We start from the raw sequence: 56146 nt of genomic DNA on the forward strand, positions 1-56146 counted from the left end.
AGTTCGGCCCCGGCGAAGCGCGGGTGGTACCGGTAGATCGCCTGGGTCAGCGTCGTCTCCCGGTTGCGGGCCGGCATGGCCAGGCTGGTGACCGCCACGTGGTCGCGGACCCAGACCGACGAGTCCCGGGTGAACAGCAGGTTGGGCAGCGGGTCGATCACGAAGTCGTGGCGGTCCATGAGCTCGTAGACCAGGCCGCCCGGCCCCGGTTTCAGCTCCTCGTGGGCCAGTCCGGCCATGAGCACGTCGGCCAGGCGCCGCGGGTCCTGGTCGGCGAGGTAACGCCCCACGCTGTCGCGCAGGGTGTCGCCGAGCCGGCGGTCGGCCAGCACCCCGGCGGTCAGTTCCGCGCGCGCCTCGGTGATGGCCAGCGTCTCGGCGAGCAGCTCACCGAGATAGAGCACCTCCACGCCGCGCTCCCGCAGGGCCGCCGCGAAGGCGTCGTGTTCCTCCTGCGCCCGCCCCACCCAGGGAATCGCATCGAAAAGCAGCGAATCGTTGTTTCGTGGGGTCAATCGGGCCAACTCGGGTCCCGGCCGGTGGAGAAGCACCGTGCGGAGCCTGCCCACCTCACTGTCGACGTAGTGCGCCACAGCCCGACCGTACTCCCCAGTCGATCTCCCAGCACTCCTCGCGGTTGTTCGATGACGTTCGGTCTAGATCATGAGACACCTGTGCATGAACCCGGCTCTCCGACTAACTTTGTCCGAGAACCAGTCGAACAGGAGAACGGGCGCTGAGATGCACCATCCGCAAGAACTCGCGATGCGTGAATGCGGCATTCATCCCCACTCACTCCCCTTTCTTTCCGCCCTGGTGTCTTGCTTCCGTAGGGGGTCGAGCACTTACGGTAGTGAAAAGAGAGCCCGAAGGACCTTTTGCCGGAGGTCGAAGTGACTGTCTTCCCAGCACGCCCTGCTCTGCCCGCGAAGTCGACCACCATCATCGACCGCTCTCTCGCGCAGCCCGCAGCGCTGGAGGCACCGAACCGCCCGTCGCCCACCGACTACTTCAAGCGCCGCCGCTCCGAGCGTGACGCCCGTCGTCTCGAAGCAGCGGGCAACCGCGCTCTCACCCGCCTGGACCGCCTCGGCCCGGCGTGGCACATCGTCGACTGGCCGCGCACCGACGCCCTGGGCCACTACGAGCCCGACCCGGCCGACGACCGTGCCGGCTTCCTGGCGATCGGTCCCGGCGGCGTCTACGCGGTGACCGTCGCCGACCACGGCCGCGCCCGCGTGCTCATCGCCGGCGACGTAGTCCAGATCAACGGCAAGCGCCCGGCGTACGTGGCCGAGGCCCGCCGCGAGGCCCGCCGCGCGAGCAAGGCCCTGTCCGCCGCGGTCGGCCTGAGCGTCCCCGTGACTCCCGTGCTCACCTTCGTCGGATCCGGCGTGATCAGCGTTCACGGCCTCCCCAAGGAGGTGCTGGTCTCCACCGACAAGGAGCTCGACCGCCTGCTGATCGCCGGTGGCGCCCGCATCTCGCCGGCCACCGCGGGCAAGCTCTCAGCCGTGGCGAACCACCCGGCGACCTGGGCCAACGCTCCGTACCGGCCGGCCGGTGACTATCGCTGGCACGCTGACGGACAAACGGCCGCTGACAAGCGTCCGGCACGCCGGTAACGTTCCTTGCGGTTACATGTCGACGGCTTCATCGCCGCGGCGGGCGCCCGGGTGACCGGTCGCGGCCGCGGCGCCGCCGTTGATCCGCAGGAGCGAGGAGGACCGGGTGGCGCACGTCGAACTCTCACTTTCCGGAGCGTTCGTCCCCCAGGCGCGCACACCGTCCGAGGCCGAGTTCGTCCCCAGTCTCGAGAGGTGGACGGCGACCGTGACGGCCGCCGCCGAGCCGTGCCTGATCATCGATAACTCCACGGCGATCCAGGCCCTCTCGGCCTCGGCCGCGGAGCTGCTCGGGCTGGGCAAGCCGCCGGAGGTGATCGGCAAAGCTCTCGGCGGAGTGCTGCGCCTGATCGACTTCACGGCCGGCGCGGGCGAGCTCGAGGAGTCGGACGCCGACAAGATCCCGCCGTTGCTCGCGGTTCGCAGCGAGCGCCTGGCCCGGGGTCTGCTGCGCGTTGTTCCGGGCCCGGGCGAGCCGCCGCTGACCGTCGACGCGATCGCGACCCCGCTGATCGACGGCGATCGCGTGGCCGGCTCCCTGACGTTCTTCTCCCCGGTGCGCTACTAGCGCGCTGTGGTGTTTACCGCACCTCGCGGGCATGTGCAGAAATGACCTCGAAACGTAGTCTGCGTTCATGCTCGATCTCGACCTGCTACCAGGGGAGTACGCGGTGTGCCGCCTTCCGGCCGGCTCACCGATTCCCGCTTCGCTGAGCGAAGGGCCGGACGAGAAGAGCGTGATCTCGCTGAGCTGGGCGCCGGAGGAGCTGTCGATCATCTGCCCCAGCGACCGCGTGCCGGACGGCGCCACGGCCGACACCGCCTGGCGATGCCTGCGTGTCGTGGGGCCGCTCGACCTCGCCCTGACCGGCGTCCTGGCCTCGCTCATCGGCCCGCTGGCCGACGCCCGCGTCAACATTGTGACGTTTTCCACGTATACGACGGACTACCTCCTGGTCCCGGCGGTCCGGCTCACCGAGGCCATGGACACCCTGCACGCCGCCGGCCATCGCATTGCGTCCTGATGAATCGGGCTTAGCATGTCCGGGTGTCCCCCCGCACACCCGTCATTCCCCTGATCATTTCGGGGTTGGCGCTCCTCTCGGCCTGCGGTGAACCGCCGCAGCCGCAGCCGACCTCACCGACGTACGCGACCGCGAGCGCCGCGCCCGTCCCGCTGGATCCCGCGCTTCCCACACCGGCGACCCAGCCCTTGACCCCGCCGGCCACCGTCCCGACCTACGCCACCACCTATCCACCGCTCACGCTCCCGCCGCCGGCCACCATTCCCCCGGCCACCATCGCCACGCTCGCGCCGACGACGACCGCGCCCACCGAGAAGTCGCCGACACCGACGCCCTCCCACGCGCCCAAGTGCACGACGGTGCCGACCGGCCCCGAGATCGTGGCTCTGGCCAAGAAGGAGGAGGGCATGGCGAAGGTGCCGCTCGTGGTGCAGGAGGGTCCGTTCTGCTCGGGCACGTGGTCCTTCACGGCGCTCGGTCTCAAGGGCGTGGAAGAGGACCCCTTCATGATCGTCGCCACGGGCTCGGGGGCCACGCTCACTCGCGTGGCCGCCGGCTCGGAGGTGTGCATCAACCCGGTGCAGAACAGCGCGCCACCCGGCATTCGCGTGCTCGCCTGCGGCTTCTGACAAGACGGCGCCGGGCCCTAGACTTCCGTCATGCCCGGAACGCCGCCCACCCGCTTCGTCTATCTCGGCCCGGAGGGCACCTTCACCGAGGCCGCCCTGCGCACCATCCCCGCGGCCGAGCGTGGCCTGCGTACGCCCGCCCGCAGCGTCCCCGAGGCGCTCGAGGCGGTCCGCGCCGGCGACGCCGACGCCGCGCTGGTGCCGCTGGAGAACTCGGTCGGCGGGGCCATCCCGGTCACCCTGGACGAACTGGTCACCGGCGCCCCGCTTGTGATCACGCGCGAGGTCGTGCTGCCGGTCGAGTTCGTGCTGGGGGCGCGGCAGCTCACGCCGCTGGCCGAGATCCGGACGATCGCGGCGCACCCGCAGGCGTCGGCCCAGTGCCGCAACTGGCTGCGCGCGAACGCGCCGGACGCGGTGATCGTCGACGTCCTCTCCAACGCCGCCGCCGCGATCAGCGCCGCCGCCGGCGAGCACGACGCCGCGCTCTGCGCCCCGATCGGCGTCGCCCGCAACGACCTCACCGTGCTGGCCGACAAGGTGGCCGACCACCCGGACGCGGTCACCCGCTTCGCGCTGCTCACCCGCCCCGGCCGCCCGGCCGAGCCGACCGGCGACGATGTCACGTCGCTGGCCGTCTCGATCCGGCGCGACCAGGTCGGCGCCCTGCTGGCGGTGCTCACCGAGCTGGCCGTGCGCGGGATCAACCTGTCCCGCATCGAGTCCCGCCCGACCGGCGAGCAGCTGGGCACGTACGTCTTCTTCCTGGACTGCACCGGCCACGTGGCCGAGCCCCAGCTGGGCGAGGCCCTTCAGGGCCTGCGCCGCATCTGCGCCGACGTCCGCTTCCTCGGCAGCTACCCCCGCCACCGCCTGATCCCCGAGCCCCCGGTCCCGTCCCCACCCGGCCTGGCCAACAACGACTTCGCCGACTCCGCGGCGTGGCTGGCCCAGGTCAGAGCCGGCGAGACGGCCTGACCTTTCAATCGAAGAGGTTGCCCAGGATGCCGCCGCCGCCCGACTGGTTGCCGCCGCCGAGGCCGGCGACGCCGCCGGGCGGTTCCTCGGAGGGCTGGACCACCACGAAGCCCTGACCGGCGAAGCTCATCGTGAAACGCTCGCCCGTGCTGCGGCCCAGCAGCGTGCCGAGGCCGAGCTGATCGGCCCGGTGATATCCGGTCTGCAGGCCCGCCGACCAGCAGATCGCGGCCTGCGGGTCGACATAGGTGGGCTGGTCGACCGTGAGGACCACGGGCGTGCCGTGCGTCGTGACGGCGATCCGGCCCTGGCCGGTGAAGACGCAGTTGAACAGGCCGGCGTTCGACATCATGCCGGCGCCGCTGACCATCTTGATGTCGTATCGCAGCGAGGACTCGAAGGCGAGAACGTTCGCGCCGTTGATCGAGAGCGCGTCGCCCGGGTCGAGGTCGATGAGATGGATGTCGGCCGCCCGCTCGGCCAGGAAGACGTCGCCGTTCCCTTTCACCCGCATGAGCGGCACGCCCTCGCCGGTCATCTTCTGCTTGAGGAACTTGCCGATGCCGCCGGAACCGAGCGCCTCGAACTGGACCTGCCCCTGATAGGCGACCATCGAGCCGACCCGCGCCATGAACTCACCGTTCAGCTCGGCCTTGAGCAGCTTGGAGTTCTGCAGCCGCAGCCCGGGCTGGGCCGACTCGACCTCGAGGTTCTCCGCCGAGAAAAGCTCACTGCGCATGAAGGTCCTCCTGTTGTGGCTCCTTGAGCCCCAGAGTAAGAGGGCGGGTCTAACCCCAGCCGAGTTCGTGCAGGCGGTGGTCGTCGATGCCGAAGTGGTGGGCGATCTCGTGCACCACGGTGATGGCGACCTCGTCGATCACGTCGGTCTCGGTGTCGCAGATCTTCAGCGTGGGCAGCCGGAAGATGGTGATCCGGTCGGGCAGCACGCCGGCGTAGTCCCAGCCGCGGTCGGTCAGCGCTGTGCCCTCGTACAGCCCGAGCAAATCGTCGCTGCCGTCCGGGGGCAGGTCCTCGACCATGATCACGACGTTGCTCATCATGCGCATGAGTTCGGGCGGCACCTCGTCGAGGGCTTCACCGACAAGTTCCTCGAAGCGTTCGGCGCTCATCTCGACCGGCACGCCACCCATTGTGCCCGGGACGCTCGATCCGCCGTACAGACCAAGCGCCCCGGTCCAACGTCAGGCCAGCTTGGCGCTGAGCGTGATCTCGGCGCCGGGCGAGAGCAGCCGGGAGATCGGGCAACCCTCCTTGGCCGCCACGGCGATCTTCTGGAAGGCCGCGTCGTCGATGCCGGGGACGTCGCCCACGGTCTCGAGGTCGATGCGGGTCACACTGAAGCCGGCGTCGGTCTTGTCCAGGTGCACCTTGGCCACGGTCTCGACCGAGTTCGGCGTGAAGCCCTCGTCGGAGAGGGCCTTGGAGAACGCCATCGAGTAGCAGCCGGAGTGCGCGGCCCCGATCAGCTCCTCCGGGTTCGTCCCCTCGCCCTCCTCGAAGCGCGACTTGAACGAGTAGTTCCCCTGAATGCCGCCCTTGCCGGTCTTGATCGTGCCGGAACCCTCGGTGAGGTTCCCCTGCCAGCGGGCGGTTGCGGTACGAATAGGCATATCGAGAACGCTAGTCCATCGTTCGGCCGCTGGCCGGGGGACCTGCGCACCCGTCATCATGGTTCACATGCCCGCGCAGCAGCAGCCGATCGACCTCGGCGTCGCCCCGGCCGAGTCGGTGGTCGAGTTCGGTCCGGAGCCGCCCACCCGGCGGCGATGGCAGTCCGGCTTCGTTCGCGAACTGGCCGGCGACCGGCGGGTGGTGCCGGTGCTGACCGGCCTGGCCGGTGTGGCCGCCCTGGCCTCGCTCTTCTCCGAGTGGCAGGTCACCACGGTCGACGCCGAAGTGCTCAGCGGCGACGTGGGAAAGCGCGCGGTCGCGGCCGGCGTCGGCGACCTCGGCGCGCTCGGCACGGGCTATCTGATCGGCCTGTTCCTCGTGGTCCCGGCCGTGGTGCTGACCATGTTCGGGCCGCCCGCCGGCCGTCGCTACGCGCGGCTGGCCGGCCTCAGCGCCGCCGGCACGGCCCTCGGCCTGCTCATCGCGCTCGCCGCCGAGCTGGGCGATCGCAGCGGCACGATCGACCGGGTCTACGAGATCGCGCTCGACAAAGACCAGATCTCCCTGACGTACGGGCGGGGCCTGTGGTGCGCGCTGGCCGCCATGGCGCTGATCCTGGCCGCCCTCCACCAGGCCGGCCGCTACCTCGGACGGCCGGACAAGGTGGACGACGACGAGACTTCGGCCCCGGTCGAGCCGTGGTCGTGGCGGCGTCCCACGAGCGAGGACGACAAGCAGCCCGACGCTCCGCTGGATCTGACCGTCGCCCCGGTCAAGCCGTTCACCTCCTACGGGGACGGCATATCCGGATGAAGATCGGGCTCGGTCGCCGGTAGGCTCGTCAATCGTGATTGACCTGCGTCTGCTTCGCGACGACCCCGACCGGATCCGCGCCAGCCAGCGAGTGCGCGGCGAGTCCACCGAGGTGGTGGACGACCTGCTGCGCGCCGACGAGGCCCGCCGCTCCGCCACCCAGCGGTTCGAGGCGATCCGGGCCGAGCAGAAATCGCTGAGCAAGCAGGTGCCCAAGGCCTCCGGCGACGAGCGGGCCGCCCTGCTGGCCCGGACGAAGGAGCTGGCGGCCGAGGTCAGGGCGGCCGAGGCCGAGACCAGCGCGGCCGACGAGGCGCTGCGCCAGGCCCACCTCGCCGTGTCGAACGTGGTGCAGGAGGGCGTGCCGGCCGGCGGCGAGGACGACTTCGTCGTGCTGCGCGAGGTCGGCGACATCCCCGCGATCGACAACCCGAAGGACCACCTCGAGATCGGCGAGGCGCTGCGGGCGATCGACACCGAGCGCGGGGCCAAGGTCTCGGGCTCGCGGTTCTACTTCCTGACCGGGGTCGGCGCGCTGCTCCAGCTCGGCCTGCTCCAGATGGCGATCGCCCAGGCGGTGGAGCACGGCTTCGTCCCGTCGATCACGCCGTCGCTGGTCAAGCCGGAGTCGATGGAGGGCACCGGCTTCCTCGGCGCGCACGCGAGCGAGATCTACCGGCTCGAGGCCGACGACCTCTACCTGGTCGGCACCTCGGAGGTGGCCCTGGCGGCGTACCACTCGAACGAGATCATCGACCTCGAGAGCGGCCCGGAGCGGTTCGCCGGCTGGTCGTCGTGCTACCGGCGCGAGGCCGGGTCGTACGGCAAGGACGTGCGCGGCATCCTGCGGGTGCACCAGTTCGACAAGGTGGAGATGTTCTCCTTCTGCAAGCCGGAGGAGGCCGCCGAGGAGCACCTGCGCCTGCTCGCGATGGAGGAGGAGATGCTGGCCAAGGTCGAGATCCCGTACCGGGTGATCGACGTGGCCGCGGGCGACCTCGGCTCGAGCGCCTCGCGCAAGTTCGACTGCGAGGCCTGGGTGCCGTCGCAGGGCCGCTACCGCGAGGTCACCTCGACGTCGAACTGCACGACCTTCCAGGCCCGGCGGCTCAACATCCGCTACCGGGACGCCGCCGGCAAGCCGCAGACAGCGGCCACGCTCAACGGCACGCTCGCGACCACCCGCTGGCTGATTCCGATCCTCGAGAACCACCAGCAGCCGGACGGCTCGGTGCGGGTCCCCAAGGCCCTCCAGCCGTACCTCGGGGGCCGGGACGTCCTCGAGCCGGCCCGCTGATCAAGGGCTAACGGTCCATACACCGCTCGGCTACCAGAAGTTATAGCCGCTGGTAGTCGGGCGGGTGTACCGTTCTCCTTCCGCCCTCCGCGGGGGTTTGCGACACCCCGGAGGTAATCGATGATCAAGCCTGGACTCCCCAAGCTGGTCGCGACCGATCTCGATGGCACGCTGGTTCGCAGCGACGACACCGTGTCCGCGTACACCCACGAGGTTCTGGACCGGGTCCGGGCCGCCGGCATCCGGGTCGTGGGCGCCACCGGCCGTGGGCCGCGGCTCACCTCCCTCACCCGCAACGACATCCGCGACGCCGACTTCCTCGTGATGGCGCAGGGCGGCTGGGTCCTCGACCAGGCCGAGTCCAGCTATCTGCTCCGGTCCCGGCTGCGGGGCGAGGTGCTGGGCGAGGTCCTGGCCGCGATCGAGGCCGAGACCGGGCCGCTGTCCGTCATGGTCGAGGCGCTGGAGCACGACGACTCGCCGCTCTGGGGCGACTACGACCCCACCTGGCGTTACCCGGTCGTCGTGGAACCGCGCACCCGCGCCGAGTGCTGCACCGGCGAGGTCATCAAGGCCTTCGCCCGATCTTTCTCGTACGACGTCGACGAGCTCCTCGCGGTGGCGCGCCGCATCGTGCCACCGGACGTGGCTTCGGTCACCCAGGCCGGCCTGAACTACGTGGAGATCTGCCCGGCCAACGTCGACAAGGGCACCGGGCTCGCGGTGGTGGCCGAGGCCGTCGGCGTCGACCCGGCCGACGTTCTGGTCTTCGGCGACATGCCCAACGACCTGCCGATGTTCGGCTGGGCCGGCTGGGGCCGGGTGGCCGTCGGCAACGCGCACGCCGAGCTGCTCGCCGTCGCCGATGACGTGACTCTCACCAATGATCAGGACGGCGTGGCGGTGTACCTGGACCGGCTAATGTCGAGGTGATGTCGCCTTTCAAGCTGGTCGCCTCGGATATCGACGGAACCCTCATCCACACCGACGGAACGCTGAGCAAGCGGACCATCGAGGTGCTCGACGCCCTGCCCGTGCCGTTCGTCGTGGTGACCGGCCGGCCGGTCCGCTGGCTGCGGCAGCTCTTCGACCAGATGGCGGCGCCGGTGCCGGCGGTCTGCGCGAACGGCGCGGTGGTCTACGACGCGAACACCGACGAGATCCTGCGGGCCGATCCGCTCGACGTCGACCTGCTCCTCGATGTCAGCGCCAAGCTGCGCGAGGCCGTGCCCGACGTGGCGCTCGCGGTCGAGGTCGAGGACGGCCGCGCCTTCTGGTACGAACAGGCGTGGCCGGTGCGCTGGGAGAACGACAACCACCCGCACGTACGCGTGCTGTCGACACCCGACGAGCTCACGTCGGTGCCGGCCGTCAAGCTGCTGGCCCGCTCGGCCGCGCACCAGCCGGACGAGTTCCTTGAGCTGGTCAGCCGCACGCTCGGCGGCGTTGCCGAGACCACCCACTCGTCGTCGACCGCGCTGGTGGAGATCTCCGCCGCCGGCGTCACCAAGGCGGCGGGCCTGGCCTGGCTCTGTGAGAACGAGGGCATCAAGGCCGAGGAGGTCGTCGCGTTCGGCGACATGCCGAACGACATCCCGCTGCTGGCCTGGGCCGGGCGCGGGGTGGCGATGGGTAACGCGCACCCCGCGGTGAAAGAGGTGGCCGACGAGGTCGGCCTGACCAACGACGAGGACGGGGTCGCGCAGTACCTGCGCGACCTTTACGACCTCGGCTAGAGGTACTGGCCCGTGCGGCCGCCCTCGCCCTGCTGGGTGGGCATGCCGGGCAGCGCGCCCATGGGCAGCGCCGGCCGGCCGCCGCCACCGCCGCGCATCTGCTCGAGCTGGAGCCGGGCCGCCATCTGCTGGGCGACCAGAGCGGCCTGGATGCCGTGGAAGAGGCCCTCGAGCCAGCCGACCAGCTGGGCCTGGGCGATGCGCAGCTCGGCCTCGCTCGGTGGGGTCTCACCCTCGAACGGCAGCGACAGGCGCTCGAGCTCCTCGCGCAGCTCGGGCGCGAGGCCGTCCTCGAGCTCGGTGATCGACCGCTGGTGGATCTCGCGGAGCCGGCCCCGGCTCGCCTCGTCCAGAGGCGCCGCCCGAACCTCCTCGAGCAGCTGCTTGATCATGCTGCCGATCCGCATGACCTTGGCGGGCTGCTCGATCAGGTTGCCCGGTTCCTCGGGGTTCAGCTTGCCCTCGGTGTCCATGGTGCCCAGCGGGCGCCCGTCGGGGCCGACCACGATCACGGAGCCGTCGTCCTGCTTCTCCAAGGTGCGATTCTCGTCGGTCATGCGGTCTATCTTCCCGCACCCGGTCCGAACATCCGCTACGGCCTCAGCTCGGCCACGGCGCATTTGACGCTGCCGCCGCCACGCTTGAGCTCGGAGAGGTCGACGTGCACGGGGTGGTAGCCCGCCGCGCGCACCCGGTCACCCATCGCGATGGCCTCGGTGTTCAGGATCACGTGCCGGCCGTCGCTGACCAGATTGAGCCCGAACGCCTCGGCGTCGGCCCGGTCGGCGATCACCGCGTCCGGGAAGAGCTGGGCCAGCACCCGCTGGGAACCGGCCGAGAAGGCGCCCGGGTAGTACGCGATGGTGCGGTCGTCGAGAGCGGCCAGCGCCGTGTCGAGGTGGTAGAAGGCCGGGTCGACCAGGCGCAGCGACAGCACCGGGCGGCCCAGCACCTCCTGCGCCTCGGCGTGCGCGCTCGGGTCGGTCCGGAATCCGTAGCCGGCCAGGACCAGACCGCCGTACGCGGCCGGCAGGTAGGCGAAGTCACCCTCGCCCTCGTTGATGTGGGCCGGCCCGGCGAAGCGCCAGCCGCCGGCGCCGTAGAAGGCGGCGTGGGCGTCGGCCTCGGCCGCGCGCTCGGGGAAGCGGAAGCGGGCGCCGTAGACGGCGCCGTCGACGGAGAACGCGCCGTTGGCCGCGTAGACCATGTCGGGCAGGCCGGGCACCGGGTCGAGCACGTGCACGGTGTGGCCGAGGTCGCCCAGCGTGTCGCGCAGGATCGTCCACTGCTTGACCGCGAGCGCCGCGTCGACCGGGATGGTGGTGTCCATCCAGGGGTTGATCGCGTACTCGACCGTGAAATGCTCCGGGGGACACATGAGATATGTCCGATTCCGCGGCTGGCGCTCGCTGTGGTTCATGAACTAGAGCGTAGGTAGGCTCAGGCGCACGAAACAGCGCTAAATCTTGCTCATCGGAGGCGAATCGTTGCAGATGGACGCGGTGGACCAGCGAATCGTTGCGCTGCTGGTGGCTGACGCGCGATCGTCGTACGCCGAGATCGGCGCCAAGGTGTCGTTGTCGGCCCCGGCGGTGAAACGCCGGGTCGACCGGCTTCGATCCAGCGGGGTGATCAAGGGCTTCACCACGGTGATCGAGCCGTCGGCGGTGGGCTGGACGACCGAGGCGTTCGTCGAGCTCTTCTGCACCGGCCGGACCACTCCGGCCCAGATCACGGTGGCCACCCGGCGCCACCCCGAGGTCGTCGGGGCGTACACGGTCTCGGGTGAGGCCGACGCCCTGGTGCACCTGCGGGCGGCCGACATCGGGCACCTCGAGCAGGCGCTGGAGAAGCTGCGGGCCGAGCCGTTCGTGACCTCCACCCGCAGCATGATCGTGCTGTCCCGGTTGGTGGAGACCCCGACGCCGGTTCCGGCACCGGAGGGAACCGCTTCGTAGGGGGCGCCGTCCAACCGGGCATGTCGCGTCGATCCTGGTTCCTCGCCGCACTGGCCGTCCTCCCGCTGGCCGGCTGCACCGGCTCGCCGGCGCCGGCCCCCTCGGGCTCCTCCACCCCGGCGGCCCGGCCCGCCTTGAAGCTCGTCGCCTTCGACTCCTGCGCCCAGCTCGAGAGGGAGCTGCGGGCCGCGGCCAAGAAGTACGGCCGGGAGCCGGAGGTCATCGACGACATGCGGGCGATGCCCGAGCAGGCGCGAAGCGGCGTCGCGATCGACGGTGTCCCGGCGGCCAAGGCGTACTCGGGCACCAACGTGCACGAGGCCGGCGCCGACGAGCCGGACATCGTCAAGACCGACGGCCGGCGGATCGTCACCGTCACCGGCGGCGTCCTCAAGGTCGTCGACGCCGCCACCCGTACCCAGACCGGGCGCCTCGATCTCGGCATCGATTCGTTCGGCGAGCCGAAACTGCTGCTCTCCGGTGATCACGCGCTGGTGCTCGCCGACGGCGGACCCTCGTACCTCAAGGACTCGGCCCGTTTCTCCAGGCCGGACAGCGGCCGCTCCGAGGTGTTGCTGATCGACCTGACCGGCACGCCGCGGCTGCTCAGCCGCTATCGCGGGGACGGCTCGCTGGTCGACGCGCGGCAGACCGGCAGCGTGGCCCGGGTCGTGCTGAGCAGCCGCCCGCGGATCGATTCGTGGGTGCCGGCCTGGGAGATCACCACCGGTTCGGACCGCACCAGCGGCAAGCTCGACTGCTCGCAGGTCAGCAAGCCCGAGACGTTCTCCGGCGCCTCGATGCTGCGGGTGCTCACCTTCGACCTCGGCGCGACCGCGCTCAGTGACGGCTCTCCGGTGGCCCTCGTCGCCGACGGTGACGCCGTCTACGGCACAGCGAGCAGCCTCTACATCGCCAACAACGCGAGCCCGTCGTCCTTCCGGCGTGAGGTGGCCCCGGCCCGCGACACCGAGATCTACCGCTTCACCCTGCCGCCGGCCGGCAAGCCCGTGTACGTCGCCGCCGGCAAGGTTGCCGGTTCGCTGCTCAATCAGTACTCGATTTCCGAGTGGGACGGTCACCTGCGAGTCGCGACGACCGACCCGGCGACCGACAGCTCGGCGGTGCGTGTGCTCAAGGAGAGCAACGGCAAGCTGGCCGAGGTCGGCTCGGTGGGCGGTCTCGGCAAGGGCGAACAGATCTATTCCGTACGCTTCGCCGGCGCTCGCGGCTACGTGGTCACGTTCCGCCAGACCGACCCGCTCTACAGCCTCGACCTCGCCGACCCGGCCCGCCCGCGGGTCACCGGCGAGCTGAAGATCAATGGCTACTCGGCGCACCTCCAGCCGGTCGGCGACAACCGGCTGATCGGTATCGGCCAGGAGGCGACCGCCGAGGGACGGCCGCTCGGCACCCAGATCTCGCTGTTCGACGTGAGCGATCCGGCCGCGCCGCGCCGCCTCGACCAGCACGTCGTCCCCGGCGGCTCGTCCGAGGCCGAGATCGACCCGCACGCGGTGCTGTGGTGGCCGGCCACGTCGCTGCTGGTCGTCCCGATCAGCGACGCCCGCGCCGACGGCCCGCTGGCGGTGCGGCTCAGCGGCGATCGGCTGCGGCCGGCGGACCGGCTGACCATGGCCGGCCCGGTGCGGCGCTCGCTGGTCATCGGCGACGTGCTCTGGTCGGTGGCCGACTCCGGACTGCTCGCCTCGAACGTGTCCACCCTGGACCGCATCGGGTGGGTCGCGGTGAAGTGAGCCGGGCCCGTCCCGGCCGGCCGCGGTTTCAGCCCCGCGTGGCCGGCGGGACGGGTCCTCTACAAGTACATCCCGGGACGGTGGTCGTCGCTCACCGGCTCTTTCGGCGGCACGGGCTTGTCGCCCTCGCCGAAGAACCGCTTGCCGCCGAACTCACCGTGCAGCCGGTCGTCGAGCTCGTCGGCCAGACCGGTCATCACCTGCACGGCCAGCATGAGGTGGGTGGCCTGGAAGTTGCGGCCGAAGACCGGGATGGACGCCCAGACCGTGTCCTGCGCGCAGTAGAGGCGGCCGATCGGCATCCGGTTGGTCAGCTCGGAGAGCTTCACGTAGAGCTGCTCGGTCGGCTCGACCTCGGTCAGGATCGGCGAGAAGACGTCGACGAGCGGCGGGTTGTCGCGTACCCGCACGAAGACCATGGCCGAGCCGGCCCGGATGCTGATGTCGCCGTCGGCGTCGAACTGCAACTGGTCGACTGTCGTCTTGGACATCGTGGCCACGACCGTGCGCACCCGCTCGTCGAGCGGCACGACCTCGTCGGCCGCGTCGGCCAGGGCGGCGGCCAGCGTGCCGTCCTCGTCGAGGTCGTCGAGGCTCAGCTCGGCGTCGATGCTCGGCTCGTGCCGGGCCGTACCCAGCGGCGCGGTGTCGATCGGCTCGTCGTTCTCGTCGTGCACGAGGTAGACGAGGAAGGCCGGATGCGGAGCGCCGTAGACGTCGCGCAGGGTGCGCGCGACGACGGTGGCGAACGCCCCCGACTTGTCCTGGGTGGAGCTCAGCCCGAACGAGTCGCCCGAGCCCGGCAGCACGCCCGGCGGCGACCAGCCGAGCGCGACCAGCTCGCCGATCGAGGAGCGGTCCATCCGGTAGCCCTCGGGCAGCCCCGCGTTGCCGGTGGCCAGCGCCTCGATGACGCCGCCGGCGCGCACCCGGATGCTGACCGAGTAGACGGCCATGCCGGTGCCCGAGGCGGTCGGGTCGAGTGTCAGGTCGATGTGCCCACCCTCGTGGAGCGTGGGCAGGAGGCCGGCCAGCGCGGTGCCGAACTCACGCCACGCGTCGACGACCTTGGCCCGCAGGTCGGCCGTGGTCGGCTCGTCCAGGAAAACAGCCTCGGTGGACGCGCCCTCGGCGCTGGATGCCGTCATGATCGTCACCTCCGTTCCCGCCACCCTATCGAGCGGCGTCCGCCCGCACGCGCCCGTATCGGAGGTTGGAACGCTCAGGCCGTCTCGCCCTGCTCGCCGGCCCAGCTCAAGGCCAGTTCCCGGAGCTTGCCGGCCGCCTCGGACGGGTCGGCTCCACGACCGACGGCCAGGCCCACCAGGTACGCCGACACGGGCGCGCCGGGGCGCACCACGTTGTGGGCCACGTCCTTGGCCAGCTCGAGCACGGCCCCGGTCGGCACCTCGGCCGGGTCGATACCCAGCTCGGCCGCGGCCGCCCTGATCCAGGTGTCGAGATCACTCACCGGGCCCACTCCTCGGCTGTGCGCAGGTCGTCGTCGGTGTCGCAGTCGAACCACGGCGGCGGTCCCGGGCGGCGCCAGGACACCTCGGCCACCCGCAGATGTTCCATCAGCTCGCGCACCGAGGCGCCGTTCAACCCGCCGCGCTCCCGGGCGAGCTTGTCGATCGCCTCACGCAGCCGGGCCGTGCGCCACACCCCGCACAACATCTGCCGCCGCCCCTCGGCGTCGCGGTAGACAGCGCCCTGCATGGGCGCCGACTCCGCGGTCAGCCGCAGCACGTCGATCGCCTCACCGGTGAGGAACGGCAGGTCGGCCGCGAGCAGCGCGGTGAAGGTGACACCCTCGGGCACCAGCGCGAGCCCGGCCGCGGTGGCCGCGACGGGCCCGCCGCCAGGCGGGTCCTCACGGGTCGAATGCACCGGAACGGGCAGGTCAGGCGGCACCGGCCCGACGACCACGCGGGGGTCGGCGTCGTGCACGGCAGCCAGCACTCTGGTCAGCATGGACTGACCGGCCACGGGCAGGGTCGGCTTGTCCGCGCCACCCATCCGCCGCGCCGCACCACCGGCCAGCACCACCGCAGCAAATCCCCCCACGTACGTACCGTATCCCGACCGCGTGTCGAGCGTGACCGCGCGCTCAGTTACCTGTGGCGGATCACTCCTGTCCGGCGGTCCACGAGCCGCGACGCCGGCCCCGGACCGGCCTACGCTCGACCCATGGCGAGGACGATGACCCGGCGGCCGGTCGTGAAGATCAACCTGGACGCGACCGGCGAGCCCCGGCGCCGCGCCGACGACCTCGCCGCCGAGGAACCGCTGGAGATCCGCGTCCGCAAACAGCCGCTGGCCGTCACCATGCGGACCCCCGGTCAGGACATCGACCTCGCCATGGGATTCCTGCTCACCGAGGGGGTCATCCGCTCGGCCGCCGACGTGGTCACCGCCCAGCTCTGCGCCGGCACCGACACGCCGAACACGTACAACGTGGTCGACATCGTGCTCGGCGCCGACGTGCCGCCCCCGGTCACCGACCCGAGCCGGAACTTCTACACGACCAGTTCCTGCGGCGTCTGCGGCAAGGCGAGCATCGACGCCGTCCGCACGAAGTCCCCGTTCGACGTCGCGGCCGACCCGCTGACCGTCCCCGCCGCCACCCTGACCGCCCTGCCCGACCGGCTCCGCGCCGCCCAGCGCACGTTCGACCGCACCGGCGGCCTGCACGCCGCCGGCCTGTTCACCGCCGACGGCGAGCTGGTCGTGCTCCGCGAGGACGTCGGCCGGCACAACGCGGTCGACAAGGTGATCGGCTGGGCGCTGCGCGAGGGTCGCCTGCCGCTGACCGGACACCTCCTGCTCGTCTCGGGCCGGGCGAGTTTCGAGCTCACCCAGAAGGCGTGGATGGCCGGCCTGCCGATGCTCGCGGCGGTGTCGGCCCCGAGCACCCTCGCGGCCGAGCTGGCCGACGAGGCCGGCATGACCCTCGTCGGCTTCCTGCGCGGCCAGAGCATGAACGTCTACACGGCGGCGGAGCGCGTCACCGTTTGAACGTCTACACGGCGGCGGAGCGCGTCACCGTTTGAACGTCTACACGGCGGCGCAGCGCGTCACCGTTTGACCGGGGGCGGCTCCAGGCTCTCGACCGCGTCGGGGGTGAGGCCCGCCGCCAGCAGGCCGTCGAGCACGCCCAGCAGGCGGTGGCCGGGCTCCTCCCGCAGGCCCCGATCGAGCGTCACCCGGGCCAGCGGCCAGTTGCCCGCCCGCCACGCGCAGTACGCCAGCAGCGCCGCCGGCCCGGCCACGAAGGCCGGCTCCACCCGGCGCACCAGGCCGGTCCACAGGGCGAGCTGCCAGGGCTCCGGGCCGCACCGGCCGAGCACGTAATGCAGCATCACCGTGTCCACCAGCAACACCCCCAGCCAGGCGGCCTCGTCATCGGTGAGCTCGGCGCGCGCCCGGTACCGAGCCTCCGCCGTACGGACCGCCACCCGCCCCGCCTTCTGCCTCATCCGCTGCCCGGAGCGGGCGCGCACCTCGACCGCCCTGAGCTCGGCCTCCCGGACCCGGGCCCGCGCGGTCGCGGCCACCATGGCCTCCCGGGCCGGCCCCTCGAGCGGCGCCACCACGGCCACGAGCGCCCTGCGGCTGGGCAGCGCCACCATGCCGCGGAACACCGCGGCGGCGGCGACCGGGTGATGGGGCGGAAGGCAGGGGGTGCCGTCGGGCGGGCAGCAGCGCAACTCCGTACAGAAATAGGACCACCAGCGGCCGTCGCTCACGCGCAGCGCGTCGCGCACGGACAGGCCGGCCCCTTCGAGCGCGGCCACGGTCTGCCCGACGGCCTTGGTGACGCGCGCGGCCGGCCCGTACCCGACGATCACGAAGTACCGGCCCTCGGGACCGGCCGGGACGGTGGCCAGCGGCGCGGCGTCGACGTCACCGCCCGGTGGCGGCAGATCATGCCGGGCGGTGAACGCGATCACGCCCTCTTCCACACCGAGGACGACGACGCAGTCGGTGGGATGGAACCCCACCAGGTACGGCGTGACGGTGATCAGCTCGGCGGCGGTACGAACGGTGATCGAGCACTCTGGCGTCATGCCGGGCACTCTGCTCCGATCGGCCCGGCCGGGGCGTGCCGAATCGTCAGCCTGTGGACGACACGGCGTTGTCCACAGAAACGCTAGGAACGGAATTGCATGTCGTGCAGCTCGAGCCCTTCCTCCTGGCGCGCGTGCGGTGCGCGATCGAGGTCGAGGGTCAGCTCGATCGATGTCACGACGTCGTAGCCGGCGGCGTGCAGGCTTCGGATCGCGTCGACGTTGCGGGACTCGGGCGAGATGGTCAGCTGGGTCATGTTCCGGCGCCGGGCCTCGTTCGCGACGTGGCGCAGCAGCTTGCGGCCGACGCCCTTGTGCCGGTGCGAGATGGTGACCACGATCGGCTCGACCTCGCCCGCACGGCCCCGCAGCACCAGCCCGACCAGGCCGATCACGCCGTCGTCGGGATGGTCGGCGACCCACAGCCCGCCCAGGTCGAGCCGGGTCAGGTATTCCTCGAAGCCTTCACCGCCGTCGGAGTCGGGCTCGCCGTACATCTGATTGTGCTGGTTGGTCAGCTCGGCCCACAGGCGACGGCCCGCGGAGTGGTCACTCGGACGGTACGAACGCACTGTGACAGGGCTCATGGCGACATTTTGACTCCGATTCCGGGCAGCCGTAAGCCGAAGCGGAAGATAAGGCGGTGGACCAGGCGTACTTGCGCGCGCACCCCGAGCATCTACCGACATTTCTCACCCACCAGCGCATCCGGGAGACGCCGGTGGGCGGCGGCAGCGTCTCGGCCGCGAACCGGCTGACCTTGGACGACGGCACGTCGCTGTTCGCCAAGACCTGGCGGTCGGGCACGGCCCCGGAGGGATTCTTCGCCGCCGAGGCGGCCGGCCTCGCCTGGCTTCGGGAGGCGGGCGCCCCCGTACCGGAAACGATCGTGGCCCTTCCCGAGATCATCGCCCTGGAGTGGATCGAGCCGGGTGAGCCGAGCCGGGCCGGGGCGATGCGCTTCGGCCGCGATCTAGCTGCGCTGCATCGCTCGGGAGCCGAGGCTTTTGGTAGTGAATGGCCGGGTTTCATCGGTCCGCTTCCTCTGGACAACACACTGTCGCGCGGGCCGTGGGGTTCCTGGTTCGGCGAGCGCCGCCTCCGGCCGTACCTCAAAATCTCGGCCGATCGCGGCGCACTCTCCGCGACCGAGATCGCGCTGGTGGAAAAAATCATCAAGAGGCTTGCGGAGTACGCCGATGGCGAGGCTCCCAGCCGCACGCACGGCGATCTCTGGCCCGGGAACGTGCTGTGGGCGTCGGACGGCCGGGCCTGGCTCATCGATCCGGCCGCCCAGGGTGGTCACCGGGAAACCGACCTGGCCGAGCTGGCGCTGTTCGGCGGCCTCGCTCACCTGGAGACCGTGATCGCCGCCTACCAGGAGGTGCATCCGCTGGCCGACGGCTGGGAAGCGCGCGTACCCCTGCACCAGATGCACCTGATGCTGGTGCACACCGCCGCCTTCGGCGGGACCTATCGGGACGCCGTACGGATCGCGGCCGAGGCCGCCCTGCGGGCTGTGTGATCCATCTCGGTTGTCCACAGGCCGAAATCAGCAGCGGCGCTCGGGCCCGCGAGCGGATAGATTCGTTGAGTGAGCAAGCGGTGGAGGTCCCGGTGAATGCGCTCGCCGACCGGTTCGGGCGGGTGGCGACCGATCTGCGTGTCTCGCTCACCGACCGCTGCAACCTCCGCTGCACCTACTGCATGCCGGAGGAGGGGCTGGCCTGGCTCCCCAAGCAGGACCAGCTCACCGACGACGAGGTGGTCCGGCTGATCCGGATCGGCGTGGAGCGGCTCGGCATCCGTGACGTGCGGTTCACCGGCGGCGAGCCGCTGCTGCGCCGTGGCCTGGTCGGCATCGTACAGGAGTCGGCGCGGCTCGCGCCCCGCCCACGGCTGATGCTGACCACGAACGGCATCGGGCTCGAGCGGCTGGCCGAGCCACTGCGCGACGCCGGCCTCGACCGCGTGAACGTCTCGCTCGACACCCTCGACCCGGCCCGGTTCACCGCCCTGACCCGCCGCGACCGCCACGCCGACGTGCTGCGCGGCCTGAAAGCGGCAGCGGCCGCCGGCCTGACCCCGGTGAAGATCAATACCGTCCTCATGCGCGGCATCAACGACGACGAGGCGCCGGCCATGCTGCGCTTCGCCCTCGATCACGGCTATCAGCTGCGCTTCATCGAGCAGATGCCGCTCGACGCCCAACATCAGTGGGATCGGCACACGATGGTCACGGCCGACCAGATCCTGGCCGACCTCGAGCCGTTCGGCCTTCAGCCCGATTCGGTTTCACGTGGAACGGCGCCGGCCGAGACCTGGCTCGTCCCCGGCCGGGTCGACGCGGCCGGGGAGCCCGCCCGCGTCGGCGTCATCGGCTCGGTGACCAGGCCCTTCTGCGGCGACTGCGACCGCACCCGACTCACCGCCGACGGCCAGGTGCGCGACTGCCTGTTCGCCACCAAGGAAAGCGACCTGCGCGGCCTCATGCGCAGCGGCGCCACCGACGACGAGCTGGCCGCGGCCTGGCAGGTCGCCATGCGCGGCAAGCGGGCCGGGCACGGGATCGACGACCCGAGCTTCCTGCAGCCGGCCCGCCCCATGTCCGCGATCGGAGGATGAGTGGCCACCTCACTGACCGTCCGCTACTTCGCCGGCGCCCGCGCCGCAGCCGGCGGCGTGTCCGCCGAGCCGGTGGAGGCCGACTCGCTGGACGGCTTGAAGCAGGCCCTGACCGACCGCCACGGCGAGCGCCTGGGGGTCGTCCTCAAGGCCGCCAGCTTCCTGGTCGACGGCCTGGCCTGCCACGACGCGAAGGCCCCCCTCCCCACAAACGCCACCGTCGACGTCCTTCCCCCTTTCGCGGGCGGCTGACCGCCCGGCGCGGATCCTTAGCCGGCGAACGACGCCGCTGACGGTCAGTTCACGCCAGTCCCTCCAAGCCACGCCGGCAGCTCGTCGTGCACGCGGTGGACCGCGTCGGCCAGCTGCCCTCGGGCAGCACGGCGACCGCGCTGCCGGGACCGACCCGCACCTGCGCGTGGGTGGCGTGGCTGTGCCGGCCTACGGCCTTTGCCCCAGCCGCGCCGCGCAGCGCACCGACGGCGGAGCGGTTGCGGCTCATGTCGTGGTCGGCTGCCTGCGCGACCAGGGCGTCTTTGCGACCTCGACATCCCGGACCTGGACACGTGGCAATCCCGACGCCCTGCAACCCGGGCATTTTGCGCCCGGCTCCCTGCACCTGGGCAGCGTGCCTCGACGCCCGGGCACCTTGCCAACCCGACCCCTGCACCGGGCATCTCGCAGTGCCGACACCCCTTCCACCCGGGCACCTTGCAACTCCCGGCACGTGCCACCGGCGCGCCTCGCAATGGGCACCCTCGAACCTCGGAGAATCCTCGAACCCCGGCACTCCTCCACCCCCGGGGCACCCTCCAACTCCTCGCATCCTCCAAGCTCGGGCAACCCTCCAACGTCCGGCATCATGCGCACCAAGTACTTCCGCATGGCCCAAGCGGCGCCGACCGTAGGCGGACGAGGGGCTGGCGGCGGATGAACTGCGGCAGCGCGCTGCGGGTGACGCCGTGGGCAACGGTCAGCCGTGACGATGGTCAGCCGGTGACAACGGTCAGCCGGTGAACGACGGTCAGCCGGTGACGACGAGTTCGCCAACGACAACAGTCATCGCGCGGCGATGGGCGACGAGTTGGTAAGCGCGCGGCGACGGGCGACGAGTTGGTAAGCGCGCGGCGACGGGCGGACGAGTTGGTAAGCGCGGGGCGACGGGCGACGAGTTGGTCAGCGACGGGTCGGCCAACCACGCGGTGGGCAGCCATGAATTGGTCAGCGGCGACGGGTTGGCGAGCGGTGACGGCCAGCCGAGCGCGGCGGGAGCGCCAGCGGCCACGGTTCGCTGCCGACGAGCCGGCGAAGCCGACGGTTAGCCGGCGAAGTATCGATGGTTGCGGGCGGTGGGGCGGTGTCCGCGCGGCTAGGCTGCTCGGCGTGCTCGATGCGACGGCGGGGGTGGTGGCGGCCGCGTACGGGCTGGGGCCTGTCCTGGGTCCGCTCGTGCCGTTGAGCTATCGGAGCTCGCGGACCTGGACTCTGACTGCCCGCGAAGGGCGTTTTCTGGTCAAGCACGTGCCGGCCGAAGGGTGGCGGGACGATTTCGCCCGGGCTATGCGGTTCGAGCAGAAGGCACTCGCGGCCGGGATCTCGATGGCCCGGCCGGTTGCCCCCGTTTCGACGGCTCCGGCGTTCGGGTGCGCGGTCGAGGTAGATGGGATCGGGCTGCTTCGGGTGTACGAGTGGGTCGACGGGCGGCCCCTCGACGACGCCGATGAGGTGAGCGCCTGGCTCGGCTCGACCCTGGCCCGGCTGCATCGGATCGAGCCGAGTGGGCGCCCAGAGGCGGCGCCGGAGTGGTACCGGCTGGACGATCGGGAGCAGTGGGACGGGTGGCTCCGGGAAGGCGAGCGGCTTCGGAAGCCGTGGGCGCCGGTCCTCCGGGACGGGCTGACGGGCATCCTCGACTCGGCGGCGTGGGTCTCGCGGACGTTTCGGGAGGCCGACGACTACGTGGTGACGCACCGGGACGTCGAGCCGTGGAACGTGCTCATGACCGATGCGGGCCCCGTACTGATCGACTGGGACGTCGCCGGCCCGGACAGCGCCCGGCTGGAGGCCGCCCAGGCCACGCTGAGTTTCACCACCCGGGCCGGCCTGCCCGATCCGGCGGTGGTCCGGCGAACGGTCGAGGCCTACGTCGACGGCGGTGGCATGCCGTTCTCGGGAGCCGACGTGATGGTTCGGCGGGTGGGGCTACGGCTCGGACGGCTGGCCGAACGGCTGCGCATGTCCCTGGGCCGGCAAGAACTCGGCCCTCACGAAGTGGCGCAGGTCGAAGCGCGAGCCGCCGCCCAGATAACCGACATGCCCGACTTCGTAGCCCGGGTACGACTGTTCGGGTCCATGCTCTGAGCGACATACGGAAAGTGTCAGGGGGTCCCTGTAGCGTTCCTCCCGAGCTCGCCGGTGCCCGTGTGCACCTGGCAGGAGACTCTCAGCGGCAATCGGGAGACTTGCTGGGTTCATACGCGGTTGGGGAGGGACATTGGCAGCGTTCGTCGGGCTGATCTTCGTGGTTGTCGGCCTGGTCCACTTCTATCTGTGGAAGCGGCTCGTCAAGGATCCGATGCGGTCCCGCACAGGGCGCCGGGTCGGGGCGGTGATCGCCGTCGTCTTGGCGGTGCTAGTCCCCACGACACTCATCGGCGTCCGCTCGGGGGCGGTCCAGTGGCTGGCCTGGCCCGGGTACCTGTGGATCGCGCTGATGTTCTACCTGCTGGTGACCTTGGCCGTACTCGAGATCCCCCGCCTCGCCATCCTGCTGACGTGGCGCTTCGGCCGTCGTGGAACCGCGGCCGCCGACGCAGACGCGACCGACGCCGAGCCGGTGCGGATCGGCTCGAAGGCCACACCTGCCGAACGGGGCACGCCGCCGGAAGCCGGCGCGCCCGAACAAACGGCCGCGCCGGGCGAGGGCGCTCTCGGTCAAGCTGCCGTGAGTGATGAACGAGCTCTGACCCCTGGATACGCTCCGGCCAGCGAGTGTGGCGACGGTGGCGAGGGTGGCGAGGGTGGCGACGCTGAGCGATCCGACCAGAACGAGGGTGGGATTGATCGGCGGCTGGTTCTTGCTCGGGGGGTGGCGATCTTCGCCGGGCTCACCGCGGCGTCGGTCACCGGGTATGGGGTCAAGACTGCTCTGGGTGGGCCGCGGATCGATCGGCTTCAGATGCCGCTCGCGAAGGTGCCGCGGAGTATGGACGGGTTTCGGATGGCGGTCGTGTCCGACATTCATCTGGGGCCTTTGACCGGTGTCAATCACGCGCGGCGGATCGTCGACCAGATCAATTCGGTGCAGGCGGACATCGTGTGCGTCGTCGGTGACCTTGTGGACGGCAGCGTGGCGGAACTGGGGCGGTTCGCGGCGCCGCTGGCCGAGATCGAGTCGCGACATGGGGCGTTCTTCGTGACCGGTAATCATGAGTACTACTCCGGCTATCAGGAGTGGGTCGAGGAGGTGGCACGGCTCGGCATGCGGCCGCTGCGCAACGAGCGGGTCGAGATCAACGGGCTCGATCTGGCCGGTGTGAACGATCTCGGTGGGGCCGAGCACGGTGACGCGCCCGATTTCGCGCGGGCGCTGGGGGATCGGGACACCGCGAGGCCGGTCGTGCTGATGGCTCACCAGCCCGTGGCCGTGCACGACGCCGCCCCGTTCGGGGTCGATCTCCAGGTTTCCGGGCACACGCACGGTGGGCAGATGGCACCCTTCAACCTGCTGGTGCGGCTGCAGCAGCCGGTCGTGTCCGGGCTCGGCCGGGTGGACGGGGTGCCGGTCTACGTGACCAACGGCGCCGGCTTCTGGGGTCCACCTGTGCGGGTCGGGGCGCCACCTCAGGTCAGCGTGATCGAGTTGCGCTCGAAGTGAGATGTGATCGACCTGATGCGGCCCGAGGGCATCAAGATCCGTAAGTTTGTGAGGCGTGGCGATTCGTGCGAGCGACGGAGGGCGTGACAGGATGCAGCGCGTGCCCTCGGAGAACGCAGGGTCCCCGGTCGCCGCGGACACCTATGTCGCGGATCTCCACATCCACTCGCGCTTCTCGCGAGCCTGCAGCCGCGATCTGACGCTGCCCAACCTGGCCTGGTGGGCGCGGCGCAAGGGCATCGCCCTGCTGGGCACCGGCGACTTCACCCATCCGGCCTGGTTCGACCACCTCAAGGAGAGCCTGGTCGAGTCCGGCCACGGCCTCTACCGCCTGGCCGCCGAGGCCGAGGCCGAGGTCACCAAGCGGCTGCCCGGTTCGCTGCAGGCGAGCACCCCGGCGCGGTTCATGCTCAGCGTCGAGATCTCGACGATCTACAAGCGTGACGACCGTACGCGCAAGGTGCACCACCTGATCTACATGCCCGATCTGGCGGCGGCGGCCCGGTTCAACACCGCGCTCGGGCGCATCGGCAACCTGACCGCCGACGGGCGGCCGATCCTCGGGCTCGACTCGCGCGACCTTCTCGAGATCGCGCTCGAGGCGGGCGGCTACCTGATCCCGGCCCACATCTGGACGCCGTGGTTCTCCGCCCTCGGCTCCAAGTCGGGCTTCGACGCGATCGCCGACTGCTACGCCGACCTGGCCGACCACATCACCGCCGTCGAGACCGGCCTCTCCTCCGACCCGGAGATGAACTGGCGCGTCTCCAGCCTCGACCGCTACCGCCTGGTCTCCAACTCCGACGCCCACTCGCCGGCCGCGCTGGCCCGTGAGGCCACCCTCTTCACCGGTGTGCCCGACTACGAGGCCGTCCGCACCGGCGCCGGCCTCGCCGGCACCCTCGAGTTCTTCCCCGAGGAGGGCAAGTACCACGCCGACGGCCACCGCGCCTGCGGCGTGAATTGGGAGCCGGAGCGCACCCGCCAGAACAACGGCCGGTGCCCCGAGTGCGGCAAGCCGCTCACCGTCGGGGTGCTCAGCCGCGTCGAAGACCTCGCCGACCGGCCGGTGGGCTTCCACAAGGACACCCACGTCGAGCACCTCATCCAGATCCACGAGATCCTCGGCGAGATCAACGGCGTCGGCCCCAAGTCGAAGACCGTCGAGTCGCAGCTCAACCACCTGGTGGCCACCCTCGGCGCCGAGCTCGACATTCTGCGCCGGGTGCCGCTCGACGAGATCGGCAAGGCCGGCGGCGACGACCTGCGGGAGGCGATCACCCGGCTGCGGGCCGGTGACGTGCGCCGGGTGCCGGGTTACGACGGCGAGTACGGCGTGATCACGCTCTTCGACCAGGGCGAGCTGCGCAACCGGGCCAGCGCCCCGCAGGCCGAGACGCTGTTCGACCTGCCCGCGCAGCATCTGCCTCAGCAGCGCAAACCCGAACCGGCGATCGGCCGCGCCCCGGCGCCCAAGCCCAAGCCGGTCAAGCCGGTCAAGGAGCCGAAAAAGGCCGTCGTGCCGCCGCTCGCGTCCCCGCCGAGCCCGCACGAGCCGTTCGAGCCGATGCTCTCCGGTATGGAGGAGGTCGGCACCGGCCTGCTCGACCGGCTCGACGCCATGCAGCGGGTGGCCGCGTCGGCGCCGGGCGGCCCGCTGCTGATCGTCGCCGGGCCGGGTACCGGCAAGACCCGTACGCTGACGCATCGCATCGCCTACCTCTGTGCCGAGCTGGGTGTCTTCCCGGAGCGCTGCCTGGCCATCACCTTCACCCGGCGGGCCGCCGGTGAGCTGCGGGAACGCCTCGACGCGCTGCTCGGCGACATGGGTGCGGACATCACCGTCGGCACGTTCCACTCGGTCGGCCTGTCGATCCTGCGCGACAACGCGAAAGCGGCCGGGCTGGGCACTTCCTGGCGCATCGCCGACGAGGGTGAGCGGGCCGAGGCGCGCGAGCAGGCCGGCGACGACGACCTCGCGTACGCGAAACTGCTGCGCCAGCAGGATCTGGTCGACCTCGACGAGCTGATCAGCCTGCCCGTCGCCCTGCTGCGCGACGATCCGGCGCTGGTGGAGAAGTACCGCCGCCAGTGGCAGTGGATCTTCGTGGACGAGTACCAGGACGTCGACGACACCCAGTACGAGCTGCTGCGCCTGCTCAGCCCCGCGAACGGCAACCTGTGCGCGATCGGCGATCCGGACCAGGCGATCTACTCGTTCCGCGGCGCCGACGTGAAGTACTTCCTGCGCTTCAACGAGGACTTCGTCGACGCGCGCCTGGTCCGGCTGACCCGCAACTACCGTTCGTCGGCGCCGATCCTGGCCGCCGCCGTGCAGGCCATCGCGCCGTCGTCGCTGGTGAACGGCCGGCGGCTCGACCCCGCGCGGCTCGACCCGGAGGCGCCGCTGGTCGGGCGCTACCCGGCGGCGAGCGTGGCCGACGAGGCCGACTTCGTGGTCCGTACGATCGACGAGCTGGTCGGCGGCCTCTCCCACCGCTCGCTCGACTCGGGCCGGGTCGACTCGCGCGCCGGCATCGCCGGCAACCTGTCGTTCTCGGACATCGCCGTGCTGTACCGGACCGACTCCCAGTCCGGCCCGATCGTCGAGGCGCTGTCCCGGGCCGGCGTGCCGGTGCAGAAGCGCTCGCACAACCGGCTGCGGGACCGGGCCGGCGTTCAGGAGATCGCCCGCGAGCTGCGGCACGAGGACGGCCTGGGCGGTTCGCTGGCGGCCCGGGTCAAGCTGACCGCGCAGGTGCTGGCGCAGCGCTACGCGGCCCCCACGCTGGACGGCGCGCAGGTCGCGCCCGAGGACATCTGGACCGCCGCCGAACTGCTGCTGCCGCTGGCCCACCGGATCGGCGACGACCTTCCGCGCTTCCTGCAGGAGATCGCGACCGGGGCCGAGGTGGACGCGCTCGACCCGCGGGCCGAGGCGGTCAACCTGCTCACCCTGCACGCGGCCAAGGGCCTCGAGTTCCCGGTGGTCTTCCTGGTCGGTTGCGAGGACGGCCTGCTGCCGCTGCGGTGGCCGGGCCGCACGCCGTCCGACGACGAGGTCGCCGAGGAACGCCGGCTGTTCTTCGTCGGCCTCACCCGCGCGCAGGACCGCCTCTACGTCAGCCACGCGGCGCGCCGGTTCCGGCACGGCAGGGAACGCGAGCAGACGCCGAGCCCGTTCCTCGACGTGATCGATTCCGGTCTGTTCGAGCGGCTGGGTGACACGGTCCCGTCCCGCCCGAAGGACCGCCAGCTCAGGCTGTTGTGATGATCGCGGCCAGCGCCCCGGCGAGGAGCGCCGGTCCGAAGGGGAGCGGCTGCCGCCGACCGGCCCGGCGGGTCAGCAGCAGAAAACCCGCGATCGGCCCGTTGATCAGGTGGGGCGCGATCACACCGACGGCCACCGCCGGCCAACCGGCGAAGCCGAGGATGAAGGCCAGCACGGCGCCGAGCTTCACGTCGCCCAGCCCGAAACCCGGCAGCAGCAGGTACACGCCGAGCACCACCACCCCGGCCACCAGCGCCGGGCCGATCCGCTCCGGCCGCAGAACCGCGAGCGGCACTCCCGCGACGAACGCGAGCAGGCCGACGAGCCGGTCGGGCAGTCGCAGGCAACGCCGGTCGATCATCGCGAGCAGCAGCGCCGGGACCGCGGCGAGCAGGTACACCGGCAACAGGGGCGACTCTCCGATGGCGACAGCCAGGAGCGCCGCCACTGCGGCGCCGGTGGCGGTCGTGACGACGTACACCCGGGAACAGGAACAGAACGCACCCACCCGGACCCACGCGGAAAGCGCGACCCCGCACGAGGCGCATGTGGACCGGCTCGGCTCGCCGTAGGGAACCGCGAGCCGATAGGCGATGCGGGGGAGGAAGGCCGCGGTCGCCGCGCCGAACGTCGCGGCCAAGATCACGAGGGGTATCGGCACGGATGTGCACCGTAGCGGTATCGATTGCGCGACGGGCGTCGTGTTGCCGACAGAGGCGGCGATTCCGTGCGGGTTTGCGTCGTGCCCGCACGCTACGGTGAGAGCGCATAACCCGCCTTCGGAGGATCCCTGATGTCGCAGAACGGCCCGTACTCCGGTCCGCCGTGGTCGAGCGGGAGCTCCGATGAGCCGTATGCGGAGCCCGCCGACCCGTGGGGTGACCATGGAGCCCCGGTGCAGGAGCCGGCGTGGGGTGCCCACCCGCCGTCGATCCCGCAGCAACCGGTGTCCTACACCTCGGCCCCGCTGAACGCGCCGGTGAGCCCGGACGGCGACTGGTTGCGGACTCCTCCGCCGTCGCCACCGAAGCGCAACACCCCGATCATCGCGCTCGTGGTGACGCTCGGCGTGCTGATCTGCATCGGGCTCGGCGCGACGGCGTGGCTGCTCAAGGAGCGTAACGACAACAAGGGGAACCAGGCCTCGCCGAACGCGTCGGCCTCCGCCGCCCAGCCGGACGGGCCGGCGCCGCGCGGCAGCGAGGACGCCCGGTTCTATGTCAAAGAGGGCGACTGCGTAGTGAACGAGGGCTCCGACGCCCGGCCCGACATGCGGACGTCGGCCTGCACCACCGGCACGTACGAGGTGCTCAAGCAGATCAAGGGGAAGACGTCGGGGGAGCCGGACGCCGAGAAGAAGTGCTCGTCGGTGTCGGGGTACACGAAGTGGTACTTCTACGACAGCGCCTTCGACGACCTCGACTTCGTGCTGTGCCTCAAGGAGCACAAGAACTCCTAGGCCGCTCTAGCCATCTCTAGCCCTGAGGCTAGATAGCGCTAGAGACGCCTCGAAACGTACCCGAGGTAAAACTAGGCATCTCTAGCGTCAAAGCTAGACGGCCCGATACTGTGCAATCCGTGGATCCGGTGAGGAACCCGTACGCCCCCGGCGCCGGCCAGCGCCCACCCGAGCTGGCCGGGCGCGACCGCGAGCTGGACGCCTTCGACGTGGTGCTCGAGCGGGTCGCCCGTGGCCGCCCCGAGCGCAGCCTCGTGCTGACCGGCCTGCGCGGCGTCGGAAAGACCGTCCTGCTCAACACGCTGCGCTCGGCGGCCATCGGCCGGCTCTGGGGCACCGGCAAGATCGAGGCGCGCCCCGATCAGTCGCTGCGCCGCCCGGTCTCGGCCGCGCTGCACATGGCGATCCGCGAGCTCGCCGCCCACCACCGCGACCCCGACCGGGTCGACGAGGTGCTCGGCGTGCTCAAGGCGTTCGCGCTGCGGGCCAACGACAGCAACGCCAAGCTGCGCGACCGCTGGGCGCCCGGCATCGACGTGCCACCGGCACGCGGGCGGGCCGACTCCGGTGACATCGAGATCGACCTGGTCGAGCTCTTCACCGACGCGGCCTCGCTCGCCACCGACGTGGGCACCGGCATCGCCCTGTTCATCGACGAGATGCAGGATCTGGGGCCGGCCGACGTCTCGGCCCTCTGCGCCGCCTGCCACGAGCTGTCCCAGCTCGGCGCGCCGCTGATCGTGGTCGGCGCCGGCCTGCCCCATCTGCCGGCCGTGCTCTCGGCGGCGAAGTCGTACTCCGAACGGCTCTTCCGCTATCAGCGCATCGACCGGCTCGACCGGGTCGCGGCCGACCTGGCGCTCTGCGCGCCGGCCGCCCGGGAGGAGGTCGAATACGAGGCGAAGGCCCTCGACCTGCTGTACGAGAAATCGGGCGGCTACCCGTACTTCGTGCAGGCGTACGGGAAGGCGACCTGGGACCACGCGCCGCAGTCGCCGGTGACCGACGCCGACGTGCGGGTCGCCGCGCCCGAGGCGGAGGCCGAGCTGGCGGTGGGCTTCTTCGGTTCGCGGTTCGAACGGGCCACGCCGGCCGAGCGCGAATACATGCGGGCCATGGCCGCGCTGTCCGGCGAGCCGGACAACGACATGGACGCGGCCGTGCCGACCTCGGACATCGCGACCGCGCTGGGCCGCAAACCGGCGAGTCTGTCCCCGGCCCGGGACGCGCTGATCAAGAAGGGGCTGATCTACTCGGGTGAGCGTGGCACTGTTGCGTTCACGGTGCCGCATTTCGGGCGCTACCTGCGTACGCAGCCGGTGTGATCCGCGTACGGCGGGTATAACGAGGGTCATGAAGCCCGTACGCACCGTCGCCCGCGCGATGCTGGCCTCGATCTTCGTGGTCAGCGGCGTCCGCGTCCTGCTCAATCCCGATTCCAAGCTCGAGACCGCCCAGCGGGTCACCGACAAGGTCGGCCCGTGGCTGGAGAAGACCGACCCGCGCCTGCCCTCCGACACCCGGACGCTCGTACGGCTCAAGGCGGCGAGCGACGTGGTCGCCGGGCTGGCCCTGGCCACCGGCCACGTCACCCGCCCGGCGGCGGCGGTGCTGGCCGCGGGCCTGCTGCCCACGACGGCCGCCGGTCACCCGTTCTGGGACCGTTCGCGGCCCGACCGCGCGCAGCAGGAGACCCAGTTCCTCAAGAACCTGAGCCTGCTGGGTGGTCTGCTGCTCGCCGCCGCCGACACGCAGGGCCAGCCCGGGCTGCGCTACCGGACCACGCACGCGGTGGACCGGTCCCAGCGCAACGTCAGGCGCGCCGTCCGTACGGCCAAACGCGAAGCCAAGATTGCCGCGATGAGCGCCGCGGCCGCACGCAAAATGCCCGGCTAACAACCTCTTTGCGATCTTTGCGTTAAGCCGACGAGGGGCTGCGCGGTCGCTTCCGCCTGCCTGAAGCGGTCGCTTCCGCCTGGCTGGGGCGGTCGCTTCCGCCTGCCTGGAGTCGAGAGCGACGGGGGTCGCGCCATGTCGGCGGTGCTTGCGGGGACAGTCTCCATCGGTGGGCTGTGGAGGCTCAGCCTGGCCATCGCCGGGGTGGCCGCCCTGGGTCTGGCCGTGACCGCCCTCGCCGGACCGGTGGCCCGCCGGTACGGCCGGGCCAGCCGCCCGGTGGTGGTCGTCGCCACCGTCCTCGCCCTGCTCCTGGAGCCGGTGCGCGCGACGCTCGAACTCGGCGGTCTCGACCTGATCCTGTTCGGCCTGGTCGTGGCCGACCTGGTGGCGCTGCGCCGCTCGGCCTGGGCCCGAACCCGGGCCACCTGGTGGCCACAGACGGCCGGCGGAAGCCGCCTGCGGCGGATCTGGTCGACCGGCTCCTGGGCCGGCGCCGGCATCGGCATCGCCTCCGCCCTGGCCCCGGGAACCCTGCTCTTCGTAGCCCACCTGGCCCTGACCAGGCAGTGGCGGGCCGCGCTGACCGCCCTGGCCACGGCCGGGACTCTGATCACGGGGGCGCTGCTGGTGGCACCGGGCGTCTGGTTCGCCAAGGTGTTGCCGAGCATCGACCGGGCCGGGCCACTCGACGCACCCGCCAATCAGTCGCTGGCGGGTGTGCTGGCCCGCCTCTACGACTCGGCGAGCACCCCGGTGCTGGTGTGGCTGTCGTTCGCGGTGCTGCTGCTCGCGGTGGGCCTGATCCGAGCCCGCTCGGCCCACGCGGAGGGCGACGAGATCGCGGCGTTCACGTTGGTGGGCCTGGCCGGCGCGGCGGTGGCCCCGGTCAGCACGGCGAACGAGCTGGTCTGGGCCCTCCCGGCCATCCTGATCCTCATCGACGCGGCGGCACGGCGGAGAGCCAGCCCCCGACGGCCGGTCCCCCGTCGCCTGACCGGCCTGGGGCCGTTCCTGGCGGCGGCGGTGGTGGCCCTGGTCTTCGCCGTCCCACCCGTCGGCAACGTCACCGCCATCACGGTGATCGTGCTGCTCAACGCCCTGCCGTGGCGCCCGTCGGCCCCCGCCCGACGCCGCCCCACAGCCGCGGCCCCGCGGGTACCAGCCATCCCCGGCCCAAGGCTCAGCTGAGGTTGCCGTCCTACGGGCAGTTGACCCACTCGTCGGAGCCGTCGGTGAAGACCTGACGCTTCCAGATCGGCAGCCGCGCCTTGGCCTCGTCGACCAGGCGCGCGCAGGCCGCGAACGCCGCGGCCCGGTGTGCCGTGCTGACCGAGGCGACCAAGGCGACGTCGCCGATGGCCAGCGTGCCCACGCGATGGGAGACGGCGACCGCGTAGACGTCCGGGTCGGTGGCGATCTCCTCGGCGACCTCGCGCAGCACCGCGGCGGCGCTCGGGTGCCCCTCGTACTCCAGCAGCGTCACCCCGCGGCCGTGGTCGTGGTCGCGGACCACGCCCTGGAACGACACCACGGCGCCGGCCCGAACGTCGGCGACGGCCTTCTCGTGCGCGGCCAGATCGAGCGGCGCGTCCAGCACCTCGCTGATGGCGATGATCCCGCTCATGGGCGCTCCTCAGTGATGTTCCCGGTCATGGGCGTTCGCCCGCGACCAGTGGTAGCGGGAGGAAGGGCACCAGGTCGCCGGGGGCGGCCTCGGTGCCAGGGCGGATGACGACGAAGCCGTGTGCGTTGGAGAGGCCGCGCAGCATCGCCGATCCGACGTGGCCGACGGGGGTGGCCACGCGGCCCGAAGGGTCGAGCCGGGCCAGCGCCAGGTGGGTGTCGTTGCCGCGGCCGCGGACCACCGAGGCCGCCTCGACCGTCGGCAAGGCCGGGGCGGGGCGGCCCTGCAGGCCGGCCAGCAACGGGGCGACCAGGGTGATCAGGGCGATCACGGCGGACTGCGGGTTGCCGGGTAGGCCGGCCAGGAAGCGGGGGCGTCCGTCCTCGCCGGGCACCCGGGCCAGGAGCATCGGGAAGCCGGGGCGTACGCCGACGGTGTTCACCACGTACTCGGCGCCCAGCTCGGCCAGTGCGGGGTGGAGGTGGTCGACCGGGCCGTGCATGGTGCCGCCCGTGGTGCAGACCAGGTCGGCCGTCCGGAGGGCGCCCCGGACGGCGGCGAGGTGAGCCTCCAATGTGTCCTGGACCGGGCCGGTGATCGCGGACGGGTCGACCGTCGCACCGTACCGCCGCAGCCAGGCCGGTACCTGCGGGCCCAGCGAGTCGCGGACCCGGCCGGCGCCCGGCGTGCCCGCGGTCAGCAGCTCGTCGCCGAAGACCAGCAGGCCGGCACGGATCCGCGGGTAGACGCTCAGCGCCTCGTACCCACAGGTGGCGGCCACGCCGATCACGGCCGGATCGACAGCCGTGCCGGGCGGGAGCAGCACCTCGTCCTTCGCCGCCTCCTCGCCCGGCATGCGCCAGTCGGGCACCGCGTGGCGGCGCGGCTCGCCGCTGACCCGGCCCTCCCTGTCGCGTGTGGAGTCCTCGATACGGACCAGCGCCGAGGCGCCCGACGGCACCATCGCGCCGGTGGCGATCTCGACGCACGTGCCGTCCTCGGTCAGCGGCTCGGCCACCCCGCCGGCCAGTACCCGGCCGACCGGGCGCCATGGCTGCGGGCCGCGCACGGCCCAGCCGTCGATGCTCGAGGTCGGAAAGGCCGGCAGGTCGGTCAGGGCGCGCAGCGGCTCGGCGAGCGTGCGCCCGTCGGCCTCGGGCAGCGAGATCAGCTCGGCCGCGCCGGCGGCCGAGCGGCCGGCCGCGTAGGCCAGGGCCCGGGCCTGCTCCCAGCCGACCGGGGTGGTGTCGTCAGCGCTCACCGGTCGAGCCTATCCAGCCCCACTGCTTTGGGGGTGGTCGCCGCCACGGATCTGGTCTACCGTGTGCCGGAGCAGGGGGCCCAGCACGGCGAGTCCGTCCTTCGCCCCGCCGGTTGATCCCGGCAGATTGACGATCAGCGTGTGGCTGGCGACACCGGCCAGACCGCGGGAAAGAGCCGCGGCGGGCACTTTGTCGCGGCTGTGCGCGCGGATGGCCTCGGCGATGCCGGGGACCTCGAAATCGAGCACGCCACGAGTCGCCTCGGGTGTGCGATCGGTCGGGGTCACACCGGTTCCGCCGCTGGTCACCACGACGTCAATGCCGTCGGCAACCGCCTGGCGCAATGCCTCGGCGACGGGTTCACCATCCGGAACGACCACTGGGTCTCCGGTCACCGTGCAGCCGAGCTCGCGCAATCCCGCGACGAGCCGCGGCCCGCTGGTGTCCTCGTAGATCCCCGCAGCGGCACGATTGCTCGCCACGATCACACGGGCGGTGATGTCGCTCACGGCCGGTCCTCCGGGCGTACCCAATCGCCGGTCTTGCCGCCTTCTTTGCGCAGGACGCGGACGGCTTCGATGCTCGCCGCCGGATCCACCGCCTTGATCATGTCGATCATGGTGAGGCCGGCGACGGCGACCGAGGTGAGCGCCTCCATCTCGACCCCGGTGCGGTCGGCGGTCTTGGTGGTAGCGGTGATCTCGATCGAGGTATCGGTCAGGGTCAGGTCGACCTTGACGCCGTGCAGCCCGATGGGGTGGCAGAGCGGCACGAGATCGGGTGTCCGTTTCGCCCCCATGATCCCCGCGAGGCGGGCGACGGCGAGCGCGTCGCCCTTCGGAAGGCCGTCGCTCTGCAACAGGGCGATCACCTCCGGGGTGGTCACGACACGTCCGGCGGCAATCGCACGGCGTGCGCTGATCTCCTTGGCGGAGACGTCGACCATACGGGCGGCGCCGGCCTCGTCGACGTGAGTGAGCTGGGATTCGTCGGGCATACCAGGAGCTTATAGAAAGTTCATACGGCCGTGAGATCGCACGGCCGCGATGAGCCGCGCACAATTTAAATGGCTAAACGAATGTCTGGCGCCTATGCGCTGGTCAGACATGTTGTGGATCACTCGGGAAATGGGCACTCGGAGGGTGAGAACTAAAGCACGGAGTGCGATTTGGACACTGCGGCCATAACGGTATTCCAGATAGCTCTGAGTTTTCATTCCTAAGCACTGAGTAACGAGCAGACAGGCTGTTATCACTTTCTGCTCATACCGACACAAAACACTATGAACCTGGGTGAAAGCCAAATACCTTTCTGGTCGTCGCGACGAACACACGCACTTCCGCCGCCGAGATCAGCAGGGAGATGGCCATGCGTAGCAGCCAGGAATGGGAGTGAACTCCTAGGTGCGCGAACGGGCGCGGGGTGCTTAGGCTTGAGCCCGAAGCGACGGCTTCGATGCGCTCAGTGACAGGACCCGGAGATGCCCACCTCTAGCTCCAACGACGACGCGACCGATCGACAGCTCCGGCTGTTCGTCGGTCTCGTCGTCGTTTTGGCGCTCGGCGCGGCCGGCGGGGTGGTGGCGTACAGCGTGGCGCAGCCCATGCCACCGCCGAACTTCTTGGTGATCGGGCTGATCTTCGGCGCGATCATCGTGGCCATCCGGCTGCGGGTGCGCTTTCGGATCATGTCCAACCAGGACGTCACGACCTGGACCGAGGTGCCGGTTCTGATCGGGCTGGCGCTGGTACCGGCACCGTGGGTGATCTTGTGCACCATCCTGGCCATCACGATCAACCGGATCGCGATGCGACGTGCCCTGCTCAAGACCGTCTGGCAGGTCGCGAAAGACACCCTGCTGGCGTCCTCGGCCGCCGTGATGTTTCTGCTCTACGGCGTCCAGCCCAGCGTGAGCGACCCGCCTTTCGCCGCCGGCGCCATCCTTCTGGGCCTGTGCGCGATGGCAATTGTCGATCAGGCGGCTTTCCTCCCGGTAATGGCAATTTCCTCGCGCGTGCGGCTCCGCGACATCGCCCGTCGCAATCTGGACGTCAAGATTGTCGGTTATGTCGTCCGGCTCGCGGCCACGCTCGTGACGATGGCCCTGCTCGCCTACAACGGTGATCCGCTTCTGCTGCTTCTGCTGCCGTTGATCGTGGCGTGTCTTCAGCTCTGGCAGTCGGGCCGGGTGCGTACCCGCGAAGAGCGCGACTCCTGGCAGCGCCTCGCCGAGGCCACCGACGCCCTCAACGCCGTCGACCTCACCCAGGTGCTGCACTCGGCGGTCTCCCGGGCCGCGGTCATCTTCTCGGCCAGCGAAGCCGAGATCGACCTCGCCGTGGCCGGCACCGACGACCGGGTCGTGATCGGCTCGGCCAGTGGCATCCGGCACGACGGTTCGCCCGGCACGGCCAAGAACAAGCACCGCGGCGAGGTCACCACCGACCTGATCGCGCACGACGGCACGCTGCGAGTCGGCGTGCTGCGGCTGCGCTTCGGCGGCGCGGTCAAGCTCACCGAGTTCGAGCAGTACAAGCTCAAGACCTTCGCCTCGGCGCTCTGCACGGCCATTCGCAACGCTTCCGCGTACGCCGAACTCGCGCGGATCAGCGCCCAGAACGCGCACGACGCGGCCCACGACGCCCTCACCGGCCTCGCCAACCGCCGCCACCTGTACGACCGGGCCACCCGCCACTTCTCCGGCGACAGCGACGACGGCGTGGTCGCCCTGCTGCTCATCGACCTCAACCACTTCAAAGAGGTCAACGACACGCTGGGCCACGCCGCCGGCGACGCGGTGCTGCGCAAGGTGGCCCGCCGGCTGAGCGCCGCCGCGGCCCCCGGTGATCTGGTCGCCCGGCTCGGTGGCGATGAGTTCGCGATGCTGCTCACCAACCTGCCGACTCCCGCCATGGCCGGCCACCGCGCCGAGACGGTCCTCGCCTCCCTCGACGAGGCCATCGAGGTCGAGGGCATGCAGCTCACCGTCTCGGCCGCCGCCGGCATCGCGCTGGCGCCCGGCAGCGGCGGCGTCAACGAGCTCATGCGCCGCGCCGACATCGCCATGTACCAGGCGAAAAAGGCAGGTCAACCTACGGCTACGTACGCGCACGCGAGCGACACCGCCGACGTCGAGCGGCTGGTGCTCAGCAGCGAGTTGCAGCGCGCCATCGCCGAACGCGAGTTCGTGGTCGAATTCCAGCCCATCGTCGATCTGGGCAGCGGCGAAGTGCTCTGGGCCGAGGCCCTGGCCCGCTGGCAGCACCCCGAGTACGGCTTCCTGACGCCCATGCAGTTCCTCGAGACGGTGGAGCGCTCCGGTCAGCTGCCCGCCTTCGCCGACGCCGTCCTCGAGCAGGCTCTCGACGCGTCCAACCAGTGGCGCGAGGCCGGCTTCGACATGCCGGTCGCGGTGAACGTGTCACCCCGCAGCCTGCTCGACCCGAGCTTCCCCGAGATGGTGCTGGCCCGGCTCGGCCGCCACCAGGTGTCGCCCGAGATGCTGGTCTTCGAGCTGGCCGAGACGCTGACGCTCACCCAGCTCGAGGTCGTGCGCAGGGCACTGAACGATCTGAGTGAGGCCGGCGTCCGCCTGGCCCTCGACGATTTCGGTACGGGCGTGTCCCCGCTGTCCGTTCTTTCGCACATTCCGGTCAGCCAGCTGAAGATCGACCGGGAGTTCGTCAGCACCGTGCAGACCTCCTCCGAGGCGGTCGCGGTCATCCGCTCCACGGTCGACCTGGCCCGCAGCCTGCACCTCACCGTGATCGCCGAAGGGGTGGAGAGCGAGCCGCAACGGCTCTCGCTGTGGGAGCTGGGCTGCGTCGCCGGGCAGGGCCACCTCTTCGCCCGCTCGATGTCGGCCGATCGGTTGCTGGCCACCATGCAGCGGGGCACGGGCGGGCGTACGGGCGCTCTGGCCGCCTCATTGCACGACGGCGGCGCGGTCGTCCGCATGTCGCGGCGGCGGCCCGGCTCAACAGGGAGATCTTCTCTGCCACACTTGCCCGCGTGAGTGGCGAAACAGCAGCTGAGGACCGTGGTTTTCGGGAGTACGCGGTCGATGCGGCCCTTTACGCCCTCTCCGCCGCCTTCGCGCTGTTCACCGCGACGTCCTCGACGCTGCTGCCCCATCGCGCCTGGGGTGCCATAGCGGTCTGGGCCTACGCCGGCGCGCTCCTCGCGGTTGTCGCGCAGCTGATCGCGTACCGCCGCAAGCTCCTGAAGAGCGGAAGAGTCGCACTCACCTGGATCACCTGGGTGGCCGCGGCCCTGGTGCCGCTCGTCGTGCAGGCCGTGCAGCGGGCCGGCGGGCGCGTCGATCGCGCTCAGGAGGAGGTGCTGGTCGTCGAGCGGATGGGCGAGCGGCTGCTGCACGACGGCACGCCCTACCTGAGCCGCGACGCGATCGCCGCCCTGCCGCTCGACGAGCGGTTGATGGGATACAGCCCCTATCAGCCTGGAATGGCGGTCTTCGGGCTCCCGCGCGCGATCGTCGGCGACTACTGGTGGACGGACGCGCGCGTCTGGTTCGCGGTCGTCACCGCGGCCGCGCTGATCATGGCCATGCGGTTGTTGCCGGAATCGCCATGGTCCGTACGGGCGCTACAAGCAGTCACCGTTCTCCCGATCTGCGCGCTCACCCTGGCCACCGGCGGCGACGACATCCCGGTGCTGGCGCTCTGCCTCCTCGCCCTGGCCGCCGCCGCTACCGATCGTTACGGATGGGCCGGAGTGGCCGTCGGCGCCGCCGCCGCGTGCAAGCTTTTCGCCTTACCGGTCGTGGCCGTGCTGATCGTGCTGGCGATCGTCACCAAACGCGCGGGCCGGCTGATCCCGGGCGCGCTCGCCCTGCCGGTCGTCGTACTCATTCCGCCGTTCCTGGTCAACCGGGACGCCTTCCTGGAGAACGTGATCCGGTTCCCGCTCGGGCACGGTCTCGTCAAGAGCCCCGCCCAGTCGCCGTTCCCCGGCCATCTGATCGCGGAACACCTGCCGGCCGGGCGTTTCGTCGCTCTGGGCTTACTGGTCGCGGTCGCAGGCATTATTACGGTACGCATTCTGATGCGCCCCCCGCGCACGGCGGCAACCGCGTCGATGATCTGCGGGTGGGGCCTGCTGGCCGCGATCCTGCTGATGCCGACCACCCGGTTCGGTTACCTGCTGTATCCGGTGGCCTTCCTGATCTGGGGCCTCGCACTGCGCGGTGCACACAGGAACCACACAGCGTTTAGTGCCCCGACGGATGACACAGCCTTGTACCGTCTGTGAGATGCAGATGACCTGTCCGAAGTGTCACGGCGAGATGCGAGTGTACGAGCGCAGCGGCGTCACGATCGACCAGTGCACCGAGTGCCGGGGGATCTTCCTCGACCGCGGTGAGCTCGAGAAGCTCTTCGACGCCGAGTCGTCCTACAACACTCGCCAGGCCCCTCGTCCCGCGGCCGCCCCGCCGCCGCCCGCCCCCCACGCGCCGCAGCCGGGCGGATACGCGCCCCCGCCGCCGCCTCCCGCGTACGGGCAGCCCAGCCACGGTTACCCGGCCCCGGTGCCCGGTTACGCCCCGGCCCCGGCTTACGGCCACCACGGCCACTACCGGCACGGCGGCCACCACGGCCACTACCGCAAGCGCAAGGGCTTCCTGCACGACTTGTTCGACTAGGACCGCGCTTCCCCTCACCGCCGGGCCTCCCACGGCCCGGCGGTGAGCCGCGCCCATCGCCGACGCTTCCTCGCCAGCAAGCCGCCCCACCTTCAGCCGCCGCTCCGGCCGCCTCCACCGCTGCCGCAGTGCCGCCCACCTTCAGCCGCTGCCGCAGTGCCGCCCGCCTTCAGCCGCTGCCGCTACTGCTACTGCCACTGCCGGTCGGCCGCTCTTCTGCCGCTGCCGCCGTCCGCGCCGCTACTGCTGTTCCGACCGCCTTCAGCGCGCTACCGCCGGCCCGCGCCGCTACTGCTGATCCGGCCGCTTCCAGCGCGCTGCCGCTGCCCCTGTTCTGCTGCCGCTGCGCGCCGGCCGTCGCCGCTTCCGCTACTGCTTCGGAGCGCCTTCACCTGCCGTCGCTCGGCCCGCCGCTGCCGCTGGGATTGTTTCACCAGCCGCCGCCGAGCGCCCGTCGTTCCAGGCCGCCGCAGTACGCCCGTCGTTCCGGGCCGCCGCCGCGCGCCCGTCGTTCCGGGCCGTCGCCACGCCGATCCGCTGCCGCCGCGGGTACGCCCAAATGCTTCACCGGACGCCCGGCCACCGCCACGCCGGTCCACTGCTGCCGCCGGCACGCCCACTCCTTCCGTGCGCCGAGGGCGCCGCCGCGCCGGGGCTCTGCTGCCGCTGCGGGTTTCACCAGGTGCCGTCGTCGTGTACTCGGCGTTCCGGGCCGTCGCCGGTCAGCAGGTTGACCAGGGCCTCGTCCAGCGTGGCGCCCGCCATCCATTCGCCGGCCTGGTCGAGCACGAAAACGCGTCCGCGCTCGTCGATCGCCACCACGGCGTCGTCGCCCTCGACCCCGATCGGGAACAGGTCGGCCCCGATCAGCTCGCCGAACTCGGCCAGCGCTCCCGCCGCGTACGCGCCGGGCACCGGGTCGAGGCGCAGCAAGCGGACGGCCCGCCGTGTGCCTGGGCCTCGGCGGCCGCACCGTACGCCGGCGAAGTCCGCTATCGCTCGTTGTGCCTCCTCGAACGGGCGTAAACGGTTCTCGCTGATCTCCACGGCTCGTGCCACCAGCGCCGGCTGGTCGACCGGGCCGACCCATCCGCCGCCGGCCAACGTTCGCGCCACGTCGTGCGGGAATCGGCCCGGCTCCGGTACTCGCTCCGAGCCGTGCCGCCACTCGGTGGTGAACGCCAGATCCGACCAGGGCAGTACGGCGAAGTCGACCAATACGGCGATGCATGTCTCGCACGGGCGGCTCTCCGTGCCGCCCAGGGGATCGCCCTGGTCCCGTACGAGGAAAGCTTCGAAGCGAGAGCCGAGCAGCCAGGCCCGAGCCTCGTCGAGGGTGATCTCCGGGCCTCGGGAGTGCAGCGCGTCGGAGAGCGCGACCAGCTCCGCGTGCCGGTCCGCGCCGCGTACCCGGCCCGCCGGATCGGCCTGCTCCAGGCGCGCCCGCACCAGCGGATGGTGGTTGATCTCCTGGTCGCCTTTGGCCCCCTGCGCGCGGAAGAGCCGGTCGCCGGCGGTCAGGTGCGCCACCGTGGTCGGTGTGGGCGAGCGGCGGGTCAGCCGCAACAGCGAGATGGCCGGATCCACCGTTCCCGGTGGCAGCGGGCGCCGGGACCGGTAGACGGCCGCGATCTCCTCGGTCGGCACGCTCGGCCAGGTCGAGAGCACCCCGGTCTCCCGGTCGATCACCGTGCGCGCGCCGTCACCCGGCGCCGGCAGCACGGTCGACGGCGGACGTGCCCAGATCACGTACCCCAGATCGAACTCCGCGATTTCCGGCTCGCCGTCCTGGCCGCGCGCCCAGCGTGCGGCGATCTCTTCCGCTTCGGCTCGGGTGATCGCCATCCGTCCGCCCTCCCTCGCTTCTTCGTGTGAACCCATTGGATCGCCACGACGTTCACGGATTGAAGCTAACCGACCACGCAAAGTGCTCGAAGGGTGGCGACGATGGCGACGACGGCGAACCGCGAGGCGAACCGGGATCTGCGGAACCGGCTCGAGGAGATCCATGGGCGGTACGCGCGGCTCCGCTCCGATCTGGACGCGCTCCAGCATCGGCTCGAATCCCTGCGGGTCACCGCCGCCTCGCCCGACGGCCTGGTTCGCGCGACCGTCGGCCCGCGCGGTGAACTGATCGACCTCCGCCTGACCCGGCGCGCGACTCGCAACATGGACAACGAGTACGTGTCCCGGACCATCGTGGCCACCGTCCACAGTGCCGGCGAAAAGGCGCGGCAGCAGGTGCGGACCCTGATGGCCGACTACCTGCCGGCCGACTCGGGATCGCTGCGCTATCTGGCCGACAACGATCTCGGCTCGCTGCTCGGCCGCTCCGACGAGATCGTCCAGGACGTGGTCGGCCGCCATGGATGACCAGCGCCTCCGGCTCGACGCCGGCGACACCCTCGAGGGCTCGCGTTCGCTGACGGCGGCCGGCGAGGACCTCACCGCCCGCCGCAACCACGCGGGCGCCGAGATCGCCGCCGCCACCGCGGCCTCACCCTGGGGCCGCGACGAGTACGGCCAGTCCTTCGAGCGTCAGTACCACCCGGTTGAGCAGCAGGTTCTCGACGCCTGGCGATTGATCGCAGCCCACGTGGCCGGACTCGGCGAGGCGGTCGCCAAGTCGGTCCACGAGAACCTCGGGGCCGACGCCGACGCCGCCGGGCGACTCCACCTTCACCGGAGCCGATGATGAGCGTCCTTCCCAGCCCGGTGCCGCATCCGCTCGAGTTCAGCCCCTTCGACATGCCCGATTGGGCGTACACGGCGCTGGAGTGGGTGGTCGGCTTCGACTGGCCGGCCGGCAACGAGGTCACCACGTGGGACGTCGCCGACCGTTGGTATGCCCTGGCCACGGCCCTGATCGAACCGAACGACACCGCCTTCGGCGCGGTCTCTCAGATCCTTTCCGGGTACGAGGGTGCCGGCGCCGACAGCTTCGAACAGGCCTGGCAACGACTCGCGGGCGACGAGAGCGCGCCCCTGAATGCCCTGCTGCACGCGTCGCATCAACTCGGCGGCCTGGTGGAGGGCGCGGGCCGGGATCTCGAGGCGGCCAAACTCGAGGCCTGGATCGAGATCGGCATCTTCCTGACCGAGCTCATCGGCATGGGCATCACCGTGATCCTCACCCTGGGCGCCTCGTCCCCGGCCGCCGGCGGCTTGATCATGGCCACCCGGCTGGCCATTCAGCAGATCTTCCGCAAGCTCGTCGAACAGCTCGGCGCGAAGGCGCTCAAGCGGACCGCCACCCACGCCATCAAGCAGCTGGGCACCAAGGAGGGTCTGCGCAAACTCGGTCACGAGGCGCTCGACGAGGGCTTCGACGAGGCGCGCGAGGAGCTGGCGACGAACGGCGGCATCCAGGCCTACCAGCAGACGACGGGCCGTTCGGACGGTTTCGACCTGAACGACCTGCGCACCTCGGCCGTCGCCGGTTTCGCCGGCGGTGCGGCGTCGAGCGGCGCCGGCCTCGGCTCACACGGCCACGGCGGTGTGGCTCGGGGCGCCGGCGGCGAGGTCCTGGCCGAGTTCGGCGCCGCGGCGGCCTTCGGTCAGCTGCCCGATGCGGGCGATCTCGCAAAATCCGCGACTTCGGGCGCGACCGGGTCGGCGGTGCATTCCCTGCCGTCCAATTTCGCTTTCTTTGGTGGTACGCCGTTGAGCGCACCCGAAGGCAGCCTCACACCGAACCTTTCACCGGCGATCGAGGGCCCCACCGTTTCGCCGCCCTCTTCGTCACCTGTTTCATCACCAGTCGTCTCGCCGGCTGATGCCATCTCGCCTGTTTCGTCGCCAACGGAAGTCCCGTCCGCTGTTGCACCGAGCACGGACCTTTCACCGTCCGATCCATCGCGCCCGGAATCCCCGTCGAACTCCTCGCCGACTCCTCTGGCGCCTGGGGATCCCTCTTCGCCGACGGATACCTCCTCGCCGGCTTCTTCGCCTGCGGGTACCTCCTCGCCGACGTCTTCGCTTGCGGATACCTCCCAGCCGACGTCTTCGCCTGTGGATACCTCCCCGCCGGCGTCTTCGCCTGCGGCTCTTTCCGGGCCGGTCCCAGCGGCGCCCGATCCGGCTGCCGGCACCGTCGAGCCGGTCGCTACCTCGGGCCCCGGCACGGCCTTCGACTCCACGCCCCCGTCGACACCCGGCCCGGAGTCATCCGCGCTGAACTCTTCGGCGACGCCCAGCCCGGACCCGGCTCCCGCTTCGGTTCCGTCGCCCGTATCCCCGCCCACGTTCGCCTCCACGTCGGGTACCGATCTCGCCGGGCCGCCGCCACCCGCCGTACAAACGCAAGCCTCTTTTTCGTCCCCGCCGATGGCTGGCGCGGGAATGACTCCCTGGGTATCGGCCCTGCCTCGGCATCCCGGCCCGCCGGCCACCGGCACCTCCGACCTCCCGGACCTGCTGCCGCCCGGCACGACCTGGCGGGCACCACTGTCCGACCTGGACCGGATCGCGGACGCTCTCGGCCCCCGCCCGGCCGCATCCCGTCGGCGCCCACCCCTGCCCCTCGACCGGACCCCCACCACCCACCGGTATTTGAGCAGCTCGGAAGCCTCGCTCCTGGATCGGGCGCTCGCTCCGCCGTCGCCCCTCTCCGACCGTCCGCGCAGCCGGCCCCTGAACGCCCCGGTGGATGCACGCCCGTACATCAATCGCGTCCCTGCCCCTCGCCGCCCGGCGCCCGTCGTCGCGGCACCGCTGCCGAGCAACCTGGACAACGCACCGCGCCGCCCGCTGCCGCCGCCGGACCCGGCCCGCGCCGAGGCCGCCTACTTCGGCTACGCCGACCACGCCCGTCGCACCCACGAACTGAACCGGCGCGAGGAGTACGTCAGCTACCTCAACCAGATCGCCGACGACAACCGAGCCAAGATCCTCGACCTCGGTCGCCTGGCCGACGACGCCGACCGCTCCGGCTTCACGCTCCGCGCCCGCGACTACCGCCACCAGGCCGTAGAGCTCAGCGAGGTGGTAGCCGAGATCGATGCCCAAACGGACCAGATTCGCACCGGCGCGCTGGCCCCCGACACCGTCGAGGTCGACCCGCCGAACTGGGCCCGCATCAACCGCGACGTCGGCGACCTGGCTCCCGGCGGCGTCAAGACCGACAACCGTTCCGCCCTGACCGGCACCACCGGCCCGTCCCCCATCGACGCCACCCGCCGCTACAACTCGGTCGGCGGCCTACGCCCACCTTTGGCCATCCACCAGGTCGACTTGGAGAACGCCGTCCCCCGCGACCGCGACGGCCGCCCCACCCGCCTACCGGACCCGAGGGCAGGCCACTGGTTCCGCCTGGCCAACGACGGCGGACCCGCCGCCGACCCCACCCGAGGCCTGAACTGCGTAGACGGCGTCCTGTCCCTTTTCGACACGTACATTCACGGACGCCCCCGGGTAGCCGCCCCACGCACCTTCGACACGTACGCCCACGGCGACCCGACCCGCCCCCTGGGCGGCGAACTGACCGGCGTAGACCGAATCCGCCAGGCCACCGGCGGCGACTTCCAGTCGCTCTGCCCCAACGTCGGCCGAACCCCCGCCGCCGAGGCCAAACAGGCCATGGACCTGGCCTTCACCAACTTGAGCAACCACCTGCTGAACACAGGCCACGGAGCCTTCGCCTTCATCATCACCGACCTGGAGGCCGGCGGCTGCCACTCGTGGTCAGCCATCAACCACAACGGCACGGTCCTCTTCCTGGACCCCCAGATAGGCAAACTCTCAGAAACCCACCCCTTCTATCACCACGCCGGCACCCCGGCCCCCACCAACATCACCTCAATGGACGCCTTGGTGGTAACCGCCAACGGCACCCCATCCCCACTCCCACACCACGGCCCCGGCCAGTGGTCCACCACCCCAACCGGCACCGACAGCCCCCCACCGACCGAGTCACCGGAGGCCGCCGCGGAACGAGCGGCCTTCGAATCCCTGCCGTCCACAGAGCAGACAACGCTGAACCAGTCCTACGTTCGATCGCTCGCAATCGCCGACCGAGTGCTGGACGACATCCGTCAGGTCGTCGCGGCTCTCCCTTCCGTCAAAGACGGCGAAATGCCGCGCGTCGTCGATGAGCAACACCGCGCCAAGACACCGAACTCACTGGCCAGAGCCTTCCTCGAAGCAGGTTTCGCCGAGGGAACCGGCTTGGACGACTTCGTCGCCCAACAGAAGGATCTTGTACGTTTTTCGATCGAAGTACCGCTACGTGACTACGGCCGAACCGTCTTCGCCATCTTGGCGGCTCTGCGGCCTGAGGGGTACGAGGTGAGGAAGATTTTGAGTTTCTGGGGTGACGGCCTGCGTCGCCACAATGGCCTCAACGTCTCGCTGACAGAGCACGGTGGTCAGCTCATCGAGATTCAATTCCCTACACCGCGGTCCCGTGCGGCGGGAAAGGACACCCATGCTCTCTACAGCCGGGTACGGAATGGCCGCTTCACCCCGGAGCAGCGGGTAGAAGCCCTCCTGGAGATCTTCTCGATCAACCGCGACCATGGGCTGCCGGAGAATCAGCCCTCCGACCTCGAGGTGCTGGATCAGATTCAGCCCGTAATCCACAAGCAGACCGGCCTCGCGAGTTGGATCGGTTCGAACCGCGGGGTCTGGAACGGCTATATCCGCGCGCTGAACTCCGGTGGTGACTCGCTCGATCAAGCCTTAGCCCGGCACAATCTCCGGTATAGCGACGTGATGAACCCATCGGACGAGGCAGGGACGGGTCACCCATGATGGACACCCCGTTCGACTACACAGCCGTACTCAAGTCGGACATGTCCGGCACGACCACCAGCATGATTGCGCACCAGCCATTGCCTGGGCAGCCGCTAAGAGCAGTCATCTGGAGCGTGCGACATGGGGCGTGGGTCTCCGCCCCACAGATCGCCGCAGGTCTGCTGTACGACGACCGGAACTTCGATCGTCTGCGCAATATCGATCGCGCGGCCGCAGAGAAGATTTCGCTCGAGGCATTGCACGTCGAACTACCCTCCGAGGCCGATCTCAACGCCATCGCCGACGAGGGGGAACGCATGGGCTGGGAATACGGTCCCCCTCGCTCCTGAAGACCTAGACGATTGCCATGTCGACGAAGCGGGAGAGGTGTAGCTGGGCGGCGACTGTGATGGTGTCGGTGGGGCCGTTTCGGTGTTTGGCGACGATGAAGTCGGCCTCGCCTGCTCGGGGGGATTCCTTGTCGTAGTAGTCGTCGCGGTGTAGCAGGATCACGACGTCGGCGTCCTGTTCGATGGAGCCGGACTCGCGCAGGTCGGACAGCTGAGGGCGCTTGTCCGTGCGCTGCTCGGGGCCACGGTTCAGCTGGGACACGCCGATCACCGGGCACTCGATCTCCTTGGCCAGGAGCTTGAGGCCACGGGACAGCTCGGAGACCTCCTGCTGACGGCTCTCGGTCTTTTTCGGCGAGCTCATCAGCTGGAGGTAGTCGATAACCAGGAGCTTGAGGTTGTGGCGCTGCTTGAGGCGGCGCGCCTTGGCCCGGATCTCCATGAGGTTCATGTTGGGGGTGTCGTCGACGAAGATCGGCGCCTCGCTGATCTCGCCCATGCGCCGCGCCAGCTTGGCCCAGTCGTCGTCGGTGAGCTGGCCGGAGCGCAGCACGTGGAGCGGCACGCGCGCCTCGGCCGACAGGAGCCGCATCACCATTTCGATCTTGCTCATTTCGAGGGAGAAGATCGCACTCGCGCAGTTGCTGCGAATAGCGGCATTACGGGCGAAGTCCATGCTGGCCGTCGACTTACCGAGACCGGGGCGCCCGGCCACGATGATCAGCTGGCCCGGGTGCAGACCGTTGAGCAGCCGGTCGAGATCGGAGAAGCCGGTCGGGATGCCGGCCATGCCACCGCCGGCGGCGCCGATCGCCTCGATCTCGTCGACCGTGGGCTGCAGCATGTCGCCGATGGAGGCGAAATCCTCGCTGACGCGTTTCTCGGTGACGTCGTAGATCGCCTGCTGGGCGAGGTCGACGATGTCGTCGACGTCGCGGCCGCCGTTGCCGTTCGCGCCGTAGCCGAGCTGGACGATCTTGGTGCCGGCGTTCACCAGGCGGCGCAGGATGGCCCGCTCGCCGACGATGCGGGCGTAGTACGACGCGTTGGCCGCGGTGGGCACGCTCTCGATCAGGGTGTGCAGGTAGGGCACGCCACCGATGCGCTGCAGGTCACCCGAGTCGGCGAGCGCGGCGGCCACGGTCAGCGCGTCGGCCGGCTCGCCACGACCGTACAGATCGAGAATGACGTCGAAGATCGTGCTGTGGACCGGGCGGTAGAAGTCGTGGGTCTTGAGGATCTCGACCACGTCGGCGATCGCGTCCTTGGACAGCAGCATGCCGCCCAGGACACCCTGCTCGGCTGCCACATCCTGCGGCGGCGACTTGTCGAACCCGCCGCTGGCCGGCCCGTTGCTCGGCGGCCCTCCGGGACCGGACGGCCCTGAGCCGGAGGACCCGGATCCGGACTGCGGGCCCGGGGGGCGCGCCTCGTCGGTGATCGACACCCGGACCTCCTCCGCTGGCCGTCCGTGAACACACCCAGATCAAACCGCCGGGGTATGACACTTTCGGCTGAACTCCCCACCTTGATCAGGAAGAACTTTCCGATCAAGCCCGCGTAAGCGGCTGGACCACTGTACGAACCTGCTCGCCACCTGCCCAACTGCATCGGTGGACGAGTCTCGGGACAACCTGTGGACATCTCGCCTGAGCCTGTGGATATCCCTGTGGACATCTGTGGACAACTCTTCGACGCGGCACCGAACATGCCTTATCCATCAGGGATTACGCCGTCCCCAACTGTGGAGAGCAGAAAAACACCTGCACAAGTGCGAAAAGATGCCCCGCGTGAGCAAGCCGTCGCCCGGAGGCGTTGCGGTTCGCCCGTTGGCACGGCACGCTTTTCGGGTGGACCAACGGGAGTGGGACTACGGCGCCCGCATGTCGCGCGATCGGCGCGCTGCGGACTCGTGGGCCACTCGAAGTCCGGATTCTCCGGATTTCGCCGAGCCTGAGCAGAAATGGTCGTCTCTCACCGACACCGGCAGCATGCAGCCCAGCGCCGAGGCCCTCGACTGGCAGCGCCGGGCCGACGCGTGGGCGCAGCAGGCCGAGTCCGACCAGAGTGAGTCCGTCGAGCCGGCGAGCCGCTGGTCCGACGTAGCCTCCACCGGCCGGACCACCTTCCCGGCCGACGGCGTCGGCTGGCGCACCGAGACGGCCGAGTGGCGCGCAACCGGCGCCCGCTGGAAGCAGACCACCGAGTGGCGGTCCACCACCGGCTCCCACGGCTGGCGGTCCACGACCGAGGCCTGGCAGACCGGCGGCCGCGGCGAGTACCCGCCCGCCGCCGAGACCCCGGCGTCACAGCCGGCCATCTCGAGTACGGCCTGGTCGAGCAGCACCGACGAGCCGAGCGCGGACGCCGGCGCCCGCCCCGCCTGGCAGCAGTTCACCGAGCCCGACCGGCAGGACCCGCCGAGCTGGCAACGGAGCAACCCCAGCTGGCAGGAATCGAGCAGCTGGCAGCAGCCGTCACCCCGTACGCCCGCGGAAAGCTCTTCGTCCTGGCAGCGCGACGCCATCGAGGGCACCTGGAACGACACGGGAAGCACCACCGACGCGTCCTGGCTACGCTCCGACGACTCCCGCGACGACGGCCGCCACCTGGTGCGGGAGGACGACCGGGCCGCCTGGCGTCGCGGCGCTCAGCAGACCCCGGGCCCCGTCGGCCGCCGGCGCGCGCCCGAGCCGGGACCCACCGGCGGTTCGGGCTGGTCGACCGGTCGCTCCGAGAACGACACCTGGGACACCGACAACTGGGCCGGGCACACCGACACCGGCAACATTCAGTTGTACGGGGATCCAGGCACCTCGACGACCTCATCGTGGCGCGCCGACGAGCGCTCCCTGCCGTCGGCGCCGTACGAGTCGACCCGCCCCTCGCGGTATGACGAAACGCCGGGGTACGCCTCGGAGACGCCCGCGCCGCGCAGCCGCCGGGAGCGGGGACCCCGGTACGCCGACGACGACACCACCGGGCGCAGCGCGTCCGGCCCCGTCTCGGGTCTGGCCGACAGCGCCACGAGCTACCCCCCGGAGACCCGGTCCGCCCGCCGGGCCCGCGCCGCCCAGCCGGTGGACCGTGAACGCGACGAGACGGCCACCTTCGGCGCGGTCCCCAGGGATCAGGGCGGCATGCCCGCGCCCGGTCAGCCTCCGCGGGACGACCCGCGCCGGGGAGAGCCGCGCCGGAGCGGTCCGCGCCAGGCGCCCAAGGCCCGGTACAACCCCGGCACCGCCGACTGGCGTGAGCAGACCGCCTCGTGGGAGGCCGAGCCCGACACCAGCAGCTGGACCCGCGACCCCGACACGGGCCAGTGGAGCCGTTCCGAGGACGACCCCCGCATCCTGGCCTGGCGCCGCGAGGCCGCCCGCCGCGAGGCGATGGGTGAGGGCCCTCGCGCCCTCCCGGCTGCCCCGGCCGAGGCCGAGGAGAACGGCCAGGCCTTCGAGCCGCCGGCCCGGCACACCCCGCCGTCGCTTCCGCCCGCGCCGGCGCCTCGCAGCGGTACGCCATACGGCTACGGCGCCGCCCCGTCGAGCGCCACCCCTTCCAGCGCCCTCCCGAGCCGCGGCGGCTACCCCGAGGCACCCCGGCGTCCGTACGAAGACGCACCCGAGAGCGCCGCGTCTTACAACGACGCCCGCAGCGGCACCCCGTACGGCCGTGCCGGCTACCCGAACGACCCAGCGCCCACCGGCCGCCCCTTCGACGAGCCGTCGTCCGCGCCCCGCAGCGCCATGCCCTACAGCAGCGCAGCCCCCGCCCCCGGCCGCCGCAGCTACCCCGACGATCCCGCTCCCTCCGACCTTCGCTCCTACGACGACCCGGCTTCCGCGCCCCGCAGCGCCACGCCCTACAGCAGCGCAGCCCCCGCCCCCGGCCGCCGCAGCTACCCCGACGATCCCGCTCCCACCGACCTTCGCTCCTACGACGACCCGGCTTCCGCACCACGCAGCGCCACCCCCTACGGCGGCGGATCACGCAGCTACCCCGACGACCCGGGTTCCGCGCCGCGCAGCGGCGTGCCTTACGGCGCTTTCGGCGGCACGGCTCCGCGCAGCACCCCGCCCAGCAGCGCACCACGCAGCGCTCCCAGCTACGGCGCGTCCCCTTCGGGCGGATACCCCGATCGCTATTCGGACACCGACACCCCGCGCTACTCCTCGTCGGCCCCGGCCAGCGGCTTCCCGGCCGAGTCACAGCGCAGCCTGCCGCCCGCCCCGGCACGCTCCGACGCTCCGCCGCCTTACGAAGGCAGGCTCTCCGGCTACTCCTCATCAGCGCCAGCCAGCGGCCTCCCGCGCTACTCACCGGAAGTCCCACCCGGTGGCGCTCCGCGCTACTCCCCGGCCGGCGACCTGCCCGCGGACATCCGGCGCCCCGTCGACGACATCGGCGGCCAGACCACGCGCTACCCGTCCGCCGACCTCGGCGGTTCTCCGCGCTACCCCACGCCGGCCCCGTCAAGCGGCCTGCCCTCCACCACCCCGCGCTACTCCGGCACCACCCCGGCCAGTGGGCCGCCCACCACTCCGCGCTACTCCAGCACCGCCCCGGCCAGTGGGCCGCCTTCCGCCCCGCGCTACTCCAGCACCGCCCCGGCCAGTGGCCTCCCCGCCATCGCCCCGCGCTACTCCAGCACCGCTCCGGCCAGCGGTCTCCCCGCCGAAAGGGCCGAGTGGGCGGATAAGGCCGAGAGGACCGGATGGTCGGAGACCGCGGGGACGGCCGAGAGCCCGTACGGTGCCGGCCGGCGCCGCGCCGACGACCAGGAACCCCCTACGCGCCGTGGCATGCTCGACCCCACGGCGTACGCCCAGGAACCGCTGAGTTCCGACGCCTGGCGCCGCGATTCCTCACCCCAGCCGGGGTCGGGGGACGCGCCTTGGTCGCCGGGCGGCACCACGGAAAGCAGACCGCGCCCCGAGCCCGGCGCTTGGCGTAATGCCGAGCGCGAGGAGCGGGCCAAGGGCAGCGCGTCCTACCGCGATGGCGGCGGTAACGACTGGCGGCGAGACCTCGCCGAGCAGAGTGATCTCGCCGAGGGGGAGTCCCGGCGGTACGGCACCTCGGATTACGTGCCCTTTCGGTCGAGCGGCTCAGCCGCCGTCGAGGGAACATCGAACTTATCCATGACGTCCACGTCGCTGATCTCGCCGGTGCCGCGAGAGCAGCGGGAGGCGTATCAGGGTCTTTCCGGCTCGTACGAGCGGCGCCCGGTCACCGGCGGCTATCCGACGATCCGGAAGAACGACCTGCTCGACCCGGACGACGAGGAGGATGCCGGGGAGTCGGGCGGCCCGCTGGCCGCCGTCGGCTACACCCTCGTCTGGTACGGCGTACCCGTCGTGCTGTTCGTCGTCTACATGGTCGTTTTCGGCGCCGACTCGCAGACGCACGCGCTGGACACGCTCTCCAAGGCGGCGCCGCAGTTCGGCATCTCGCTGGTCCTGAGCGTCCTCGTGGCGGTGGGCCTGCGCTTCATCAGCCACTCCTGGAAGGCGATCAGCGTCGGCCTGGCCGCCGCGGTCGTCGGCGGTGGTCTGGCCACCGTCCTGACCTCAGCCATCACCGGCAACAGCCTCAGCTGAGAATAAAAAACAGCGCGCCGGGACGAGTCCCAGCGCGCTGCCGAAAAGCTGCCTTACTTGGCGGCCACCACGTTCACCGGGAACGTCGCGGTCACCTCGGGGTGAAGCTTGACCTGCACGTTGTACGAGCCCGTGGTCTTGATGTGACCCGGGAGCTCGAGACGGCGACGGTCGAGCGACGGACCGCCGGCGGCCTTGACCGCGTCGACGATCTCGGCCGGGGTGATCGAGCCGAACAGGCGGCCACCGTTGCCGGAGCGCGCGGTCAGCGAGACCTTGAGGCCGGCCAGCTGGGCCTTGACCTCGTTGGCCTGGCCGAGGTCACGGATCTCGCGGGCCTCGCGGGCCCGCTTGATGACCACGACCTGCTTCTCGGCGCCCTTGGTCCACTGGATCGCGAAGCCCTGCGGCAGCAGGTAGTTACGGCCGTAGCCGTTCTTGACCTCGACGATGTCGCCCGGCGTGCCGAGACCCGAGACTTCCTGGGTGAGGATGATCTTCATATCGGTGATCCTCCTCAGCGCGCCGTCGCCGTGTACGGCAGAAGCGCCATCTCACGGGCGTTCTTGACCGCGCGGGCGATCTGCCGCTGCTGCTGCGAGGTCACCCCGGTGACCCGGCGGGCACGGATCTTGCCCCGGTCGGAGATGAACTTCCGCAGAAGCGCGGTGTCCTTGTAGTCGATGTAGGTGATCCCGTCCTTGTCGAGCGGGTTCACCTTCTTCTTCGGCTTGCGAAGCGCCGCAGCCTTAGCCATTGCTCTTACTCCTGAACTCGGTAAGCCCTTGAAACAAAGGGCTAGAAGGGAGGCTCGTCGTCGAACGAGGAGTTGCCGCCGCCCCCACCGGAGCGGTTGCCGGAGGCCGGAGCGGCCGTCGCCCACGGGTCGTCGAAGTTGTTACCTCCGCCGCCACCGCTGGACTGCTGCCGGTTGCCACCACCGCCACCGGAGGCGCCGAAGCCGCCGCCGGAGTTGCCCCCACCGGGGCCACCGCCGGAGCGGTTCATGCGCTGCACCTTGGCCGTCGCGTACCGCAGCGACGGGCCGATCTCGTCGACCTCGAGCTCGTAGACGGTGCGCTTCTCTCCCTCGCGCGTCTCGTACGACCGCTGGCGCAGCCGGCCCTGCACGATCACCCGAGCGCCGCGCTGCAGCGACTCGGCGACGTGCTCGGCGGCGTCACGCCAGATGTTGCACGCGAGGAACAGTGGCTCGCCGTCTTTCCACTCGCCCGACTGCCGGTCCAAGGTCCGCGGCGTGGACGCGATGCGGAACTTGGCAACCGCCGCACCCGACGGGGTGAAGCGCAGCTCGGGGTCGTCGGTCAGGTTGCCGACGACCGTGATGGTGGTTTCTCCTGCCATGATCTTCTCCTCGCCGCAGTTCTCGTTCGTTAGGAGGCTCCCAGAACCCCCTGACAAAAACGAGTCAGCGGGTCTCGGGCCGGATGACCTTGGTACGGAGGATGTTCTCGTTGAGCCGGAGCTGACGGTCCAGCTCGGCGACGGCCTCAGGGGTCGCCTGAAGGTCGACGACGGCGTAGATGCCCTCGGCCTTCTTGTTGATCTCGAACGAGAGCCGGCGACGGCCCCAGACGTCGAGCTTCTCCACCGAGCCACCCGCGGTCCTGATGACGTTCAGGTACTGATCGAGCGACGGTGCGACGGTGCGCTCCTCGAGCGAAGGGTCGAGGATCACCATGAGTTCGTAATGACGCAAGACGTTCTCACCTCCTGTGGGCTTAGCGGCCACGGTCTCTCCGTGGCAGGAGGTCTTGTGTCGTTCACAGCAAAGCCGTGGGGAGTTGACCCACGGCCGTCTGCGAACCGAGCAAGCATACCCACCTCGGGCCCTCTACCAAAAAGAAGGACCCCGTCGGTGGACGGGGTCCTTCCTGGTGGAGCCGCGGGGCGCCCGATCCGCATTCGCTGGGTGGGACCTGGGGAGGAACGACCACACCGATGAGGTTGGACGCGGCCGCCCCGCGGAGCTTTGTTCCTGTAGCTTACGCCGCTATTGCCCGATTTGCACGTTGCGACACGATTGCCCGAATAGTTGCGGCACCGACGCCTAGCACGCAGACCGCGGCGATCAGGGCGAGCAGGCCGATCGGCCCGCCGTCGCTCATCGGCCGCATCGCCGCCACCGGTTCCGCCGCGGCCACGTCGGCCGTGGTCACGCTGGGTGCCGCCGGTGCGGCCTCGACCGGATCAAGAGAAATTTGCGGTACGCCGGGAAGCAGCGCCCTCTCGTCACCAGGTGGCATGCCGGAGAACGCCGGGTTCGCGCTCCCCGCCGTACGGGAAAGGGCCTTGTCCTTGATTTTGGGTTTGGTCGCGGCTCCGCCGTGCGGCATCGACTGAACAGCGGCGGTCGCGGCCTGGGCCACCGCCGAGGTCCGCATCGTCGCCGGACGACGCGGGCCCGGGCCGGAAGCAGCGGATTTCACCCGCGAGGGGCGCTGTCCGGGAGCGGCGGAATCGGACATCATCGTGGTTGACGGCTCGTTCGAGCCGGACGGGGCCATCGACACCGGCTCGGGATCCGCCGACGACGGCGCCGGCTGCGGGTCGGGCAGCGTCGCGGGCGCCGACGGCGAGGCCGTGACCAGCATCGGAACGGCCTCGTCACCGAGCGGGCAGTTGGGCTTGAGAGTGACCGCCGTGGTGCCCCGCCGGAAGATCACATCAGTGGCCGAATCATCCGGGAGCGTGCCCTTCGTGTCGCCGCCGAGCAGCAACTTCGCGGCGTACCCGGTCCGGTTGACCACCCGGATCGTGCTCTGCGCGGGCACCGTCATCGACTCGACGTCGGGCTTCGACCGGCAGGAGATGCCGAGCATGCCGCCGCCGGCGAAGGTCACCTGCCGGGCCCCCTCGGGGATCCGATCCGCGTTCGCGGTGCCGTTTACCAGCATCGGAGCGCCGAAGATCAGGCCGCCCAGCGCGAGCGCCGTCACCCGCTGTCGGAACTGCCGCGACATGCACCATCTCCCAGTTTCGTCACCGGCTCGTGCCGGTCCGTGAACGTGATCAATGGAGGTAACGAGCCCCGCGGGAGCCCGGTGACGCCGGGGAGCGTGAGTGTCGGACCCTCGTCGTAGTCTCGTCCCATGCGCATCGGAGCCCACGTCGATCCGACCGACCCCCTCGAGGCGGCACGCGAACGCGGCGCCGAGGCGGTGCAGTTCTTCCTCACCGACCCGCAGGGCTACAAATCGCCCAAACCGCGCGAGGACGCGGCGACGCTTCGGGAGTCCGAGGTGGACATCTACATTCACGCGCCGTACATCGTGAATGTCGCCTCGCCGAACAACCGCATCCGCATCCCCAGCCGCAAGCTCCTGATGGCACACGCCAAGGCCGCCGCCGAGCTCGGCGCCAAGGGCCTGATCGTGCATGGCGGCCACGTGGGCAAGGACGCCGACCTGACTGCCGGTTTCGACAATTGGCGCAAAGCTTTCGAGTACGCGGAGTCCGACGGCGGCCTGCCTCTGCCGATCCTGATCGAGAACACGGCCGGCGGTGACAACGCGTGCGCCCGCCGCTTCGACGACCTGGCCCGCCTGTGGGACGCGGTCGGCTCCTTCGGCGCCGGGTTCTGCCTGGACACATGTCATGCCTTCGCGGGTGGTGAAGATCTGGTCGGCATCGTCGACCGGGTCAAATCGATCACCGGACGGATCGACCTGATCCACGCCAACGACTCCAAGGGCGGATTCGACTCCGGCCAGGACCGCCACGACAACCTCGGCAATGGCAAGATCGACCCCGAGCTCATCGTGGCCGCGATCCGGGCCGCCGGAGCACCGGCCGTCGTCGAGACACCGGGCGGCTCCGAGGGCCAGACCGCAGACATCGCTCTGCTGAGGGAGCGGACGGGTAGCTGACGGCGCCGGCACCACGGGGAGGGTCATGACCAGCGAGCAGCCAAGGCAGTCCGCTTCGCCGCCATCCGAAACGTTGCGGCCCGCGGTGCCAACACCCGGCATCCCACGACAGCCAGGCCCCGCCGACGCCGACCCGCCCAAAGCCGACCCGCCCAAAGCCGACCCGCCCAACGCCGACCCGCCCAACGCCGAGTCGCCTCAGGCTGGCCCGTCCAAGGCCTCGCCCTCTCCGGCTCAATCTGCGCCCGACAAGCCCGCGCCTGGGAAGCCGACTGCCGAGAAACCCGCGCCCGGCAAGCCCACTGCCGACAAGCCGGCGCCCGGCAAGCCCACTGCCGACGGGCCGGCGCCAGAACAGCCCGCGACCCGCAAGCC

General features: G+C 70.8%; 55 protein-coding genes (1 of these 55 only partly in view). 31 read left to right on the forward strand and 24 right to left on the reverse strand.

Annotation, left to right across the window (positions count from 1 at the left end):
* Window positions 1-593, reverse strand: partial view of an arginine deiminase gene (locus AB0C26_RS17265; RefSeq protein ID WP_360247803.1) — the start only. 604 nt of this gene lie to the left of the window's left edge; 593 of the gene's 1197 nt are visible here — the first part of the coding sequence; the start codon lies at window positions 591-593; its stop codon lies beyond the left edge, outside the window.
* A gap of 327 nt (window positions 594-920) precedes the next feature.
* Here AB0C26_RS17265 and AB0C26_RS17270 point away from each other — a divergent pair, with 327 nt between their 5' ends.
* The 5 genes from AB0C26_RS17270 (at window position 921) to pheA (ending at window position 4257) form a co-directional block, all read left to right on the forward strand.
* A complete protein-coding gene (locus tag AB0C26_RS17270; protein WP_360248297.1) occupies window positions 921-1625 on the forward strand; it encodes a hypothetical protein in 705 nt (234 codons plus the stop codon).
* Between the two features lie 106 nt (window positions 1626-1731).
* Window positions 1732-2193, forward strand: coding sequence for a hypothetical protein (locus tag AB0C26_RS17275; RefSeq protein WP_360247805.1), 462 nt, complete (start codon window positions 1732-1734; stop codon window positions 2191-2193).
* 67 nt (window positions 2194-2260) lie between these two features.
* Entirely contained in the window at window positions 2261-2650 is a 390-nt protein-coding gene (locus tag AB0C26_RS17280; protein WP_360247807.1) for an ACT domain-containing protein, read from the forward strand.
* Window positions 2651-2715: 65 nt separating this feature from the next.
* Entirely contained in the window at window positions 2716-3279 is a 564-nt protein-coding gene (locus AB0C26_RS17285; protein ID WP_360247809.1) for a hypothetical protein, read from the forward strand.
* Between the two features lie 30 nt (window positions 3280-3309).
* Complete coding sequence (pheA, locus tag AB0C26_RS17290) at window positions 3310-4257, forward strand: prephenate dehydratase (RefSeq protein ID WP_360247811.1); 948 nt, start codon at window positions 3310-3312, stop codon at window positions 4255-4257.
* 4 nt (window positions 4258-4261) lie between these two features.
* On the opposite strand, the gene AB0C26_RS17295 is transcribed toward pheA, so the two are convergent.
* From AB0C26_RS17295 to AB0C26_RS17305, 3 genes are read right to left on the reverse strand one after another with little or no spacing between them, the layout of a single operon-like run.
* Entirely contained in the window at window positions 4262-4996 is a 735-nt protein-coding gene (locus tag AB0C26_RS17295; protein ID WP_360247813.1) for an AIM24 family protein, read from the reverse strand.
* 49 nt (window positions 4997-5045) lie between these two features.
* Window positions 5046-5408 (reverse strand): metallopeptidase family protein, encoded by a 363-nt coding sequence (locus tag AB0C26_RS17300; RefSeq protein ID WP_360247815.1) that lies wholly within the window; start codon window positions 5406-5408, stop codon window positions 5046-5048.
* Window positions 5409-5459: 51 nt separating this feature from the next.
* A complete protein-coding gene (locus AB0C26_RS17305; RefSeq protein ID WP_360247817.1) occupies window positions 5460-5888 on the reverse strand; it encodes an OsmC family protein in 429 nt (142 codons plus the stop codon).
* A gap of 67 nt (window positions 5889-5955) precedes the next feature.
* Between AB0C26_RS17305 and AB0C26_RS17310 the strand changes: the two genes are divergently transcribed.
* The 4 genes from AB0C26_RS17310 (at window position 5956) to AB0C26_RS17325 (ending at window position 9735) form a co-directional block, all read left to right on the forward strand.
* Window positions 5956-6702 (forward strand): hypothetical protein, encoded by a 747-nt coding sequence (locus AB0C26_RS17310; RefSeq protein ID WP_360247819.1) that lies wholly within the window; start codon window positions 5956-5958, stop codon window positions 6700-6702.
* A 34-nt stretch (window positions 6703-6736) separates the two neighbouring features.
* Window positions 6737-7999 (forward strand): serine--tRNA ligase, encoded by a 1263-nt coding sequence (gene serS, locus AB0C26_RS17315; RefSeq protein ID WP_360247821.1) that lies wholly within the window; start codon window positions 6737-6739, stop codon window positions 7997-7999.
* 120 nt (window positions 8000-8119) lie between these two features.
* Window positions 8120-8932, forward strand: coding sequence for an HAD-IIB family hydrolase (locus AB0C26_RS17320; RefSeq protein ID WP_360247823.1), 813 nt, complete (start codon window positions 8120-8122; stop codon window positions 8930-8932).
* Window positions 8932-9735, forward strand: a complete 804-nt coding sequence (locus tag AB0C26_RS17325) for an HAD family hydrolase (protein ID WP_360247825.1) — start codon at window positions 8932-8934, stop codon at window positions 9733-9735. Before AB0C26_RS17320 ends, AB0C26_RS17325 begins: the two co-directional genes overlap by 1 nt.
* Here AB0C26_RS17325 and AB0C26_RS17330 read toward each other — a convergent pair.
* Window positions 9732-10292: a bacterial proteasome activator family protein gene (locus AB0C26_RS17330; RefSeq protein ID WP_360247827.1), complete on the reverse strand. Its 561-nt coding sequence runs from the start codon at window positions 10290-10292 to the stop codon at window positions 9732-9734. The two genes, AB0C26_RS17325 and AB0C26_RS17330, sit on opposite strands and share 4 nt — an antisense overlap.
* Before the next feature lie 35 nt (window positions 10293-10327).
* On the reverse strand, window positions 10328-11155 hold the full coding sequence (ddaH, locus tag AB0C26_RS17335) for a dimethylargininase (RefSeq protein ID WP_360247829.1): 828 nt from the start codon (window positions 11153-11155) through the stop codon (window positions 10328-10330).
* 67 nt (window positions 11156-11222) lie between these two features.
* Here ddaH and AB0C26_RS17340 point away from each other — a divergent pair, with 67 nt between their 5' ends.
* Both AB0C26_RS17340 and AB0C26_RS17345 read left to right on the forward strand, forming a co-directional pair.
* On the forward strand, window positions 11223-11693 hold the full coding sequence (locus tag AB0C26_RS17340) for an Lrp/AsnC family transcriptional regulator (protein ID WP_360248299.1): 471 nt from the start codon (window positions 11223-11225) through the stop codon (window positions 11691-11693).
* A gap of 20 nt (window positions 11694-11713) precedes the next feature.
* Window positions 11714-13450 (forward strand): beta-propeller domain-containing protein, encoded by a 1737-nt coding sequence (locus AB0C26_RS17345; RefSeq protein ID WP_360247831.1) that lies wholly within the window; start codon window positions 11714-11716, stop codon window positions 13448-13450.
* Between the two features lie 59 nt (window positions 13451-13509).
* Here AB0C26_RS17345 and AB0C26_RS17350 read toward each other — a convergent pair whose 3' ends face one another.
* The 3 genes from AB0C26_RS17350 to AB0C26_RS17360 form a co-directional block, all read right to left on the reverse strand.
* Entirely contained in the window at window positions 13510-14598 is a 1089-nt protein-coding gene (locus AB0C26_RS17350) for a hypothetical protein (RefSeq protein ID WP_360247833.1), read from the reverse strand.
* Window positions 14599-14672: 74 nt separating this feature from the next.
* Window positions 14673-14921 (reverse strand): DUF6457 domain-containing protein, encoded by a 249-nt coding sequence (locus tag AB0C26_RS17355; protein ID WP_360247835.1) that lies wholly within the window; start codon window positions 14919-14921, stop codon window positions 14673-14675.
* Window positions 14918-15517 carry an NTP transferase domain-containing protein gene (locus AB0C26_RS17360; RefSeq protein WP_360247837.1) on the reverse strand — a complete coding sequence of 200 codons (600 nt, stop codon included), beginning with the start codon at window positions 15515-15517 and terminating at the stop codon, window positions 14918-14920. Before AB0C26_RS17360 ends, AB0C26_RS17355 begins: the two co-directional genes overlap by 4 nt.
* A gap of 123 nt (window positions 15518-15640) precedes the next feature.
* Between AB0C26_RS17360 and fdhD the strand changes: the two genes are divergently transcribed.
* Window positions 15641-16468, forward strand: coding sequence for a formate dehydrogenase accessory sulfurtransferase FdhD (gene fdhD, locus AB0C26_RS17365; protein ID WP_360247839.1), 828 nt, complete (start codon window positions 15641-15643; stop codon window positions 16466-16468).
* 59 nt (window positions 16469-16527) lie between these two features.
* On the opposite strand, the gene AB0C26_RS17370 is transcribed toward fdhD, so the two are convergent.
* Both AB0C26_RS17370 and AB0C26_RS17375 read right to left on the reverse strand, forming a co-directional pair.
* A complete protein-coding gene (locus tag AB0C26_RS17370) occupies window positions 16528-17520 on the reverse strand; it encodes a DUF4192 domain-containing protein (RefSeq protein ID WP_360247841.1) in 993 nt (330 codons plus the stop codon).
* 83 nt (window positions 17521-17603) lie between these two features.
* The gene (locus AB0C26_RS17375) at window positions 17604-18107 is read right to left on the reverse strand and encodes a GNAT family N-acetyltransferase (RefSeq protein WP_360247843.1); all 504 of its coding nucleotides are present in this window, start codon (window positions 18105-18107) and stop codon (window positions 17604-17606) included.
* Between the two features lie 56 nt (window positions 18108-18163).
* Between AB0C26_RS17375 and AB0C26_RS17380 the strand changes: the two genes are divergently transcribed.
* The 3 genes from AB0C26_RS17380 to AB0C26_RS17390 all read left to right on the forward strand — a co-directional run bounded on the left by AB0C26_RS17380 (window position 18164) and on the right by AB0C26_RS17390 (window position 20397).
* Window positions 18164-19045 carry a fructosamine kinase family protein gene (locus tag AB0C26_RS17380; RefSeq protein WP_360247845.1) on the forward strand — a complete coding sequence of 294 codons (882 nt, stop codon included), beginning with the start codon at window positions 18164-18166 and terminating at the stop codon, window positions 19043-19045.
* A 92-nt stretch (window positions 19046-19137) separates the two neighbouring features.
* On the forward strand, window positions 19138-20145 hold the full coding sequence (moaA, locus tag AB0C26_RS17385; RefSeq protein WP_360247847.1) for a GTP 3',8-cyclase MoaA: 1008 nt from the start codon (window positions 19138-19140) through the stop codon (window positions 20143-20145).
* Window positions 20146-20397 carry a MoaD/ThiS family protein gene (locus tag AB0C26_RS17390; RefSeq protein WP_360247849.1) on the forward strand — a complete coding sequence of 84 codons (252 nt, stop codon included), beginning with the start codon at window positions 20146-20148 and terminating at the stop codon, window positions 20395-20397. It abuts the gene before it with no gap.
* A gap of 49 nt (window positions 20398-20446) precedes the next feature.
* Here the strand turns inward: AB0C26_RS17390 and AB0C26_RS17395 are convergent, their stop codons facing one another.
* A complete protein-coding gene (locus tag AB0C26_RS17395) occupies window positions 20447-20647 on the reverse strand; it encodes a hypothetical protein (protein WP_360247851.1) in 201 nt (66 codons plus the stop codon).
* An 881-nt stretch (window positions 20648-21528) separates the two neighbouring features.
* On the opposite strand from AB0C26_RS17395, the gene AB0C26_RS17400 reads away from it, so the two are divergent.
* The 3 genes from AB0C26_RS17400 to AB0C26_RS17410 all read left to right on the forward strand — a co-directional run bounded on the left by AB0C26_RS17400 (window position 21529) and on the right by AB0C26_RS17410 (window position 27293).
* Window positions 21529-22506 carry an aminoglycoside phosphotransferase family protein gene (locus AB0C26_RS17400; protein ID WP_360247853.1) on the forward strand — a complete coding sequence of 326 codons (978 nt, stop codon included), beginning with the start codon at window positions 21529-21531 and terminating at the stop codon, window positions 22504-22506.
* Between the two features lie 133 nt (window positions 22507-22639).
* A complete protein-coding gene (locus AB0C26_RS17405; protein WP_360247855.1) occupies window positions 22640-24022 on the forward strand; it encodes a metallophosphoesterase in 1383 nt (460 codons plus the stop codon).
* A gap of 91 nt (window positions 24023-24113) precedes the next feature.
* Window positions 24114-27293 carry a UvrD-helicase domain-containing protein gene (locus tag AB0C26_RS17410; RefSeq protein ID WP_360247857.1) on the forward strand — a complete coding sequence of 1060 codons (3180 nt, stop codon included), beginning with the start codon at window positions 24114-24116 and terminating at the stop codon, window positions 27291-27293.
* On the opposite strand, the gene AB0C26_RS17415 is transcribed toward AB0C26_RS17410, so the two are convergent.
* On the reverse strand, window positions 27280-27954 hold the full coding sequence (locus AB0C26_RS17415) for a prepilin peptidase (protein ID WP_360247859.1): 675 nt from the start codon (window positions 27952-27954) through the stop codon (window positions 27280-27282). The genes AB0C26_RS17410 and AB0C26_RS17415 overlap by 14 nt on opposite strands.
* A 132-nt stretch (window positions 27955-28086) precedes the next feature.
* On the opposite strand from AB0C26_RS17415, the gene AB0C26_RS17420 reads away from it, so the two are divergent.
* The 4 genes from AB0C26_RS17420 to AB0C26_RS17435 all read left to right on the forward strand — a co-directional run bounded on the left by AB0C26_RS17420 (window position 28087) and on the right by AB0C26_RS17435 (window position 31839).
* Window positions 28087-28752, forward strand: coding sequence for a hypothetical protein (locus AB0C26_RS17420; protein WP_360247861.1), 666 nt, complete (start codon window positions 28087-28089; stop codon window positions 28750-28752).
* 119 nt (window positions 28753-28871) lie between these two features.
* Window positions 28872-30077 carry an ATP-binding protein gene (locus tag AB0C26_RS17425; RefSeq protein WP_360247863.1) on the forward strand — a complete coding sequence of 402 codons (1206 nt, stop codon included), beginning with the start codon at window positions 28872-28874 and terminating at the stop codon, window positions 30075-30077.
* Window positions 30078-30105: 28 nt separating this feature from the next.
* Window positions 30106-30648, forward strand: coding sequence for a DoxX family membrane protein (locus tag AB0C26_RS17430; RefSeq protein ID WP_360247865.1), 543 nt, complete (start codon window positions 30106-30108; stop codon window positions 30646-30648).
* A 135-nt stretch (window positions 30649-30783) separates the two neighbouring features.
* Window positions 30784-31839: a glycosyltransferase 87 family protein gene (locus AB0C26_RS17435; RefSeq protein WP_360247867.1), complete on the forward strand. Its 1056-nt coding sequence runs from the start codon at window positions 30784-30786 to the stop codon at window positions 31837-31839.
* A gap of 10 nt (window positions 31840-31849) precedes the next feature.
* Here AB0C26_RS17435 and AB0C26_RS17440 read toward each other — a convergent pair whose 3' ends face one another.
* The 4 genes from AB0C26_RS17440 to moaC are packed head-to-tail and all read right to left on the reverse strand — an operon-like array spanning window position 31850 to window position 34534.
* On the reverse strand, window positions 31850-32275 hold the full coding sequence (locus tag AB0C26_RS17440) for a molybdenum cofactor biosynthesis protein MoaE (protein WP_360247869.1): 426 nt from the start codon (window positions 32273-32275) through the stop codon (window positions 31850-31852).
* Between the two features lie 25 nt (window positions 32276-32300).
* Complete coding sequence (locus AB0C26_RS17445) at window positions 32301-33536, reverse strand: molybdopterin molybdotransferase MoeA (RefSeq protein ID WP_360247871.1); 1236 nt, start codon at window positions 33534-33536, stop codon at window positions 32301-32303.
* Between the two features lie 9 nt (window positions 33537-33545).
* A complete protein-coding gene (locus AB0C26_RS17450) occupies window positions 33546-34070 on the reverse strand; it encodes a MogA/MoaB family molybdenum cofactor biosynthesis protein (RefSeq protein WP_360247873.1) in 525 nt (174 codons plus the stop codon).
* Window positions 34043-34534 (reverse strand): cyclic pyranopterin monophosphate synthase MoaC, encoded by a 492-nt coding sequence (moaC, locus tag AB0C26_RS17455; protein WP_097325428.1) that lies wholly within the window; start codon window positions 34532-34534, stop codon window positions 34043-34045. The genes AB0C26_RS17450 and moaC overlap by 28 nt, the downstream gene beginning before the upstream one ends.
* A gap of 483 nt (window positions 34535-35017) precedes the next feature.
* Here moaC and AB0C26_RS17460 point away from each other — a divergent pair, with 483 nt between their 5' ends.
* From AB0C26_RS17460 to AB0C26_RS17470, 3 genes are read left to right on the forward strand one after another with little or no spacing between them, the layout of a single operon-like run.
* Complete coding sequence (locus AB0C26_RS17460; protein ID WP_360247876.1) at window positions 35018-37552, forward strand: bifunctional diguanylate cyclase/phosphodiesterase; 2535 nt, start codon at window positions 35018-35020, stop codon at window positions 37550-37552.
* Window positions 37549-38808, forward strand: a complete 1260-nt coding sequence (locus AB0C26_RS17465; RefSeq protein ID WP_360247878.1) for a glycosyltransferase 87 family protein — start codon at window positions 37549-37551, stop codon at window positions 38806-38808. Before AB0C26_RS17460 ends, AB0C26_RS17465 begins: the two co-directional genes overlap by 4 nt.
* 7 nt (window positions 38809-38815) lie before the next feature.
* Window positions 38816-39199, forward strand: coding sequence for a zf-TFIIB domain-containing protein (locus tag AB0C26_RS17470; RefSeq protein WP_360248301.1), 384 nt, complete (start codon window positions 38816-38818; stop codon window positions 39197-39199).
* 675 nt (window positions 39200-39874) lie between these two features.
* Here AB0C26_RS17470 and AB0C26_RS17475 read toward each other — a convergent pair.
* A complete protein-coding gene (locus AB0C26_RS17475) occupies window positions 39875-41044 on the reverse strand; it encodes an SUKH-3 domain-containing protein (protein WP_360247880.1) in 1170 nt (389 codons plus the stop codon).
* A 102-nt stretch (window positions 41045-41146) separates the two neighbouring features.
* Here AB0C26_RS17475 and AB0C26_RS17480 point away from each other — a divergent pair, with 102 nt between their 5' ends.
* Genes AB0C26_RS17480 through AB0C26_RS17495 form a run of 4 tightly spaced genes read left to right on the forward strand, consistent with a single transcriptional unit; the run spans window position 41147 to window position 46281 of the window.
* Window positions 41147-41572, forward strand: a complete 426-nt coding sequence (locus tag AB0C26_RS17480; RefSeq protein WP_360247882.1) for a YbaB/EbfC family nucleoid-associated protein — start codon at window positions 41147-41149, stop codon at window positions 41570-41572.
* Complete coding sequence (locus AB0C26_RS17485) at window positions 41565-41894, forward strand: hypothetical protein (protein WP_360247884.1); 330 nt, start codon at window positions 41565-41567, stop codon at window positions 41892-41894. Before AB0C26_RS17480 ends, AB0C26_RS17485 begins: the two co-directional genes overlap by 8 nt.
* Window positions 41894-45949 carry a toxin glutamine deamidase domain-containing protein gene (locus tag AB0C26_RS17490; RefSeq protein WP_360247886.1) on the forward strand — a complete coding sequence of 1352 codons (4056 nt, stop codon included), beginning with the start codon at window positions 41894-41896 and terminating at the stop codon, window positions 45947-45949. Before AB0C26_RS17485 ends, AB0C26_RS17490 begins: the two co-directional genes overlap by 1 nt.
* Window positions 45946-46281, forward strand: a complete 336-nt coding sequence (locus AB0C26_RS17495) for a hypothetical protein (protein ID WP_360247888.1) — start codon at window positions 45946-45948, stop codon at window positions 46279-46281. The genes AB0C26_RS17490 and AB0C26_RS17495 overlap by 4 nt, the downstream gene beginning before the upstream one ends.
* Window positions 46282-46285: 4 nt before the next feature.
* Here AB0C26_RS17495 and dnaB read toward each other — a convergent pair whose 3' ends face one another.
* A complete protein-coding gene (gene dnaB, locus AB0C26_RS17500; RefSeq protein ID WP_360247890.1) occupies window positions 46286-47728 on the reverse strand; it encodes a replicative DNA helicase in 1443 nt (480 codons plus the stop codon).
* Between the two features lie 403 nt (window positions 47729-48131).
* Here dnaB and AB0C26_RS17505 point away from each other — a divergent pair, with 403 nt between their 5' ends.
* Window positions 48132-51881, forward strand: a complete 3750-nt coding sequence (locus AB0C26_RS17505) for a hypothetical protein (RefSeq protein ID WP_360247892.1) — start codon at window positions 48132-48134, stop codon at window positions 51879-51881.
* A 53-nt stretch (window positions 51882-51934) separates the two neighbouring features.
* On the opposite strand, the gene rplI is transcribed toward AB0C26_RS17505, so the two are convergent.
* From rplI to AB0C26_RS17530, 5 genes are all read right to left on the reverse strand, one after another.
* Complete coding sequence (gene rplI / locus AB0C26_RS17510; RefSeq protein WP_360247894.1) at window positions 51935-52384, reverse strand: 50S ribosomal protein L9; 450 nt, start codon at window positions 52382-52384, stop codon at window positions 51935-51937.
* Window positions 52385-52398: 14 nt separating this feature from the next.
* The gene (gene rpsR, locus AB0C26_RS17515) at window positions 52399-52638 is read right to left on the reverse strand and encodes a 30S ribosomal protein S18 (protein ID WP_007073789.1); all 240 of its coding nucleotides are present in this window, start codon (window positions 52636-52638) and stop codon (window positions 52399-52401) included.
* A gap of 41 nt (window positions 52639-52679) precedes the next feature.
* The gene (locus AB0C26_RS17520; RefSeq protein WP_360247896.1) at window positions 52680-53246 is read right to left on the reverse strand and encodes a single-stranded DNA-binding protein; all 567 of its coding nucleotides are present in this window, start codon (window positions 53244-53246) and stop codon (window positions 52680-52682) included.
* Window positions 53247-53310: 64 nt separating this feature from the next.
* A complete protein-coding gene (rpsF, locus tag AB0C26_RS17525; protein ID WP_097325510.1) occupies window positions 53311-53601 on the reverse strand; it encodes a 30S ribosomal protein S6 in 291 nt (96 codons plus the stop codon).
* A gap of 286 nt (window positions 53602-53887) precedes the next feature.
* Window positions 53888-54865, reverse strand: a complete 978-nt coding sequence (locus AB0C26_RS17530) for a hypothetical protein (RefSeq protein ID WP_360247899.1) — start codon at window positions 54863-54865, stop codon at window positions 53888-53890.
* Between the two features lie 129 nt (window positions 54866-54994).
* On the opposite strand from AB0C26_RS17530, the gene AB0C26_RS17535 reads away from it, so the two are divergent.
* A complete protein-coding gene (locus tag AB0C26_RS17535; RefSeq protein ID WP_360247900.1) occupies window positions 54995-55771 on the forward strand; it encodes a deoxyribonuclease IV in 777 nt (258 codons plus the stop codon).
* Window positions 55772-56146 lie beyond the last annotated feature (375 nt).

It is taken from the genome of Actinoplanes sp. NPDC048796 (assembly GCF_040650035.1).
Lineage (GTDB): Bacteria > Actinomycetota > Actinomycetes > Mycobacteriales > Micromonosporaceae > Actinoplanes.

What these genes read in the sequence shown, in the direction of transcription:
- AB0C26_RS17520 (WP_360247896.1), bottom strand. Translation starts at nt 53,246, where the DNA reads ATGGCAGGAGAAACCACCATCACGGTCGTCGGCAACCTGACCGACGAC.
- ddaH (WP_360247829.1), bottom strand. Translation starts at nt 11,155, where the DNA reads ATGAACCACAGCGAGCGCCAGCCGCGGAATCGGACATATCTCATGTGT.
- AB0C26_RS17490 (WP_360247886.1), top strand. Translation starts at nt 41,894, where the DNA reads ATGAGCGTCCTTCCCAGCCCGGTGCCGCATCCGCTCGAGTTCAGCCCC.
- AB0C26_RS17530 (WP_360247899.1), bottom strand. Translation starts at nt 54,865, where the DNA reads ATGTCGCGGCAGTTCCGACAGCGGGTGACGGCGCTCGCGCTGGGCGGC.
- AB0C26_RS17305 (WP_360247817.1), bottom strand. Translation starts at nt 5,888, where the DNA reads ATGCCTATTCGTACCGCAACCGCCCGCTGGCAGGGGAACCTCACCGAG.
- AB0C26_RS17440 (WP_360247869.1), bottom strand. Translation starts at nt 32,275, where the DNA reads ATGAGCGGGATCATCGCCATCAGCGAGGTGCTGGACGCGCCGCTCGAT.
- AB0C26_RS17330 (WP_360247827.1), bottom strand. Translation starts at nt 10,292, where the DNA reads ATGACCGACGAGAATCGCACCTTGGAGAAGCAGGACGACGGCTCCGTG.
- AB0C26_RS17435 (WP_360247867.1), top strand. Translation starts at nt 30,784, where the DNA reads ATGTCGGCGGTGCTTGCGGGGACAGTCTCCATCGGTGGGCTGTGGAGG.
- AB0C26_RS17280 (WP_360247807.1), top strand. Translation starts at nt 2,261, where the DNA reads ATGCTCGATCTCGACCTGCTACCAGGGGAGTACGCGGTGTGCCGCCTT.
- AB0C26_RS17485 (WP_360247884.1), top strand. Translation starts at nt 41,565, where the DNA reads ATGGATGACCAGCGCCTCCGGCTCGACGCCGGCGACACCCTCGAGGGC.
- moaC (WP_097325428.1), bottom strand. Translation starts at nt 34,534, where the DNA reads ATGCCCGACGAATCCCAGCTCACTCACGTCGACGAGGCCGGCGCCGCC.
- AB0C26_RS17410 (WP_360247857.1), top strand. Translation starts at nt 24,114, where the DNA reads ATGCAGCGCGTGCCCTCGGAGAACGCAGGGTCCCCGGTCGCCGCGGAC.
- rplI (WP_360247894.1), bottom strand. Translation starts at nt 52,384, where the DNA reads ATGAAGATCATCCTCACCCAGGAAGTCTCGGGTCTCGGCACGCCGGGC.
- AB0C26_RS17320 (WP_360247823.1), top strand. Translation starts at nt 8,120, where the DNA reads ATGATCAAGCCTGGACTCCCCAAGCTGGTCGCGACCGATCTCGATGGC.
- AB0C26_RS17295 (WP_360247813.1), bottom strand. Translation starts at nt 4,996, where the DNA reads ATGCGCAGTGAGCTTTTCTCGGCGGAGAACCTCGAGGTCGAGTCGGCC.
- AB0C26_RS17470 (WP_360248301.1), top strand. Translation starts at nt 38,816, where the DNA reads ATGACCTGTCCGAAGTGTCACGGCGAGATGCGAGTGTACGAGCGCAGC.
- AB0C26_RS17395 (WP_360247851.1), bottom strand. Translation starts at nt 20,647, where the DNA reads ATGAGCCGCAACCGCTCCGCCGTCGGTGCGCTGCGCGGCGCGGCTGGG.
- AB0C26_RS17480 (WP_360247882.1), top strand. Translation starts at nt 41,147, where the DNA reads ATGGCGACGACGGCGAACCGCGAGGCGAACCGGGATCTGCGGAACCGG.
- rpsR (WP_007073789.1), bottom strand. Translation starts at nt 52,638, where the DNA reads ATGGCTAAGGCTGCGGCGCTTCGCAAGCCGAAGAAGAAGGTGAACCCG.
- fdhD (WP_360247839.1), top strand. Translation starts at nt 15,641, where the DNA reads ATGGCGAGGACGATGACCCGGCGGCCGGTCGTGAAGATCAACCTGGAC.
- AB0C26_RS17475 (WP_360247880.1), bottom strand. Translation starts at nt 41,044, where the DNA reads ATGGCGATCACCCGAGCCGAAGCGGAAGAGATCGCCGCACGCTGGGCG.
- AB0C26_RS17375 (WP_360247843.1), bottom strand. Translation starts at nt 18,107, where the DNA reads ATGAGCCCTGTCACAGTGCGTTCGTACCGTCCGAGTGACCACTCCGCG.
- AB0C26_RS17460 (WP_360247876.1), top strand. Translation starts at nt 35,018, where the DNA reads ATGCCCACCTCTAGCTCCAACGACGACGCGACCGATCGACAGCTCCGG.
- AB0C26_RS17495 (WP_360247888.1), top strand. Translation starts at nt 45,946, where the DNA reads ATGATGGACACCCCGTTCGACTACACAGCCGTACTCAAGTCGGACATG.
- AB0C26_RS17535 (WP_360247900.1), top strand. Translation starts at nt 54,995, where the DNA reads ATGCGCATCGGAGCCCACGTCGATCCGACCGACCCCCTCGAGGCGGCA.
- AB0C26_RS17345 (WP_360247831.1), top strand. Translation starts at nt 11,714, where the DNA reads ATGTCGCGTCGATCCTGGTTCCTCGCCGCACTGGCCGTCCTCCCGCTG.
- pheA (WP_360247811.1), top strand. Translation starts at nt 3,310, where the DNA reads ATGCCCGGAACGCCGCCCACCCGCTTCGTCTATCTCGGCCCGGAGGGC.
- AB0C26_RS17350 (WP_360247833.1), bottom strand. Translation starts at nt 14,598, where the DNA reads ATGACGGCATCCAGCGCCGAGGGCGCGTCCACCGAGGCTGTTTTCCTG.
- AB0C26_RS17420 (WP_360247861.1), top strand. Translation starts at nt 28,087, where the DNA reads ATGTCGCAGAACGGCCCGTACTCCGGTCCGCCGTGGTCGAGCGGGAGC.
- AB0C26_RS17310 (WP_360247819.1), top strand. Translation starts at nt 5,956, where the DNA reads ATGCCCGCGCAGCAGCAGCCGATCGACCTCGGCGTCGCCCCGGCCGAG.
- AB0C26_RS17430 (WP_360247865.1), top strand. Translation starts at nt 30,106, where the DNA reads ATGAAGCCCGTACGCACCGTCGCCCGCGCGATGCTGGCCTCGATCTTC.
- AB0C26_RS17300 (WP_360247815.1), bottom strand. Translation starts at nt 5,408, where the DNA reads ATGGGTGGCGTGCCGGTCGAGATGAGCGCCGAACGCTTCGAGGAACTT.
- AB0C26_RS17370 (WP_360247841.1), bottom strand. Translation starts at nt 17,520, where the DNA reads ATGACGCCAGAGTGCTCGATCACCGTTCGTACCGCCGCCGAGCTGATC.
- AB0C26_RS17325 (WP_360247825.1), top strand. Translation starts at nt 8,932, where the DNA reads ATGTCGCCTTTCAAGCTGGTCGCCTCGGATATCGACGGAACCCTCATC.